The sequence below is a fragment of the Rhizobium favelukesii genome (genome assembly GCF_000577275.2).
GTDB classification, from domain to species: Bacteria; Pseudomonadota; Alphaproteobacteria; order Rhizobiales; family Rhizobiaceae; genus Rhizobium; species Rhizobium favelukesii.
This window is the reverse complement of record NZ_HG916855.1, coordinates 171,044-228,714: the sequence shown is the minus strand read 5'-3', so window position 1 is coordinate 228,714 and position 57,671 is coordinate 171,044. Positions and strand designations below refer to the sequence as shown.

Below are 57,671 nucleotides of genomic sequence, written 5' to 3'. Positions count from 1 at the left end.
ACGACGTCGTCGAGCTGGCGAGCCGCTTTGCCGAGCGCATCCACTTCGCGCACCTGCGAAATGTCAGCAAGGAACCAGATGGCTCCTTCATCGAAGCCGAGCACCTTGGCGGAGACGTCAACATGGTCTCGCTGATTTCGCTCCTGCGCCGAGAAGAACGTCGCCGCGCCGCAGTCGGCAGGACCGACAGCATTATTCCAATGCGTCCCGACCATGGCCACCTCCTGATCGACGATCAGACGAAGACGGTCAATCCAGGCTATTCCTGCATCGGCCGGCTGAAGGGACTGGCGGAGCTCAGAGGCGTGATCGCAGCGGTAGATCAGCTGGATGTTCGAGCAGCATGATGACCACGTCGTGATGTTGACGGTTGGCGCATACCGGTCATCCGGGAATTCACATCACAGCGTCATCCACTCCGGCGCACATCGAGCGCATGGCGCAAAGAGGTCTGCACAATCGATGGCGTGGCCGGCTTGCTGAGGATGTCCAGCGCTCCCTCAACGCGCCCCACGACAGCTTCAGGGTTGCCGGTCATGAAAACCACAGTTACGCCAAATTCCTCGACGAGCCGTTGTCCAATCTCTGGCCCCGTTGCACCATCGGCCAAGTTGACATCCACAAATGCAATGTCAGCCAGCGGCGCCAGCGTCAGCGCCTGCTCCTTGTCGCGGGCGACACCGGCCACGTTCAGCCCCATGTCCTTGATGGTCGATTCAAGGTCAAGGGCAATCAGGAATTCATCCTCAACGATCAAGACGCTTTGACGCGCAACACCGTATGTCGGCCGCTTGGTTTCGACATCGCTGGCCATGAAATGTCCCTTGCTTTACTCATTTTACAACACTGGTGACGCTCAACTGCGTGTTGGTTGGCGCCGGGGTAACGAACGTCAGGACGATATGTTCCGGGTTGGGGCGCAATAACTTGCAGGCAAAATATTGTTAACATTGACAAATCGTTATCAACGCAACCGCAGTGCACGGAACATGCCAGGTTTTTTTCGGGGATATCAACCCTTTGCCTTGAGAACGAGGACAGGTCGGCTGCGAAAGTTGCGCGGAAACACCGACCTCAGGTTTTCGATTTTCGGCAAGTCGTTGATGACGATGTACGGATTTGTCGGATTGAGAGCGAGATAATCCTGATGGTAGCGCTCGGCTGGATAGAAGCCCTCCAGATTGTCGACCTCGGTTACGATCGGGTCCGGAAAGATGGCGGCCCGGCCGAGCTGTGCAATGTAGTTCTCCGCGATCCGACGCTGCTGCGGGCTCGCCACAAACAATGCCGATCGGTACTGTGTGCCGGTATCGGGACCCTGGTGATTTAGCTCTGTCGGATTGTGGGCGACCGAAAAGAAAATCTGCAGAAGCGTTCCGTAGCTGACCTCGGAGGGATCGAAGATCACCTTTACCGACTCGGCGTGACCTGTCGTTCCAGTGCTGACCGTCTGGTAGATCGCCGTATTGCTTGTTCCCCCGGCGTAGCCAGAGACAGCCGATTTCACGCCCTTCACATGCTGGAAGACACCTTGAATGCCCCAGAAGCATCCGCCTGCGAACACCGCGGTTTCGGCGTTTGCCTCGATGGGCTCGTCGATTGCCGGCGGCGGGAGGACAACAGCTCTCTCGGCGGCAAAGACGGGCGATCCCAACAAGGTCACGACAGCCAGAATGAACCGAAAGTCAAACCTTCGGAGAAGAAAAGCGGACATAGCGAAGTCTCCCAATTCCATGACGCAACGATGGTGCATGGCGCTGCGCCAAGCAAATCAAAACCCAGCACCTCACGCCGATGTGAGAGCGCTGCGGCAGCACCTGGCTCATTGCGAAACAGCGCATTTGATCGAGTTGACAACCGGACGTGGAGTGCGGAGAGTGCAGCCGGATCAGCGCCAGCATCTCGGGGGGAACTATGTCTGTACGCGCGTTTTTCGCTATCGTCGCCGTTGCTGTCTCGTCAATCATCGCAAGCCTTCCCGTGGCGGCGGATACGAAGCGCCAGATCCAGACGATCCAGGACGCCGATTATTTCGGCTTCGATCTGCGCACCGAACAGAACGTCACGCTGGATCAGTGCAAAACGTCCTGCATCGGCGACAAATCCTGCAAGGCGTTCACCTACAATCCGAAGGTGAAGTGGTGCTTCCTGAAGTCCGATTTCAAGACGATGAATGCCTTCCCGGGCGCCATTGCCGGCAAGATCGTCGAGACATCCATGCAGCAGGAGCCGGACATCGGCGCAGCCCCTCGCCTCACCTTCCTCTCCGGCGACGTGATCCAGCAGGCGCGCGACGACAAGGCCAATCTTGACGTGGCCGATGATCAGCAGGGCCAGAGCGCTGACAGTCTGATTGCCAATGCCCGCCTCGACCTGACGGCGGGCAATGTCATCGAGGCGATGAAGTCCTTCCGCAGTGCGCTTGCTCTTTCCCGGGAGAATGCGGATCTCTGGCTGGAAACGGCACGTGCCGGGGACAGCTTTGTCAAGACCGACGACAACAATGGCAGCGAGATCTACGGACAGGCTGTTCTTGCCGCTGTGAACGGCTACGAGTTGACCCGGACGACGTCGAGCCGTGCCGAGGCGCTCTCCGTGCTGGCCGCCGCACTCGAAAAGAACACCAATTATCGCGCCGCCCTCAACGCCTACAAGGCAAGCCTGGCGCTCGTGAACGCCAAGGACGTTCAGGCGGCGTTCTTGCAGCTCAAATCGACGCAAGGATTTCGCATTACCGAGCATACCGTCGACGCAGACAGTGCAACTCCGCGCACCTGCGCGACATTTTCGGAGTCCCTGGTCAAAACTGTGGACTATACGCCTTTCGTGACGCTGAACGGTGCCGCCCCCAAGGCACTCGAAACCAAAGACAAGCAGATCTGCGTCGAGGGGCTGACGCATGGCGAAAATTACAAGATCACCTTCCGTACGGGCTTGCCTTCTTCAGTCGATGAAGTCCTGGAGGCTCCGGTCAGCCTCGATGTCTATGTCAAGGATCGCACTGCCAGCGTGCGCTTCACCGGCGACAGCTTCGTGCTGCCGTCGACCGCGCGTCGCGGAATTCCGATCGTTTCGGTCAACATGGCCTCCGCCACTCTCAAGCTCTACCGTATCGGTGATCGTGGCATCGCGCCGCTGTTGACGAGCTCGCAATTCCTGACCCAGCTCGATGGTTACAGCGCACAGCGGATCGAAGACGAAAGCGGTGAACTCGTCTGGCAAGGCTCGATCGATATCGCGAGCGATCTCAACAAGGACGTCGTCACCAGTTTTCCGGTAGATGAGGCACTGCCCGAGCGCAAGCCGGGCGTCTATGTGTTAACGGCAACCGCACCAAACGCCCCGGACCAGGACTGGAATGCGCAGGCGACGCAATGGTTTGTCGTCTCCGATATGGGGGTCACGACCTATGCGGGCACGGATGGTCTCAACGTGTTCACCCGCTCGCTTGCATCGGCAAAACCGATCGCCGGCGTCGAGCTGCAGCTTCTGGCGAAGAACAATGAGGTGCTGGGAACCGCGACGACCGACGAGAAGGGTCGCGCGACCTTTACCGCCGGTCTGATGCGTGCCACGGCAGCACTCACGCCCGCGGTCATCACCGCAAAGCAAGGCACCGCCGACTACGTCTTCCTCGACATGACCCGTGCTGGTTTCGATCTGTCCGATCGCGGCGTAACGGGACGCGCTTCCCCAGGTGCCATCGATGTTTTGACCTGGACCGAGCGCGGCATCTACCGCGCCGGTGAGACGGTGCATGCTGCGGCACTCGCGCGCGATACCGATGGGAAAGCCATCGAGAACCTGCCACTCACCTTCATCTTTCTGCGTCCCGATGGTGTCGAGGACCGCCGGATCGCCAGTCCGACCAGCAATATTGGCGGTTACTCCGTCGACCTGCCTGTTCAGGAAAGCGCCATGCGTGGCACCTGGACGATGAACATTCACACCGATCCGAAGGGCTCACCAATTGCGACGAAGACATTCCTTGTCGATGACTTCGTGCCGGATCGCACCGACATGGAGATCAAGACCGAAGCGAAGGTTATCGGTCCGGACACTCCGGCAACCATCAACATCAGCGGCAAGTATCTGTACGGCGCGCCAGCCGCAGGGCTTTCGCTCGAAGGCGATGTCGTCATCAAGCCGACACGGCAGGCGGACGCATTCCCTGGCTACTTCTTCGGCCTCGCCGATGAGGAAGCCAGTGAAGACACCCGCCAGACCATCGAAGGCCTCCCCGAACTCGATGAGAACGGCGAGGGTATTACGGAGTTGACTGTTGGCGATCTGCCGGCGACGACGCAGTTGCTCAATGCGATGGTCTACATCCGAATGCAGGAAGCAGGCGGTCGCGCGATCGAGCGATCGCTCGCCCTCCCCGTCAAAAACCAAGGCCCGATGATCGGCATCAAGCCGGAATTCTCGGGCGACCTTGGAGAGAATTCGATCGCCAACTTCACCGTCATCGGCGTTGGAGCCGACGGCGAGAAGCAGGCGATGAGCGGCCTGCGCTGGAAGCTCTACAAGCTCAACCGCGACTACCAATGGTATCGCGACGGTACTGCCTGGAAATACGAGCCGATCTTCACAGCGGAGCAGGTTGGCAACGGCAGCGTCAGCGCGGCCGAGGACGGGGCGAAAATTTCCTCGGCGGTCGCTTGGGGGCGCTACCGCCTTGAAGTCGAAAGCACTGAGACCGACGGCCCTGCGTCCAGCGTCGAGTTCGACGCCGGCTGGTTTGTCCAGGCAGCGTCGACGGAGACCCCTGATGGGCTTGAGATCGCCTTGGACAAGGACAGCTACAAGGTCGGCGAAACAGCCAAGCTAAAGGTCTCTTCGCGCTATGCCGGTGAGTTGATGATCGCGGCCGGCACGGAAAACCTCGTTGCCATCCAGAACGCTACGGTTGGTGAAAACGGCGGCGAAGTCGACATCCCGGTTACCGCTGATTGGGGCGCTGGCGCCTATGTGACTGCGACCTTGTTCCGCCCCGGCGATGCACAGGAGAGCCATATGCCAATGCGCGCCATTGGCGTCAAATGGCTGAAGGTCGACCCCGCCGACCGCGCATTGCAGGTCACGATCGACGCGCCGGAAAAGATGCTGCCGCGCGCACCGCTTCCGATTACGCTGGCCGTTGCAGGTGCAGGCGTCAACGAGGATGCTTATGTGACCGTTGCTGCCGTCGATGTCGGCATTCTCAATCTCACCCGATACGAGCCTCCGAACCCCGAAGATTGGTATTTCGGCCAGCGCCAGCTCGGTCTCGAGATCCGTGACCTTTACGGGCGGCTGATTGACGGTTCGCTCGGTGTTACCGGCAAGCTCAAGACAGGCGGTGATGGCGGTAGCGTGGCGCTTGAGGGAAGCCCCCCGACGCAAAAGCTCGTCGCCTTCTTCTCCGGTCCGGTAAAGCTCGATGCCAAGGGCAAGGCAACCGTCAGCTTCGACATCCCACAGTTCAACGGCACAGCCCGCGTGATGGCGGTTGCCTGGTCGAAGGCCGGCGTTGGCCATGGCACGAAGGATATCGTCATCCGCGATCCGGTCGTCGTGACGGCGAGCCTGCCGCGCTTCCTCGCGCCCGGTGATGCGTCCGAGCTTCGCCTCGATATTGCCAACACCGACGCCCCAGCAGGCGATTACAAGCTGACCGTTACCGGCAACGACGCGGTGGGTGTGAACCAGGCTTCGCAGGCCATCCGCCTTGAATCGGGTGCCAAATCGGCCCTGACACTTGCAGTAACGGCAAACCAGCCGGGCGACGGCAGTGTTTCGATCAATCTCTCGGACGCGGCAGGCCTGTCACTGGATCAAACGGTTGACGTGCCTGTCCGACCAGCTGTTTTGCCGATGACCGAACGCCGCGTGCTGGCGCTCAATCCAGGCGCTAAGCTGACAGTCGACGAGGCGCTATTGGCAGACAGTGTGCTGCCGGGTGCCGCCGTCAGCGTCAGCGTCACGCGCTCGGCCGCCTTTGACATTCCGGCCCTGTTGATGTCACTCGATCGCTACCCGTTCGGCTGCGCCGAGCAGACGACGAGCCGTGCCCTGCCGCTCATCTATCTGAGCGAGCTTGCCAGGCAAGCTGGCCTTGATGACGACGCCGATGTGAAGAAACGCGTTCAAGACGCAATCTACCGGGTGCTTTCATACCAGGCCTCGGCCGGAAGCTTCGGCCTTTGGGGACCTGACAGTGGCGATCTCTGGCTTGATTCTTATGTCACCGATTTCCTGACGCGCGCTCGCGAGCAGAAATACGACGTACCGGATCGCGCCTTCGCGCAAGCGCTCGAGAACCTGCAGAACGCCCTGAGCTACGACGTCAATGTCAAGGAGCAGGGCGATCAGATTGCCTATGCGCTTTACGTCCTCGCCCGCAATAAGAAGGCTGCGATCAGCGACCTTCGATATTATGCTGATACGATGATCAACGACTTTCCAACGCCGCTTGCCAAGGCCCATATCGCGGCAGCGTTAGCGCTCTATGGCGATGCAATCCGCTCGAAGAATATCTTCGTCGACGCCTTGCAGATGTCAGAGCAATCGATGGTCACAAGGGTCAATCTTTCGAGGACTGACTACGGCTCGATCCTGCGGGATGGCGCCGCGATCCTTGCCCTTTCAGCCGAAAGCCGTCCTGTCCCGCCGGTGGTTCCGGAACTGGCGAAGGCTGTCGCCAAGGAATGGAACCGCAACAAATATACCAGCACCCAGGAACAGGCATGGATGCTGCTTGCCGCTCGCGCCATTCAGGGCGGCGACGACTCGATCAAGATCGACGTCAACGGCGCGCTGCACAATGGCGCCTATATGGCAAAAATGACTGGAGACGCCTTGACGGGCAATGCGCTTACCCTCACCAACCAGACAAGCGATCCGGTCTCCGCTGTCGTGACGACGGTCGCCGCTCCCGCTGTGCCGCCGCCCGCAGGCGGCGACGGCTTTGCCATCGAGCGTACTTACTACACGATGGATGGCGAGCAGACGAACGTGACCGAGGCAAAGCAGAACGAGCGTTATGTCGTCGTTTTGCACATCACGGAAAGCAACAGCTGGCCGTCGCGCATCGTCGTCACCGATCTGCTGCCGGCCGGCTTCCAGATCGACAATCCAAGCCTTGTAGACAGCGCTCAACTGACGAACTTTGAGTGGATCGGCGAAGTCACGGCCGCCCATACGGAATTCCGCAATGACCGCTTCGTGGCGGCGTTCAACCGCTCGGCGGACGACAACCGTGAAATCAATGTCGCCTATGTCGTGCGCGCCGTCACACCCGGCACTTATGATCATCCGGCCGCCGTCGTTGAGGACATGTATCGGCCACAGCTTTCTGCCCGCACGGCGACCGGCAAGATGGAGGTCACCCCAGCACCGAAATGAGACTGACAAGGAAGCTCGCGATTGGAAGCGTTGCTGGCATCTTCCTTGCCGGCGCTGGGCTGTTCTTGCTCGAGGCTGCCGACCAGGCCTATCCGCCGCCACTCGACAAGGCCTATGCGGTATCTGCGGAAGTGCTCGATGCGGACGGTCAGTTGCTGCGGGCCTTCGCAACACCGGACGGTCTGTGGCGTCTCAAAACCACTGGCACCGATGTCGATCCACAATTCCTCAAGATGCTTGTCGCCTACGAGGATCGGCGGTTTTACACACATGGCGGCATCGATCTGCAAGCGATCGCACGTGCCGCCGTCCAGTTCGTCACCAATGGCCGCATCGTCTCCGGCGCATCGACGCTGTCGATGCAGGTCGCGCGGCTGATTGAACCACGCCAAGGCCGCTCTTTGTCGGCGAAGCTCTTGCAGATGGCACGCGCGATCCAGATCGAACGGCGGCTAACGAAGGATGAGATCCTAAATCTCTATCTGACGCACGCACCCTATGGCGGTAATCTCGAGGGCGCGCGGGCTGCAAGCCTTGCGTATTTCGGCAAAGAGCCGCGGCGGCTGACGGTGGCCGAGGCCGCCCTCCTCGTCGCGCTGCCGCAGCTGCCGGAAAAGCGCCGCCCGGACCGCAATCTTGCGGCCGCGCTGACGGCTCGCAAACGGGTGCTGGAGCGTGTCGGCGTCGCCGAAGCTGTTGGCGAGGGGGAGGCGGCACGCGCTGAAGTCGTACCGGTGCCGGCACGGCGCATGCAGCTCCCGGCGCTCGCCGCCCATGTGGCCGAGGCGGCCCGCCGCAAGGATCCGAAAGCGCTGCAATACGGGACGACGCTGAAGAAGACGGTGCAGACCGGATTGGAAGCCGTTGCCCGCGCCGCCGCATTGAAACTCGGTCCGAAGCTGTCGATCGCCATGGTCATGGCGGATGCGCAGACGGGCGACATCGTCGGCGAGGTCGGTTCTGCCGATTACTTCGATGCCAGCCGCTCTGGCTGGATCGACATGACGCGCGCCAGCCGCTCGCCGGGCTCGACGCTAAAACCGTTCATTTACGGTCTGGCATTCGAGGAAGGTCTCGTCAGCCAGGAGACGATCATCGAGGATCGCCCCGCCGATTTCTTCGGCTACCGCCCACGAAATTTCGACATGAGCTATCAGGGCGATGTCACGGTGCGCGAGGCCCTGCAGTTGTCCCTGAACGTGCCGGCCGTAAAGCTGCTTGATGCCGTCAATCCGGCGAAGCTGCTGATCCGCTTTCGCCGCGCCGAGGTGCGGCCTCTTTTGCCCCCGAACGAAACACCGGGTCTTGCAATCGGTCTCGGTGGCCTCGGCATCACGCTGAAGGATTTGGTGCAGCTCTACACCGCGCTCGCCAATCGTGGCCGGCCTTCGCTCATCGGCGACGGCGTCAACGAGCGGCCGGGCAAGATCGATGGGGAGGGCCTGCTTGACCCGGTGGCCGTCTGGAATGTCGCCGACATCCTCTCCGGCGTCATTCCACCGCCCGGCGCTCCCAAACGAGGGATCGCTTACAAGACCGGTACGAGCTACGGCTACCGCGATGCGTGGTCGGTTGGTTATGATGGACGCTATGTTCTTGGCGTTTGGGTCGGTCGCCCTGACAACGGGGCTGCGCCGGGATTGACAGGGTACGGGACTGCGGCCCCTATCCTCTTTGAGGGTTTTGCAAAGTCGGGGATCGCAACCACGCCCCTTCCCCGCCCGCCATCGGGAGCATTGCGGATCGCACAGGCCGAACTGCCGATCAGTCAACGTCGCTTCGCCATCAACCAAAATGGCCTGTTAACAACATCGAGCCGTGAACCGGCACCGCAGATCGTCTATCCACCTGAGGGCGCGCATGTCGACCTTGGCGCAAGAACTGGCGACCTATCGCCGTTGATGCTGAAGTTGCAAGGCGGACGGGCGCCTTTCCGCTGGCTTGCCAACGGCAAACCATTGCCCGACGTCTCTCGGCGTCGCACCAATCAGTGGATTCCGGATGGTGGCGGTTACTCGAAGCTCACAGTGATTGACGCCATGGGCCGGGCCGCAAGCGTCGGTGTCTTCGTCGAATGATCATCTGAAGGGAAATCGACCAAGGCTGTCTCCAGATGCTTTTTTAGCGTCCAGGAATTTCCTGCCCTCAGCCACAATTGCAATTGGCCCCGGTGGGTTCTCCGATCGAAACCCAAGCCCCCGGAGATGGTTCATCCGCATGCAAGTTAAAGACGCCGATAGGAGGCACGACCAAGTCGAGGTGTTTCCGAGCCGCTCAAAAAACGACCTGGGTTCCATCGATAACGAGTTGATCAGCCATCTGAAATGGTTCGGCCGGAAATTTTCTTCACCTTTAGGGCAGACTAGCTCGAGCGCGGCGGACGGATCCAGTTTGCTGCAAACCCCAGAGCCACGCCGATTGTTGCACCGACAGCTTTCACAGAAGCGTCCTCAAGCCGCGCATGGCGGGTTGGTGAGAAATACTGGAGGAGTTCTATCGCGGCCGCTCCGAGTATGACCAGGATCGCGCAAGCCCAAAAGTGACGGGGATAGGCTACCACGAACAGGAGAGCCATTGCTGTGAAGGCGAGTGCTCGGTCATAGCGCACGGACATGACGTCGTGCGGTCGTATACCGATCGGCGAGACGGTCACGAACAGGATGGCAGCAAGCGACAACCACGCGGCTATCTTCACGAGTCGGTCAAGAACCATTTACGAAGGATAGCCAATCGTCGTGTTTGTATCCAGTCGGTTGTTTGGTTCAGCGATGCACTTCATTGTAGCCGACTGGCCGGCGGTGCCCGATCTGAGACATAGTTAGCGAGCAGCGCATTCATGCGCTCGGCCGCACCGATGACGGAAGGTTGCTCCATATCACCTTCACGCTTCGGACAAACGAAACGAGAATCCGGGTGATTTCCGCCCGGGATATGAGCCGAAAGGAGCGGAGCTATAATGAGCAGGAAGCCCGATCCCGTGCCGCACTTCAGCACGGAAGCCGAAGAGCGGACTTATTGGGAACACCATGACTCTGCCGATCATATCGACTGGAGGAAAGCGGCGAAGGTGCGATTGCCGAACCTGAAACCATCGTCCACCTCGATCTCGTTGCGCCTGCCCAACTCTCTTCTGGAACAGATCAAGGTCGCCGCCGCAAAGCGCGACGTTCCATATCAGTCGCTGATCAAGATCTGGCCTGCCAGAAGATCGATACATCCGGAACGAAGCGATGATCTTGTTGCAAACCGGCGAGTTTTTGCACCAGGGCGTGCGCCCATTCACCTACAAAGGGAAAAGCATGCCGGTCGACCTGCCCGGATACTATCCCGAACACGGTAACAAAGGCCTCCACGTCGGTCAGGAAATGGCAGACGCGCTACAGGCGCTAAGGAGTGAAGTCGCAGAGAAACCTCTCCGACCACGATTTTGAACCGACCACAGAACTAATTTAAAGACCAGGGCGCGATATGGGTTGGTGGAGCTTGAACGCAGAAAGCACAGGCGCATTGTACCCCGCGTGCCCTACGATCTTTCGCGCCTCCTGAGTCGCCGTCACGTGATGCCCTTCGTTATAACCGAAAGGTATCCTCGACAGGCTTGTGAGCAGGCGCCGTGGCCAGGAGAACAAGACCGTGATTTGCTAACAATTCAATGGAGCCGTACCAGGCGCTGGGCGGGTAATTGTTGACCTGAACTGCACGAGTACGGTCCACCCGCCATATTACGGCCCTTGAATATACAACTTTTGAGCGATGAAACCGGCCAATTTGGGAAATAGCAGCTTCGACTTCCCTCGTTCAGAATGACAGGTGTCAAAAAATGGGGATTGCCGATGGCCGAAGAATATCGTCTCCGTATGGAAGGCTCAGGCTGGTCTATCATTGATCAGGCAACGCATGAGCCAGCGCGCCTGGATGGCGTTCCTCTCGCCGCGATGGAAGCTGAGGAAGCGAAGCATCTGTTGGCCATTCTCAGGAGCATCGATCGCGTGCGGACCGCTTCGAGACGATTGGCATCCGCGAACAGGAAGCGCTCCGATACGACGCAAACTGAGGCCAATCGTCAAATCGATGCTAATTTTGAGGCGCTGAGACCATTCAAAGCCTATTGCGCGCGCTGCGGCAGCTGCGCAAGGCCATGCAAGCAAGCAGGGGCTGAAACCGATGAAGCAATTGCCTGAAGCGTCGATGGCGCGTCTGATCGTCTTAGCATTACAGTTGCATTTTAGTTTTGAGGTGAGCTCGTCGAGCGGCCGCCTGATGGGCGCGTCTCCAGCATGACCATGCGATGACGTAGGCGGGGCTTATGCGACGCTGAGCGAGTCTGATGGCGATGCGCCGGACTTCCTGGATAGACCAGCGGATCAAGTCCTGATGGTCGGCATCCGCGGTCTTTTTGGGGGCGTCGCGTCATTGGCGCGGTACCGGATCACCGCCATCATGGCGAAGGCGAGCATGACGAGGGAGACGTGGCGATGCCAGCCATGCCATGACCGGGTTTCGTTGTGATCGAGGCCGAGCTCGTTCTTGGCGGTCTCGAAGCTGTCTTCGATCGCCCAGCGATGACCTTCAACGGAAACGAGCGTCTGGATGTCCGTCCCGGCCAGGCACCATGTGGTGAAGAATGCGAGATCACCGTCGCTGATATTGCGCCGGATCAGGAGGCCACGGGTCCAAAGCCCTGATGTCGTCTCGTTGTATTCGTCGGCATCGAGATCGGCGAGTTCACAGTAGGCCCAGTCATGAAGCCGCGCGCCTTTGGTGCCCTCACCGGCGGAAAGACGCTGCCATGCACTTGAATCGAGATCACGGGCGATCTCCTGCGCTGTGCCGGCGACCGGAGGCTTACCCGACCAGGAGCCGAAATGGTGGTCCGATTTAACCCCAAGAACGTAGCCTTTGCAGGCTCGACGCAGGGTCCCTTCAACGTCCCCGACGCCATAGACCGCATCTGCGGCCACCCATGAAAACGGCACATCGGCTGCCAGCGCACGCCGTATCATCTCGACAGCCAGGCCTGGCTTGGTAGCGAAGGCTGTAGCCTGAGGAACATGAGCTGCTGCCAGCCTTGCCGGATCGCCGGTCCAGCTTTTGGGCAAGTACAGGGCCCGATCGATAAAGGCATGACCGCGAACGGACACATAGGCGGCGAACACACCGATCTGGCAGTTCGTTATCTTGCCAGCCGAACCTGTATATTGACGTGCAACACCGCACGATGTCTTGCCCTGCTTGAGGAAGCCCGTCTCGTCGATGACCAGGACCGCATCATCCGTGGCGAGGTTTTCTACGACATACTCTCGCACGATGTCGCGAAGTGCGTCCGCGTCCCAGCGCCCGCGCCCCAGAATGGCTTGTTGCCGCCACGGGCCGGGATCACCGGCCGCCTCAGCACGCATCCAACCTGTCTTACGCCGCTCGTCACCCAGCAAGCCGTCCAGGAAAAGGTTCGCAGAGGCTGCAACTCGCTCCTGCGTAAACAGTCTGCGCATGCGAGCCTTCACGTCGCGCAACGATGATGCCCAAAGCTCAAGCGTCGTCTCGATTGATGCACCTGTCATCCATGACCTCCGAATCATGGAGACCCATAGATTCAGACCACAGATAGATATGCAACTGTAATGCTAGCAGGTCAAGAGGTCACTGGACTGACGGGAGACATCGCCCCGGCGACCTCCCGAGCATTCTGCCATGGGCACCACAGAGGCATTCTGCGACTTGGCCTGAATGCGTTGGCGATACCTCGTTGGTCCTACGCCGCCGTCCTCCACAAAGTCTCAAATGGCGACTGATATCTCTGACGACACGACCATCGGGCCGGCGAGCTTCTCCTGGGAAGGCACCCAGCCTCCGCCGGTTCCAGCCTCTGTTCGGCTAGGTTTTCATCCATTGGTACGCGTCTCACTTTGGCCGAAAAATTCGAAGACCATGCACGACGATCACAAGGAGATGCGGCGACCCGACCTCCACTGGTCCCTTGCTGATCGGCAAATACCGGCCGGGGCTGCATGCGCCATGCCCCGGCCGGCGCACTTTACCGGCCGGGATGAATGCATCGATTAAGAGATCGAGCATCTTTGGGGAAGCAGTTCATACGTCCAAGTGAGTACGTGCCATCAAAGAGAAGTTGCGACACTATAGGCCATCCTAAATCGAACGGTTGTATCGAACAGGGCCATCAATCATCGTCGGCTTTCTCTTGTTTTGCGTCGTCGGCAATCCACGACTGCATCTTGCACGATGCGATCACCAAGAGGTGAGCATGATCAACAGCGGGGAACCTCAGTGGGAACTCGACGACGAGTTTAAGACGTTGACGATCACGTTTCCGACAGATCCGCCGGTCGCGTTCGTGCTTGACGCAACTTCCGTATCAGATCTTATCGAAGGCGCCGGCCAGATCAGGGCTGAGATGCCGCCGCCTCATGACGAGAATTGGGAGGGTGGGCAGATGGTCGACGCCGTTCTTGATCCACGTTGGTACTCAGAACCCGACGCACTGCTTGGAGAACCCCTTCTTCACATTCGCGATCCTCGCTTTGGGTGGCTGCACTATGCCCTGCCGCGAGAGTCTGCCAGAGCGCTCGGAACCCTCCTTATCCTGCAGGCTGATGACGTGACCGCCGAGGAACGAGGACCCCATCGCAAGAACTGAGCTCCTTCATCGACCGGAAGCTTTTTCCTGACGTGCGAGCAGCAGACCGATGTGCTTTGATACCTGCAAGGTGCGGAATTTGTCGCAATTGGTATTTCAGTATCTGCCAGATGACCGATGCAACCCGCTAAAGGCCTGCCCCGGCAGGCCCTTTGTTTTAGTGCGCCACTCTTAAGCGTCAGGCGACCAAGCTGGCCGCTGCCTCATCACCGTCGTTGCCGCCTGGCGCCCGTTGTGACCCACGGCGCCGTCCCCTCTCCGATTGCCGATTTGCCGAACGTCTTCAAAGGATCTGCCCCTTCATGGCCCACGAGTGCGGCTCACTTCACCTGCCTTCTTGCCTGAAGACGTGCTGTTTCAGCCTCGTCCAAGGATCTCGCGTGACAAGGCGCCGTGGAGATCCTTTCAAGAAAGCAGTCGCAAGCCACGTTGCAAGACTACCCTGGAGCCAACTTGCACTTCCTCGCCTAGGTAAGAATTGCCGAAACGTGCAAGCAAGCCAATGCATTACAGGCCGTCCGGCCGCGCGCGCCCATATCTCGTCTCACGAAACCCGATTCAAACACGCGGTCAGGGAGCTTAGTCTCATCAATTCCGTTCATCCGACACTGCCGACACTGCGCGTTGATTTAATGCCGAACATTTCCGCTTGACCTTCCAGGTGCTGGAAGGTTCATAAGAGGTTCCGCTGCCCTATTAGGCAAAGGAGACTCGGATGGATAGCACGCACGACCACCACAATCACGAAGAACATGGTCATGACCACGGCGCTGACGCTGCCGCCGACGTTGTGCGTGATCCTGTCTGCGGAATGACGGTCGATCCCAAGGCCGGCAAGCCTTCGCTTCAATATGGCGGGCATGTCTATCATTTCTGCTCCGATGGCTGCCGGCGAAAGTTCGAAGCTGCGCCGCAGGACTATCTGACGGCGACGGATCCGGTCTGCGGCATGACCGTCGATCGCGCGACTGCCAAGCACTTCCACAAGCACGAAGGCGAAAAATTCTACTTCTGCTCGGCCGGCTGCAAGACGAAGTTCGAGGCCGATCCCGCCGCCTATCGCGACGGAGATAGACCTGCCCCAGAGCCGATGCCGAAAGGGACCCTTTATACCTGCCCGATGCATCCCGAGGTCATCAGCGATCATCCGGGCGACTGCCCGAAATGCGGCATGGCGCTGGAACCGATGGGCATTCCACCGGCAGATGCAGGTCCGAATCCGGAACTGGTGGATTTCACCCGCCGGCTCTGGGTCAGCGCTGCACTCTCGATCCCGCTGCTTGCACTCAGTATGGGCCCGATGATCGGTCTGCCGCTGCGTGACTGGATTGGCGAACCGCAAGCCACGTGGATCGAGCTGCTCCTCGCCACACCGGTCGTCCTTTGGGCCGCCCTGCCTTTCTTCCGCCGCGCCTTTGCCTCCCTTGTCAACCGCAGCCCGAACATGTGGACGCTGATTGGACTGGGTGTTGGCACGGCGTATCTTTACAGCGTCGTCGCGGCGATGGCGCCCGGCCTATTCCCGCATACCTTCCGCGGCCATGGTGATGCCGTTCCTGTGTATTTCGAAGCGGCGGCCGTCATTGTCGCTCTCGTGTTCGTCGGCCAGGTTCTGGAACTGAAGGCAAGAGAAAGAACCGGTTCGGCCATACGCGCATTGCTTGACCTTGCACCGAAGACCGCACGGCGCGTCAATGCAGACGGCTCGGAGACCGATGTCGCCATCGATGAGATACGGGTCGGCGAGAGTGTGCGGGTTCGTCCGGGCGAGCGCATCCCGATTGACGGTTCCGTCAGCGAAGGGCAATCGACTGTCGACGAGTCCATGATAACAGGCGAACCGATTCCGGTCGAAAAGCGGACGGGCGACGCGGTCACTGGCGGCACGATCAACAAGAACGGAACGCTGGTCATGATCGCCGAGAAGGTCGGTGCCGACACGACGCTGTCGCGCATCGTCGACTTGGTCGCAAGAGCGCAGCGTTCGCGCGCCCCCATCCAGGGTGCCGTCGACCGCGTTTCGGCAATATTCGTTCCCGCTGTCATTGCTGCTGCTGTCATGGCCTTCGTCGTCTGGAGCTTTGTCGGACCAGAGCCCCGCATGGCGCATGCGTTGCTTGCCGCCGTTGCCGTACTCATTATCGCATGCCCTTGCGCACTCGGCCTGGCGACACCAATGTCGATCATGATCGCGACCGGCCGCGGCGCTCATGAAGGCGTTCTGATCAAGGATGCGGAAGCGCTTGAACGCTTCGCACGCGTCGACACGCTGATCGTCGACAAGACGGGTACCCTGACTGAAGGAAAGCCCAGACTGACAGATGTTGTTCCCCTTGGCGGCATCAGCGACACTCGCCTGCTAAAGCTGACCGCGAGCCTTGAGCGCGCATCCGAGCATCCGCTCGCCGAGGCAATCGTATCCGGCGCGCAGGAACGCGGCATCGATCCGAGCGATGCCAGCGACTTCGAAGCGAGAACCGGCAAAGGCGTCCTGGGCAAGGCCGATGGGACACCTGTCGCGCTCGGCAACGCCGCAATGATGGATGATCTCGGTATCGACGTCACCCCCCTTGCCGAACAGGTTCGCTCGCTGCGTGATGACGGCAAGACGGTCATGTTCGTGGTCGTCGATGGCCGTCTCGCCGGTTTCGTGGCCGTTGCCGATCAGATCAAGCAGACCACGGCAGCTGCCATCAAGGCGCTGCACGACAACGGGCTGACGATCATCATGGCCACGGGCGACAATGAACGCACCGCGCGCGCCGTGGCAAAGAGCCTCGGCATCGACGAGGTACGCGCCGACATTCTGCCAGAAGGCAAGAAGGCCTTGGTCGATGAGCTGCGTGCCAAGGGTGCGGTCGTCGCCATGGCCGGCGATGGCGTCAACGACGCGCCCGCGCTCGCCGCAGCCGATGTGGGTATCGCAATGGGCACGGGCGCTGATGTTGCCATGGAAAGTGCCGGTCTGACGCTGGTGAAAGGTGATCTGAATGGGATCGTTCGCGCGAGGCGGCTGGCGATGGCCACGATGCTCAATATCCGACAGAACCTCACCTTCGCTTTCGGCTATAACGCGCTTGGCGTGCCGCTGGCGGCGGGTGTGCTCTATCCTGTGTTCGGATTGCTTCTGTCGCCGATGATCGCTGCCGCCGCCATGAGCCTGTCGTCCGTCTCGGTCATCGCCAATGCGCTGCGACTGCGGTTCGTCAAGCTACAGGAGATCGCATGAATATCGGGCAAGCCTCGCAACGCTCCGGATTGGCGCCGAAGACGATCCGCTACTATGAGGATATCGGCTTGATCCGCCCCGAGAGGAGTGGAAATGGTTATCGCGACTATGCCGAAACCGATGTCCACAAACTGCGCTTTCTGCAGAGATCGCGCGGCCTCGGCTTTTCCGTCGAGGAATGTCGCCAGCTGCTGGCCCTCTACGAAGACAAGAGCCGGGCGAGTGCGGATGTCAAGGAACTGACGCAGGCGAAGTTGAGCGAAATCGATCGCAAGATCCAGGAACTCACCGGACTGCGTCGCACGTTGGAGCATCTGATCCACGCATGCCACGGCAACGACAGACCCGATTGTCCGATCCTTGTGGAGCTGTCGGACGGTCGACCTGAATAAGCCTGCGCATCGTTCCACGCGGTTTTGCGCCCGGCATCGTCCCGATGTCAGGCCGTCGCTTTCCCATCGATGACCAAACGCTCATTCGAATTTTTGTCGACGATGGAATAACTCTTCGCTCAAATCCGTATACTCAATCATGGAACGCAAAGAACGCCCATTCGACGTCATAAGCCAGCTGGCAGCGCTTCGGCGCTATGCACGCTCGCTCGTGCGCAATTCGGATGATGCGGAAGATCTCGTTCATGACGCCCTGCTGCGGGCCTACGAGAAGAAGCAGAGCTTCCGCCGCGGTGGCAACCTGCGCACCTGGCTGCTTTCGATCCTGCACAATGCTCACATCGATCGCGTCCGCCAGGATCGATCCTTGGCGCGCCGACACGAGGAAGCCGCCGTCGAGACGGAGCAGTCGCTGCAGGCCGCCCAGGAGCATGCCGTACGTCTCCAACAGGTACGAGACGCGTTCTTCCATCTTCCGGAGGAGCAGCGCGAGGCACTGCATCTGGTTGCGATCGAGGATCTTTCCTACCAGGAAGCGGCAACGGCCCTCGGCATTCCGATGGGCACCTTGATGTCGCGCATTTCGCGCGCCCGCGCGCAGCTTCGCGAATTCGAGGAGAAGGCGCCGCGCGCATCGGGTTTGAGATTAATCGGAGGCAACGGCAATGAAGGCAATTGATCCTATCATCGACGCTGATCTCGATGCTTATGTCGACGGCGAACTCGACGTGGCGCGTCGCATTCAGGTCGAGTCCTTCCTGTCAGAGAACCCCGCGATTGCCGCGAAGGTCATGGCTGATCTCAGCATGAGGGGCGAATTGCGTCTCGCGCTCGCCGGCGAAAGCGCGTTCGGCCGTCCCGATACGCGCGATGCGGCGCGACGTTTGGAACGCGGCCTCGCCTATGGCCGCATCCTTCATTCGGTGCAGCGCATCGCAGCCGTCGGCGTTCTTGTTGCTGCAGGCTGGGTCGCCCATACCTCCTTCGGCGCATTTACGGCGACTGAAGTTGCCGCCTCTGTGCCTGCCCCGGCCTATGTCGAGGATGCGGTGCGCGCCTATCATACGGCGCTGCTGCGCCAGTCCGTGCCATCTCAATCCGTCGCAATCTACAAGGCGGAGGATATTCGCGCAGCGACTGCGATCGTCATGCCGCAACTGCCGGAAGACTGGAAGATCGCCGATGTGCAGATATTCCCGTCCGAGTTCGGCCCGAGCGTCGAAATGGCGATCAAGACGTCGCAAGACAAACAGATTTCGCTCTTTGCCGTGCGACCGGGCGCATTCGCCGTGCGGTCCGTAAACCATGTCGCGCTCGACAAGGCAGAAGCGGCCTACTGGCAGATTGGCGATGTGGCCTATGCGCTCGTCGCTGGCGATCGCGAGATAAACCTGGATGCGGCAGCCGATCGGCTCGCCCGCACGCTTTATTAGTCCAACCGAGGAGATCAGTATGAACCCGACCAATCCGCGTTTTGGCTACGGCTCGGCCGCAGGCTCGCAAGCGCTGTTCGACGAGGGGCTGCGCCAGCATATGCTGCGCGTCTATAACTACATGGGCGTCGGCCTCGTTATCACGGGCATCGTCGCCTTTGTCGTCGGCAGCACGCCAGCACTCTATGTGCCGATCTTCCAGTCCCCGCTCAAGTGGGTGGTGATGCTTGCGCCGCTCGCCTTCGTCTTCTTCTTCTCGTTCAAGATCCAGACGATGTCGGCTAGTACGGCACAGATGACCTTCTGGGCCTTCTGCGCGGTCATGGGCCTGTCGCTTGCATCCGTCTTTCTTGTCTTTACGGGCACGAGCATCGCACGCACCTTCTTCATCGCAGCGACCATGTTTGGTACCACCAGCCTTTACGGCTATGTGACGAAGAAGGATCTCTCCCGCTTCGGCTCGTTCCTGATGATGGGTCTGATCGGTGTCATCATCGCGAGCATCGTCAACATCTTCCTTGGCTCCAGTGCGCTGCAGTTCGCCATCTCGGTCATCGGCATCCTCGTCTTTGTCGGTTTGACGGCCTACGACACGCAGAACATCAAGGAGCAGTATGCCGAGAACTACGATCAGGAATCGAACCAGAAGCTTGCTGTCTTCGGCGCGCTGTCGCTCTACCTGAACTTCGTCAACATCTTCCAGCTTCTGCTCAATTTCACAGGTGAGCGAGAGTAAGGATCAGCGCTTCTGGGGGCAATGGAAGCGCTAGAGCGCCCGGTCCGCACTCTGTGACAGGATGCGCGGATCGGGTGTTCACCGAGAAAAAGCGGCCAGGTCTCCACGCCCGGCCGCTTTCTTTTTAGTCTCGGATCAGATTATGCCCCAGGCGCGATAGCGCCCTCGTCCGGTGATTTCACGGATGCCAATGTCGTTCAGCAGATTGAGCGCGCCGCGACTGGTCACCTGCAACTCGCGCGCCACCATTGCCGACGAGACCATCGGCCGCGACAGGACGAAGTCCGCAAGCCGCGGCAGGCTGCTGTTTGATCGGCGATCCCTGAAGCGGATTTCCATTTGCGTGCGCGCCAGCGAAAGACGGTCCATTTCCTTGAGTCCTACGGCAGCGCTTTCTGCCATGCCCTCTAGAAAAGCCTGCAATCGCGTCAGCCGGTCGCGCGCACGTCGCCGCTCATGGCGTATCGTCTTGAGGCCGGCATAGAAGGCAAAAAGATGGGACGTGACCTTGCCGCGTGCGCGCAAATAGCTGGCGACCAGAAGGCCTCCAAGCCAATGCTGCCGACGAAGTGGCTCGATCCTCTCCCAGGCATCAAATATCAGAGCTGCGCCGAGCGTCGCTGGCAATGCGTCGGCGATGGCGATCGTCTTGCGCCATGCCCCGAGGCGCGCAACCTCGTCCCATTCCTCGTCATCGAACAGGCCGAGGGGATCGTCGCTGCGCTTCTCGCGCGTGCGCTCGGGCGTGTCGTGTGGCTCGGACCTGCCGAGATGGCCATGGCTATCCAACAAACGCTGCGACCTTTCCAGGATCGCATCGATCGCGGCCAGTTCAGCGGAGAGAAGACCATCCACCTCGCCTTCTGCATCCTCGTCGACCAAAGGCTTTGTGCTCTTGATTTCGAGGGGCCCCTCCCCTTCCATGCCGCCGGCCAGAACCGACAATCCTGCGGGGCTCAGCGCCCAGTCGGGTGCGGCAGTCCAGATGCGCCTTCGCATTCGCAAAATGGAATGGGCGATCGTCAGCTCGTGGCTTGGCGTGCGTGTATCCATGCGGGCATCGTGCAAGACGAGGTCTTCGACGTGAACCAGTTCACCGGCGACCCACAAGGCACCGATAGCGTCAAAGAAATGTCGGCGTTCGGCAAAGCCTTCCGCGACCGTGACGCGTGTCGTCCTTTCGTCCAGCCTCGCCAACCCATCCTCGGCCTGGACGATCGTCGGCAACAGGCTGACCAGCAATGGACTGTCGATCTCATAGCGCATTGTTAGCTATCTTAATTTTTCCGCAACGGAATCCAAATCACGCTTAACTTCCGTCATGTATGGCATCGATCGTCGGCGCACTCAAATCGCCGCACGGTGAATATCGACTGGGAGCGAGCCGGTTTTCGAGGCAGACTGAGCGCACGCCGGCCGCGACGCTACTTTCCAGCCTTGAATGCCTCATAGAGTTCATCGAGGTGGCGCGCGACGTAGCCGCCAAAATCCGCCGCATCGCCTGTCTTTAGCGCGATGGTAAAGGAATCGCCCGCGCTGCGGATGCGACCCTTGATCTTGCCGTCCCGCTTCGGCAACCATTCATACTCCGTGGCCTCCTGTCTCTCCGGCTTCTTTGCCAGTTCGGCGACAACGAGGTCGAAGCGACGATCGCTCGCTTGAGCGGCAAAGTCCTCCGAGCCAAGCAGCCCCCGCAACCTCGATGTCGTTGCGCTGGTCCAACCTTGCGCAAGCGCGATCCATTTGCGACGTCCCGCGGCCGGCGCGGCACCGATCGTCAGGATGGCCTCCATTGGAATGCTCTTGGCAACCGAGATCAGTTTTGACAATTCCGTCTTGTCGGTCGAAAGGGCCTTCATGATAACAGGCCGCTCGAAACCCTTGCTCTCGAGATTGAAGGCAAAGACGGCTCGTTCAATATAGGAGAGGTTACGTCTCGCGGAATTCTCGATACCTTGCGCGATGACGACATCGACATCATCCAGTGTCCGGATGATCGCCTGCACCTTGCGCCCGAGCAGTCGCAGCGCCTGGAGCCGCCGATGTCCGTAAACCACCTGGTAACGCGTATCGTGCTGCGGATGCCGTCGAACGAGAATAGGCACTTCCTGTCCATCTTCCTCGATCGACCGTACCAGTTCGTCCGCGACATCCTGGGGAAGTTCCGCCAGCCGATCTCTGACGAAGGACATGTCGATGAGTTCTGGATCGAGTTCAACGACGCGCTCGCCAGATAGCAGCGCCTCCTGCATCGCCCTGCTTTCTTCCTCCATGCGCCCAAGCGTCAGCGCCATCGAACGGACCGGGCCGGCCGGGCCGCGCATCGGCGTTTCATCCTCCGAGTTGGCCGCGGCCAACTCCTGCGCAGTATCGTCGAACAGTCCCTTCAGTCGATCCCGTCTGCTCATGTCCGGCCCCATGCTTTGTGAATTCCCGCCAACACCTCACCATTCGCAGCGTTGACCGACTCCAACGCGCGGTCATAGGTCGAACGCCGGACCTGACCTCGCTCGATCTCGTAGAGCGACTGCTTCGTCAGCCCGGCATCGGCGATCGCCGTGGACTTCAGGATGGTCGCCGTCAGCACATCGTCGCTGAAAAGGTTGCGCAGCAACGCCACGATCTGCGACTGCGGCGCATCGAACGGCTCGTGGCGCGTGACCACATATTTGATGAAGTCATGTTGCAGGTCGCCACCGGCCTTGCACACGACGGACAGCAGATCCGAGGTCATCAACAAAAACTGCGACATCGACGCAACGTCGACCATCTGCGGGTGGATGGTGATCAGAAGCGACGTTGCCGCGCACACGGCGCCGAGCGTCAGATAACCCAGCTGCGGCGGGCAATCGATGACGACGACATCGTAGTTGGCCTCGACCTCTGAAATGGCAACACCGACACGCCGAAAGAACACCTCCCCGGTCCGTTGGCGATCCCCGAGCGCGCGCGGCGTCTCGTGCTCGAACTCCATCAGCTCAAGATTTCCTGGCACGAGGTCAAGTCCCTCGAAATAGGTCTTGCGTACGACGTCCTTGAGCGAACGACGGCTCGCATCATAGCGGATCGCGCCGTAGAGCGTATCACCGTCAGCCAGATCGAACTCCGGTTGGACCCCGAGCATGGACGACAGCGATGCCTGCGGATCGAGATCGATTGCCAGCACGCGGTAGCCGTTCAGCGCCAGGTACTGGGCGAGGTAAAGGGTCGTGGTGGTCTTTGCCGAGCCGCCCTTGAAATTCGTCACCGCCACCGTCTGCAGCTTTTCGCCCGGCCGACGCCACGGAAGATAGGAGAGCGCATCCTTCGGCTTGATCCGCGCCATATGGTGGCGCAGCTCGTTAATCTGGGCGAGCGTATAGGACCGTCGGCCGTTGACGGAGACGTCTGGCTGCGGCCCCTTACCGTCGAGCGACAGCTGGCGCAGGTAGCCGTCGGACACACCGATCATTTGCGCCGCTTCGCCGGACGTAAACGTCCGCAGCGTCTTCTGGGACAACGGCGGAAAGAGCTTTTCACGAAGAAGCTTCAGCTGACGCGAAAGTTGGTTGGCGTGCCGCTCGATGCGGACATCCGTCGTCGATACGCTAATGTTGTCCAAAACACTCGATCCCTATCAATGCGCTTTTCTGTCAACATCGCGCTAAAAAGCGTATCGAGAATGCCATGATTCGCGAATCGCGACAAGAATGGCCATGGCTGGCAGGCACTCGCAAAGTTGGCCGCGGCCAACTGCGCCTTACCCTCTTGCGGCGACGGCTTGGTTGCGCCACAAACGAGCCGAACTGAAAAAGGTAAGACGGCGTGCCTCATATCCACATCATCGGCATTGGAACAGGAAACCCCGAGCACGTCACCATTCAGGCGATCAACGCCATGAATGCCTCCGACGCCATCTTCATCCCGACCAAAGGCCCGGAAAAAGACGGTTTGGCTGCTGTTCGCCGCGAGATCTGCAGCCGCTACGTCACCAACAGCAAGACTGAGATCATCGAATTTTCCGTACCAAAGCGAGCCACAGCCGACCGGACCTATCTCGAAAGTGTGGATGCGTGGCATGCCGCCATTGCCGAGACCTATGTCAGGCTCATCGAAGGCCTGCCAGAGGCCGGTACGGGTGCCTTCCTGATCTGGGGCGACCCCAGCCTCTACGACAGCACAATCCGCATTCTGGAACGCGCCCGTGTAGCCAGCAGTTTCGGCTTCGCATTCAGCGTCATTCCCGGCATTACGAGTGTACAAGCCCTTGCTGCAAGCCATCGCATCCCGATCAACCTTGTCGGAAAGCCGCTCGAACTCACCACGGGTCGGCGTCTCGTCGAAAAAGGCAATCGGGCTGAAAGCACGGTCGTCATGCTCGATGGCGAGCTCGCCTTTTCGAAAATCGATGACCCCGACGCGGAGATCTTCTGGGGTGCCTATCTTGGCACGCCCGACGAGATCACGCGCGCCGGACGACTGGCTGACGTTGCCGACGAGATCGTCAGAGTACGGGCTGAAGCGCGTGCGCGCCACGGCTGGATCATGGACATCTATCTGCTCCGCAAAGGGCACGATTTCGATGATCTTTGACGAAGATCATGGTTTTGCGCGGATTGTCCCAATCATATAAGGACATGAGCGAAGGAACTGGCGACAATGGCACCTGGCGAACAGACGGCGCGCGATAGCCGGGAGGAGGTCCCCTCGCCCCGGATGCGTCGTGGCGCCTGTCCGACGCTGCTGGAGCCGATGCAAACGGGCGACGGTCTGTTGGCGCGGCTGCGGCCGGCCGGCGGCATTCTTTCGATCCAGCAATTCATCCAGTTGGCCGAGGCAGCGCACAGGCACGGTAACGGGATACTCGAGATCACAGCGCGCGGCAGCCTGCAAATTCGCGGCCTTGGACCACAGACCGTCCAACCGCTCGCAGCCGATCTCGACGCCGCCGGAATCTCGGTTCCCGCCGGTCCCGTGATTGAACTCTCACCGTTGCATGGCATCGCGCCTGACGAGATCGGGAACCCCGCCGAGATTGAAGCACTGCTGCGCGACAAACTCGCCGCGGAGCTCCTTTCCCCCATGCTGGCGCCGAAACTCTCAATTCTGATCGATGGTGGGAGCAACTGTGGGCTTGCTGCCGTTGCTGGTGACATTCGTGTTACCGCCGTATCCGCCGGTGTCTGGCAAGTCGCCATCAACGGCGACGGACGAACCGCACTGCCATTGCTGATAGGAAGCGCCGATCAGGCTGTTCGAGCAGTTGGAGATCTGCTTCGCCTGCTCATTTCGCTTGGCCGGCACAAACGATGCCGCGATGTCGAAGGCGCGCGCCTCCTGTCGGCCTTCCCCGCGATGGAGCTGATGAAGCGCGCAAGAGCCCCCGCATTCCAAGATCCCTTGGTCGGCACCTTTACCCTTGCGGATGGCGCCGCAGTTCTCGGACTGAGGCCTCGCTTCGGGCAAGTACGCGCCAGCGATCTCGTCGCGTTCCTCGGCTCAGCCAAAGCTTTCGGCGCAACGCAAGTCCGGCCGAGCCCTGGACACATTTTCTTACTGGCTGAGCTCACATGTCGATCCGCGATGCTCATTGCGCAGATGGCGTCGAGGTATGGCCTGTCTACCGACCGTCACGATCCGTCGGCGCACATCGCCACGTGTGCAGGCGCCGGCGCCTGCGCCTCAGGCCATTATCACACCAAGGCCCATGCAGAGAGATTGGTGTCCATCGCTCCCGAATTGCTGGACGGCTCCATGGTTGTTCATCTCTCCGGCTGCGCCAAGGGGTGTGCCCATCCGCAGCCGACCCTTTCCATTGTCGGCGCGCAGGACGGCTACCATCTCATCCTCAACGGGAAGGCTTCGGATGCTCCCGATGCACAGATTGCTAGCGGCGACATCGATTCCGCTATAGAGGAACTCGCTCGCCTCATCAAAAACGAGAGACACGCTGGCGAATCGGCTGCTGCCTGCCTTAGACGGGTCGGCAAAGGCGACGTCACAAGGGCGCTGCGACAGGGATAGGAATGCCGGACTACGATTACATTCACAGCGGCGATGCGATCTATGAGCGATCTTTTGCGATCATTCGCAGCGAAGCTGACCTTTCACGGTTTTCTGCGGAGGAAGCCGATATTGCCGTGCGCATGATCCATGCATGCGGTCTCGTTGAAGCGGCAGAGCATTTCGTGTTCGCGCCCGGCTTCGTCAGTGCCGCACGCGCAGCCTTGCATGATGGGGCACCGATCTTTTGCGACGCAGAAATGGTGGCGCACGGCGTCACCCGTAGGCGCCTGCCAGCACACAACGAGGTGCTTTGCACGCTGCATGATCCGCGCACGGCGGAACTGGCAAAGCAAGCCGGCAATACCCGCTCGGCTGCCGCGCTTCAGCTTTGGCTGGAGCGGCTTGGCGGCAGCGTCGTTGCCATCGGCAATGCCCCGACGGCCCTCTTCCATCTTCTTGAATTGTTGCGCGACGGCGCACCGAAACCGGCAGCAATCATCGGGATGCCGGTCGGTTTTGTTGGCGCAGCTGAATCCAAGGATGCACTTGCCGAAAATTCCTATGGCGTACCATTTGCAATCGTGCGTGGCCGCCTCGGTGGTAGCGCGATGACAGCAGCCGCCGTAAACGCTCTGGCGAGGCCCGGCCTATGAGGAACCTTGGCCGCCTTATCGGCGTCGGCACCGGCCCCGGCGATCCGGAACTCCTGACCCTCAAAGCCGTCAAGGCGATCGAAGCAGCACATGTCGTCGCCTATTTTGCCAAGCAGGGCAGGGGCGGCAACGGCAAGGCGATCGTCGAGCCTCTCTTGAGCGCAGAAAAGACGTTGTTGCCGCTCTACTATCCGGTGACGACCGAGATCGAGAAGAGCGAGGAGGCTTACCGCAACCAGATTACCACCTTCTACGATCAATCGGCAGACGCCGTCGCTGTCCATCTGGAGAAGGGCCGCACCGTTGCCGTGTTGAGCGAAGGGGATCCCTTGTTCTACGGTTCCTATATGCATCTGCATATACGGTTGGCGAACCGCTATCCAACCGAGGTCATTCCCGGCATCAGCGCCATGTCCGGATGCTGGTCGCTTGCCGGTATTCCGATTGTCCAGGGAGACGACGTCCTTTCCGTACTACCCGGTACGATGGCTGAAGCCGAGTTGCAGCGGAGGCTGTCGGATACGCAGGCCGCCGTTATCATGAAGGTTGGACGCAACCTTCCCAAGATTCGCCGCGCGCTGGAAGCGTCGGGCCGCCTTGCCGAAGCCGTTTATGTGGAGCGCGGTACGATGGCCAATGCGGCAATGACAAAGCTTGTCGACCGCCTTGATGGCGACGCCCCTTACTTTTCCCTGGTACTCGTGCCCGGCTGGGAGGCCAGCCGGTGACCGGGACGCTCTTCGTGATCGGAACGGGCCCGGGCAATCCGCACCAGATGACGCCGGAAGCTTTAGCCGCCGTGTCCCAGTCAACCGAATTCTACGGATACGGACCCTATCTCGACCGGTTAAACCTGCGATCCGATCAGCGGCGACAGGCATCCGATAACCGGGAGGAGCTCGATCGGGCATCGGCAGCTCTGCGCGCGGCGGCGGCCGGCGCGAGCGTCTGCGTCGTTTCCGGGGGAGATCCAGGAGTCTTCGCGATGGCGGCGGCCGTCTGCGAGGCCATTGACAACGGTCCGCAAGAATGGCGCGCGGTTGATCTGATCGTGCTACCGGGAATTACCGCCATGCTTGCGGTCGCCGCCCGCGTCGGCGCGCCGCTTGGCCATGATTTTTGCGCCATATCGCTGTCGGACAATCTAAAGCCGTGGAATATCATAGAAAATCGCCTGTTGATGGTGGCCAGAGCAGGCTTTGTCATCGCCCTTTACAACCCGATCAGCAAGGCACGACCCTGGCAATTGGGTAGAGCGTTCGACTTGCTGCGCGCCGAGCTTCCCGCGGCGACGCCGGTGATTTTCGGCAGGGCGGCAGGACGTGCCGACGAATGTATCACCGTCCAGCGCCTTGCCGACGCCGACGCAGCAACCGCGGACATGGCAACCTGTGTCATCATTGGCTCGCCTGAAACGAAGGTGATCTCCCGAGACGGCAAGCCTGATCTCGTCTACACTCCGCGCTCCATTGCTGAGGGGAAGAGGTGATCGATCGCTGCCAGCATTGCTTCGATCGTTGCGACCGTCTGCATGGCGGCAGCAGGCGCGCGTGCGATCATAATCACCTCGATGCCGAGTTGGCGTGCTGCCTCGATCTTTGCATAGGTCGCCGAGCCACCACTGTTCTTGGTCACCAAGGCGTCGATTCGATGGGCGCGAAACAGCGAGGTTTCACGTTCGACATCATAGGGGCCTCGATCGAGCACGAGGCAGACGTTAGGAAGGATAAGCGGCGGCGCAACTGGATCGACGCTTCTCACGAGGTAGAAGTGCTGGGGAGCCGCTTCGGCGCGATGCGCTTCCTGGCGACCGATCGCCAGGAAGACCCTGCGGGGGGAGGAGCCAAGCGAGCCGATTGCTTCGGCAACAGTCGCGACATGTGTCCACCGGTCTTTCGGTTCAGCTCTCCATTCGGGTCGGCGCAGCGCCAATGCGGGAATGCCGCTTGCCGCCGACGCCGCGCCGGCGTTCCGCGAAATGCGAGCTGCGAAGGGATGAGTTGCGTCAATTATGAGGTCGAACCGCCCTTCCTGCAGGAACGCCGCAAGCCCTTCAGCTCCGCCAAAGCCGCCGATGCGAACCGGAGCCGGCTGATGGGACGGTTTCTCAGTCCTGCCCGCAAGGCAAAGCAGAACGTCATACCGGCCTGTATCAGTGAGCGATTGGGCCAGCGCACGCGCTTCGCCAGTCCCCCCAAGCATCAGGATGCGGATTTTGCCCATGTGTGATATGCCTTCTGCTTCCAGCCGACGCTGGCTGACTATTATCGGCATCGGAGAAGACGGTCCAGCCGGTCTGGGCGATGAGGCAAAACAGCTGATCGCGGCCGCACCTGTCGTCTTCGGCGGCAGGCGGCATCATGAGTTGGTGGCCGCGCTCGTCACCGGCGAGAGGCTCTGTTGGGAAAGTCCGTTCGATCGGTCCGTCGAGGCAGTCGCCGCGCGCCGCGGTTTGCCGGTCGTCGTCCTCGGCTCGGGCGATCCATTTCTTTATGGAATCGGGGCTACTTTATCCCGACGTATCAGCGCCGAGGAAATGCGGGTCATTCCAGCCCCATCCTCGTTCAGCCTGGCCGCCTCGCGTCTGGGCTGGCCGCTGCAAGAGGTGGCGACGATTTCTCTGCACGGCCGTCCACTCGAACTGATCCGACCGCACCTGCATCACGGCCGGCGGATTGCCGCACTGACCTCAGACGCCGAGACGCCGAGCCAGCTTGCAGAACTTCTGCGCGTCTCCGGTTTCGGCCAGTCCCAATTGCACGTCCTTGAGGCGCTTGGCGGGCAGCGCGAGCGGCGACGCCAGGCACGCGCCGATAGCTTCGATCTCGGTCAGATCGATCCACTAAACGTCTGTGCCATTGAGGTCGTGGCAGGGGAGGGGGCGCGGGTGATAGCGTTTACGCCGGGGCTCGATGATACGCTCTTTGAGCACGACGGCCAGTTAACCAAACAGGACGTCCGTGCGATCACGCTCTCAGCGCTTGCTCCCCGCCACGGCGAACTGCTCTGGGATATTGGAGCTGGCTCCGGTTCGATCGGCATCGAATGGATGCTCGCCGATCCGTCGCTGCGGGCAGTTGCAATCGAGCAATCAAGCGAGCGAGCGGCACGAATTGCGCGCAACACGCTTGCCCTCGGTGTCCCCGGGCTTGCCATCGTCGAAGGCAAGGCGCCCGAGGCGCTTGCGAACCTACCTGAACCTGATGCGATCTTCGTCGGCGGTGGCGGCAGCGGGGCAGGCGTGCTCGACGTGGCGCTTCAGGTGCTAAAGGGGGGAGGGCGCCTCGTAGCCAACGCCGTCACGCTCGAGATGGAGGCGCTACTGCTGTCAATGCATGAAGAGCGCGGCGGCACGCTGACGCGCATTGAAGTATCGCGCTCTGCACCCATCGGCGGCATGAACGGTTGGCGGCCAGCCATGCCAGTGACGCAATGGCGCTATATAAAGAAGTGAGAAAAAAAACATGACGACTGTGCATTTCATCGGCGCGGGACCGGGTGCGGCGGATCTGATCACGGTGCGCGGCCGCGACCTCATCGCCCAGTGCCCTGTCTGTCTTCATGCTGGATCGATTGTGTCGCCGGAATTATTGCATTACTGCCCGCCTGGGGCGCGTATCATTGATACCGCGCCGATGTCGCTCGACGAGATCGAGTCCGAGTACCTGCGCGCGGCGGCCGCCGGCGAGGATGTGGCGCGACTGCATTCGGGCGACCTTTCGGTTTGGAGTGCAGTCGCCGAGCAAATCCGCCGGCTCGAAAAGCATGGCATCGACTACACGATGACACCTGGCGTGCCTGCTTTTGCGGCCGCTGCCGCCACCCTTGGTCGCGAGCTGACCATCCCGGCAGTAGCGCAAAGTCTGGTGCTGACGCGCGTTTCGGGGCGTGCATCGCCCATGCCGAACGACGAAACGCTGGCGAAATTCGGCGCAACGGGGTCAACTTTGGCCATCCACCTTGCCATTCATGCGCTGGGGCAGGTTGTTGCAGAACTAACGCCGCTCTACGGCGCCGATTGCCCGGTTGCGATCGTCGCCAAGGCATCCTGGCCAGATGAACGGGTCGTGCGCGGAACGCTTGGCAACATCGAGACAAAGCTGACCGCCGCTCCCATCGAGCGCACGGCGATCATCTTTATCGGCCCATCGCTGATGGCCACCGACTTTCGCGAAAGCTCGCTTTATGACGCCACCTACCAGCGACGCTTTCGCGGTCGCGAGTAGGGGGAAGGGCTCACTCGGCTCAGACCTGCGTCGAGAGGTAATCCATGCTCGCCCGCAGCGCCTTTTCCGGATCCTTCAGATCGTGTACTTCGGCTGCGAAGGGCTCGAACGAGAACAGTCCCGCATAACCCGCTTCCATCAGCGCCCTGATCTGTCCGGTGTTGTCCAGACGATCATTTGCCGCCACCAGGACGCGGTGCGGATCGCGCATATCGGCGACAGAAACGGTGGGATCGTCGACGCCCGAGATATGGACCAGCCCGGTCAGCTCGGGAAACAGTTGTTCCTCGCCGGCAAGGTGATGATGGAACGTGTCATGAACGAGCTTGAAGGTCGATCGGGCCGCCAGGGCATCAATTGCTGCGGCGGCCTCCACCTTGGAACGAAGGGAGCAAATGTCAAAGCCCAGTGGCTCCACAAGCCCGACGATCCCGGCAGCATCAAGCATGGGCTTCAGTGCAACCAGCGACTGGCGCAGATTCTCCTGACGCTCGCCATCGGCTCGACCGGTGCCATCGTTTTTCGGGACAAGAACGAGCGCCTGTGCGCCGCATGCCTTCGCATATTCGATCAGTTCCCGTGCTTCATCGGCACGCGTGGCATTCCACTCGTTGAAGCGCTGCAGCGCATTGATCGAAACAATCGTCGTCGCATGGCGCTTCGCCGCCGCGGCGACGGTCTCCGGCGAGGTTCCATCGATGATCGCGTTGCCTGTGAGATCGTTGCGAATCTCGACGGCATCGATGCCAAGCGCGGTGGCCATGCCGAAGAAGTCTTCAATCGGCAGCGACGGCGCCGCCATATGGTTGAGGGCGAAACGAGGTGTTGGCATTTCAGGTCTTCTCCTATGCCTTGGTATTCGGGCAAGCCTATGGGCCAAGCAACTCTGTATCCCAACCGGAAGCGTGAGCGCATCTCCTTCGAGCGCCGTCAATCTCTCATTCATGACAGAAAATGGAACGATCTTGAGAGGGCCCTCACAAGGAGGCTCCGCCAAGCGCATCGTAATAATATTTATCGGGCGCCAGCAGAAAATGCCAAATACAAATCACAAGCTCGCGTTGTATATCTGGCTCCTGTCAGGAAACTGAATAGTTACTACAGTTGCAATCCACAGAATTAACCATGCACAAATGCGATCTTTAAGCGTATTTCTGCCGAAAATACGCTGATGCCGTAACATTATTCAGGATTTTTATTCCAACAAATATCAGCGCGAGCGAGGTCATCATGTCACTTTTACCGTGCACTGAAACTACATTTCACGATTCGCCAACGAGTGGTACATTTTTGTATATTTAGATTTCTCCGGTTAACTTTTGGAAATATTTTTGTATTGCTTATTAGCAAGCATGTATGTAGTTTCTTAATAAAGTAGAAATCCATCATTCAACAAAATTGTGGTTGGGCAAAGGTTGGGGATCTACTTTACTTGCATACTAAAGGGGATCATCACTGCGCTCAGGGGACCTTCGCAAAGTATTGCGTATACTTCGTGCGAACCATCCCCAGCACTATAGGGTATGAGGCTAGTATGAATTACGTACCTTCAGAGTTTGAAAGTGCAAGAATACCATTGAGCAGGCTCCGGCCTGTAACGACACCATCCAAGGCAACCATAGATTTCGAGCATTCTGACGAGACACACGGCGATGATCAGTGCCTGCTGATCGTCGACGCCAGAACACTCGAACGCGAATGCCTTGCGACGACATTAAGGGCGAATGGCCTTGGCATGAGTGCTGTTGCCGTTGGCTCGATCGCAGAATGGCGGAAAAAGAAGGATACCTGCCAACCGGTTGGCGCGGTTCTCCTCAATATCGCTGGCGGCAAGGCAAATGACGCAGCGCTGTGTGAAGAGATCGCGAATATCACCTCGGAACTTGCACCGGCTCCAGTGATTATTCTGGCCGATGGTGATGACCTTAGTCAAACGTTGAGAGTACTCGAATACGGCGCGCGCGGCTTCATTCCGACCTCCGTCGGAATCGAGGTTTGCGTCGAGGCAATCGCCCTGGCGGTTGCAGGCGGCACCTTTATTGTCGCGGGCAACAGCTTTTCTGCGGCGGCAGCAGCAACAGTGAAGGCGAGCCAGCAACAACAGCGGCCGAACGAGCTCGCGCGCATCTTCACGTTAAGGCAAGCCGAGGTCGTGCAGGCGCTTCGCAAGGGAAAGGCGAACAAGATCATCGCCTATGAACTCAATCTACGCGAAAGCACGGTCAAGGTTCACATCCGCAATATCATGAAGAAGCTGAAGGCAACGAACCGGACGGAAGTTGCTTACAAGCTCAATGATATTTTCCAAAGCGATGCAAGGTGGGCGACACCTGCCGAGTAAGTTTTTCCCGGCTCGCGTTTCCGTACATCGATATATCTCCACAGACGGCGCGCAGCAAATGGCTGAGCGCCATCTGCGGTTAGGCGTCCCACCCTCTTTCACCGCCGCTTGAACCGGCTGTGCCGGCCGATATCACTCTGTGCGACCTGCTCCTCTTGAGACAAGGGGCGCATTTGCGGCTCGCGGCGACGTCCTAGGATCTGCTTGAACCCTTTGGCCGAAAACGGTTGGACAAGCTGGGCGATGAAGCCCTCGGCAATCCGTCCACTGATGCCGATCTCGGCAGGCGGCCTGCGCGCCGGATTGAAATAGGTGCCAAATAGCTGATCCCACAGCACAAGATTCTCGCCATAGTTCGTATTTCCTTCGGCAAGCACCTTGGAATGATGCCAACGATGCAAGCGAGGTGTGCTAAAAACCAGGTCGAGCGGGCCTGTGCGAACATCCATGTTGCAGTGAGTGAGAAGGCCGATGAAGGCTGTGACGGCGCTGATCCAGAGAAAGACGGGCAGGGGCGCTCCCAGGAGGTAGAGGGGAACCTGACTGAGCGCGATCTTGAAGAGCGAATCGACCACGTGAAAACGACCGGTGTTGACGACCCACAGGCGCTCCACGCTGTGATGCAGGGCATGAAATCGCCACAACGACAGGATCTCGTGGGCGGCGCGGTGTGCGACGTAAAGACCGAATTCGGCAATGATCAAACCCAGCACGACTTGGAAGACGAGGGGCCATTGGTCCGGCCATATCGCCGTCGGCGACGTAAGCGCCGGCTGCACGACCGTCGCGAGCGCCATTGGGGCAGATGCTCCGATGGCCGCTGCAATCTGCACGCCACCCTTGGTCAGGAGCGTATGGGCGATGTCGTTGAAGGTTTCGCCATCATGCTTCAGCCAGTCTTGCTCATAGGGCATCAACCGCTCGAAGCTTGCGATTGCAGCCACGAGCGTCAGATAAACCAGATTGAACCACAACAGGGGTACCTTTGTGTGGAAGGCAAAGCCCGCCCCGATCAAACCCGCCGCGAAGAGCGCTGGCCACAGCGCCCACGACGTCGCCATGTAAAGCGCCGACTTGCCGTCATTCATTCCACGCACCCTCTGCTTGCCCTAAGACTGCTCATGATACACCGCAGTTGCGTCCGCGAGGCAAGGCCCGAAGCGAGGATCTGCCATAAGGTCGCACAGATGAAGCAACGGGTAGGGGTACCAATCAAAACCGGGCCGAGAATTCCCTGGCCGTCCGACGGCACTCTGCGATTGATTTCTGGCGATTGTCACGAGGCGAGCTTCTTGATAGGCGTCATCCACAAGATGTAACCCGCCGCAGGCCAATGCTCTCACCATCCCATGACCACGCCCCGAGCCCGCTCGTCGGAATTGCGCTTGCTTGTTCCGGCTATTCGCTGTTTGCCATCCAGGACGCGGTGGTGAAGTGGCTCGTGGCCGATTACGCGGTCCCGCAGATCCTCTTCATGCGCAGCATCATGATCGTTATCGTCGCCGGCATCATGGTCCGGCGGCTGCGGCATCCTTCCATACTGAAAAGCCCCCACCGGAAGTCTCTGCTCGTGCGTGCCGGACTCATGCTTGCTGCATGGATGGCCTATTACTCGGCTGCACGCGATCTCGGCCTTGCCGAGATTACCACGATGTATTTCTCAGCACCCATCATGGTCGTGATGCTATCGATCCTCGTCCTCAAGGAAAGTGTCGGGCCGATGCGCTGGTTGGCGTGCATCGGCGGGTTCGCAGGCGTGGTGCTGGCAGCCAATCCAGCAGAAGCACCAAGCCTTGTACCGGCCGGAATGGTCATCTTCGCCGGTTTCTGCTGGGCGTGGAGCACGGTGCTTGTTCGCCTTGTCAGCCGCACTGAAAGCACGCTGAACCAGATGATGGCAACAAGCTTTCTGTTCGTTGTCGCTTGCGGCGTCATGCTGCCATGGCTGTGGAAGACGCCGGATCTTTTCGGCTGGATCCTTATGATCGGCCTCGGCTTCGTGGCTGCAGCCGGCCAGTATCTGCTTTACGAGGGCTTCCGCTACGCACCCGCCTCAACACTCGCGCCGATGGAATATAGCGGCCTCGTCTGGGCGTTTCTCTACGGCTATCTTATCTGGTCGGACGTCCCGACACCGCATGTGGTGGCCGGTGCTGCGCTGATCGTTGCCTCCAGCCTCACACTTGTCTGGTGGGAGCGTCGACAGATGCTTTTGACCCGCCGCCTGACGGCATAGTGTTGGTCACGCAGTGGCTCGTGGGCCGCCCGTGCGCGCCGGCTTCGTGCGCCATGCTCAGCTTTTAAGAAGCCAGAACGATTTCGAGCTGGTTTCGAGCAGCAAGTGTCCGCATCAGAACTGTCATACGGCACTGATGCCGAGCAGCCCGCACATGGCCCGATCCGGAGTGGTGCCATCGGGTCGCTCGTCAGCAATTGCATGAACAGTATAATACCAGTATAGCTCCAGATAACGATTTCCATAAATCTTTTGGCAATCGGTCCATCGCGAGGGGAGCCATGCCAAGTACCAGCTTGATCGAACGCGTCAGCAAGGAGTTCAGCCTGACGGCGCCCGATGTGCCCCTTTACAAACGGCTCAGGTCGGCCATTGAAGCTGCCATTCGTTCAAACGTCGTGAAAGCCGGCGCTGTTTTGCCGGGCGAGCGGGTTCTTGCCGAGAGCCTGTCGCTGTCGCGTGTGACGGTGCGCAAGGCGCTGGCATTGCTTGAGGAAGAGGGGCTCCTCAATCGCCGCCATGGTTTCAAGACGGAGGTCGGATCGCGTGTCGAGAAGTCGCTGTCGACGTTGACGAGTTTCTCGGAGGATATCCGCGCCCGTGGCATGGTGGCCGGATGCATATGGATTTCCAAGCAGATAAGCCGCCCATCGCCAGCGGAGATGATGGCGCTCGGCGTGTCCGCGAACGCAAATGTCATCCGCATGAAGCGGGTTCGCACCGCGGACGGCGCACCAATCGCGGTCGAAACGTCCACCGTTCCGACCCGCTTTCTTCCAACGCCTGATCTGATTGGAGATTCGCTCTACGAGGCCCTTGAGGCGCGTGGCTTCATGCCCCAGCGGGCAATCCAGCGCATGCGTTCGAGAGCGGCATCCAGCGACGATGCGCAGCATCTGCACTGCGAGGTTGGCGCTCCCCTCTTGATGACTGAAAGACGCTGCTTCCTGCCTGACGAACAGATCGTGGAATACTGTGAGACACGCTACAAAGGCGACGTCTACGATTTCGTTTTCGAGTTGCAGCGATAAGACCAGTTACAAACTGGTTGTAATCTGGTATTTTCTATCTATCGTGATGCCGAAATGGAGTGTCACGAGTGCGACGCGACGACATCAAGAAGAGTCTTATCGTATCGTGCCAGCCGGTTCCCGGCGGGCCGATGGATCATGCGGATTTCGTCGCGGGCTTTGCAAAGGCCGCCCTTAAGGCTGGCGCCAAGGCGTTGAGGATCGAGTCGGTCGACTATGTCAAAGCCGTACGCCCCGTCGTTGCCGCTCCGATTGTCGGCATCGTCAAGCGAGATCTTCCCGACAGTCCGGTTCGCATCACACCTTTCGTTGCCGACGCCGAAGCGCTGGCCGATGCCGGTGCCGATATCATCGCCTTCGATGCGACCGACCGCCGCCGCCCGGCTTCGGTGGAGGAGCTTGTCGGCACTGCCAAGGCAAGGGGCAAGCTGACGATGGCAGACTGCTCCTCCATCGCCGATGCGCAGCGAGCCCTTGCCGCCGGCGTCGATTTCGTCGGCACCACACTGTCCGGCTACGTCAACGGGCCGGAACCGGTCGACCCTGATATCGAACTCATCGTGGCGATGCGAAAACTGACACCCTATGTCATCGCCGAGGGTCGCATCCGTTCGCCTGAGCAAGCTTTCGCGGCAGCGCAAGCCGGGGCGTTTGCCGTTGTCGTCGGCTCTGCCATAACCCGCACCGAGCACGTGACCTCATGGTTCAATGAGGCGATCGGCAAGGCATATCAGCGCCCGCACGACACGAAGCGGGAAACCGTTCTTTCCATCGACATCGGCGGCACCAAGACGATGGCGGCGCTCATCAGCGGCGCTGCTGTTCTGGAAGAGATCGTCGTTCCCACCGAACGCGACGCCGGGCCGGATGCCTGGCTCTCGACGGTGTGCAAGAGCACGGCAAGCTGGCGGAACCGATACACACGGATCGGCATTGCGGTGACCGGCTTTATCCAAGGTGGGAACTGGTCGGCGCTCAATCCGGCGACCCTACCCATTCCCGATCTCTATCCTCTTCAAGACCGGGTCACAGCTTTGCTTGGCAGGCCGGCTTATGCCGTCAACGACGCGCAGGCTGCGGCGTGGGGGGAATACAAGTTCGGGGCAGGGGTAGGTTGCGACCTTGTGTTTCTGACGATCTCGACCGGCATTGGAGGCGGGATCGTCATCAATGGGAAGCCGCTTTCAGGGCTTGCCGGCCACTTTGGCCTGATCCGGTCGCCATCGCAGGGGCAGGTTCCATTTGAAGATCAGACGTCAGGCAGATGGATTGCCCGCGAGGCGTTGGCGGCGGGCCATCCGATCGATGCGGTCGACGTTTTCGACCGCGCGCGCAACGGCGAAAGCTGGGCCGCCGATATCGTGTCGCATTCGGCCCATCGCGTTGCGATGCTCTGCCGGGATATCCAGTTGATGCTCGATCCGGACGCGATCGTCATCGGCGGCGGCATCGGTCTGGCGCAGGGGTATCTCGATCTCATGCGCAGCCACCTGTCGGGTCTGTCGCCCAGTCTTACGCCGCGTCTCGTGGCGGCAAAGCTCGGCCGCCGCGCAGGCATCATTGGCGCCGCGGACCTTGCTGGAGACGAAAAGTAGCGGCGAGCGAATGGCATGAAACCCAACAAAAGAAAGGGAACGACGATGAAATTCAACACTGGGTCTCTTCCGGCACTGGCTCTGCTTCTTGCGAGCGTTACGCTGCCGGGCATGGCAAACGCGGCTGTAACTGTGCTCGGCTGGCCGGGTGGCTCGGAGGAAACCGCGCTCAGAGCCACGGTCGAAGCCTACAATGCGCAAGCCGGCATCAGCGACGCCGACAAGGTGCAATTGCTGTTCTTCAACCGCGATGGCTTCTTCGACAAGCTGCAGGCCGACATGGCCGCCGGCTCCGACGCTTTCGATGTCAATCTGGTCGCCACCTACTCGATCGGCCGTTACGCGCCATACATGGAAGCGGTTGAACTGGGTCCTGAGGCCGCCAAGGTGTTTGGTGAAGCCGTGCTCAAGACGATGCAGTTCGATGGCAAGCAATATGGCGTGCCCACGGATCTGTCGCTGCACTTCATGTACTACCGAAAGGATCTGGTTGACGCCTTGATGAAGGATGAGGCGGCAAAGAAGACCTACGGAGAAATTGCCAAAAAATACCTCGGCAAGGAGCTGCAGCCGAAGGATCCCGACAGTTGGACCTGGGACGATTGGGCAGCAACCTCGCTCTATTTCAGCAAGCAGGTGAATTCGGCGAGCCCGGTGCGCTACGGCACTGTTCTTCAGATGAAGAACCTGCTTTTCAACATGATGGTCTTTCAATCCCTGCCGCGGTCCTATGGTGGCGATTGGATGGACAAGGACGGCAAGATTACGGTTGATTCCGATGCGTACAAGACCGGCCTCGAGCTCTACAAGAAGCTCTATGATGCAGGCGCGTCGCCGAAGGATTCGCTCAGCTACGAGTACGCTGAGACCAACGCGGCATATGGCTCGGGCCAGGCTGCAACCGCGCTGCAATGGAATGCCGCTGCGGCCGATCTGACCAACGCCGAAAAGTCGCCGGCCGTGGCCGCGGTGACCGGTATCGTCGCGCCGCCCGCCGGCCCTAACGGGCGCGCCGATCACATTCATGGTCTCGGTCTTGGCCTCAACAAGAATGCCAAGAACAAGGAAGGAGCGACCAAGTTCCTGAAATGGCTGGCCACGGAAGATGCAGCACTTCTCTACGCCAGGAGCGGTGGCTCTCCGGCCCTTTCGCCCGATGTCGTCGCCAAGGTTTCCAGCGACCGTCCCGACCTCGTCAAACTCGGTGAATTCGCCAGCAAATACGGCTACGTGATGAACGGCGCCACCGCCGCAAGCGCCCTGTCGGTTTACGAGCTTCAGGCCAAGGAATTCACGGGTTTCTGGTCCGGCCAGCAAGGCCTCGACGAGGCGCTTGCCCATGTCAAGACGGGCATGCAGGATCTGTTGAAGAAGTAAGACGAACCCGGCGTCAGGTTTCGCCTGGCGCCGGCCCATCGGGCGGACCATAATGGCTATTGTAAACCGTGCCGAAGGCAGAGCCTACCTGACGCCGCTTGTGGCGTTCCTGCTTCTCTTCCTGGGCTTTCCTTCCCTCGTCAACCTCATCTATTCCGTCTCGACCGTCAGCTTTGAGAGCCTGCGCAGTCCAAGCCTCAGCGGGCTCGGCAACTATGCTGCGGTGCTTGCCGACCGGGAATTCTGGCAGGCCGTATCGTTCTCGATGCGCTTTGGTGTCGTGACCGCACTTGCCGAATGCCTGATCGGCCTGTTCCTCGCGGTCTTTCTTGCGCCACTCATTGCAAGACGATCGTTTCTGATGGCGCCATTGATGCTACCCTTGATGGTCGCCCCTGCAATGATCGGCCTGATGTACCGGCTCGTCCTGCACGAGTTCGCCGGGCCGGTTCCCTACTATCTCTTCTCTTGGTTCGGTGACAGCCCAGCCTTCCTCGACATCAACAATGCCTTTCGCACGCTTGTCGTTGTCGAGACGCTGCAGTGGACGCCGTTCGCCTTCCTGCTGTTTTACATGGCCTACGTTGCGATACCGCTGGATGTGCGCGAGGCGGCCTCGCTCGACGGCGCACCATGGTACAAGGTCCTGTGGTGGATCGAGCTTCCGCTGATGCTGCCCACGCTCGTCATTGCCTTGTTCATCCGCTTCATCGACGGCTTTCGCGTGTTCGACAACGTCTATGCGCTGACCGGCAGTGGTGCCGGCGGATCGACAACATCGCTTTCGATCTACATCTACCAGGCCTTTTTCAAGGAAGGCGCGATCGGCAAAGCCGTTGCCGCCTCCGTCGTGCTGTTCGTAGCATCGCTTGCCGTCCTCTATGGCCTCAACTGGCTCGCCGGACGCAGGAGGACATAGCGATGCTGAACGCTGCTCGTTGGATCGTTTTTACGGCTGCCGCCCTGGCGATGAACTTTCCGGTCATCGTCACATTCGTCACCTCGCTGAAGAGTGCGAGAGAACTATCGGTCAACGCCGGCCTCTGGGTCAGCCAGCCGACGCTGGAGAATTACCTTCGCGTTCTGACGCAGACGGACCGGTTCAACATCTACTCCTACCTTTTCAACAGCACGATCGCTTCGCTCATCGGCACGAGCCTAGCGATCATTCTCACCTTCCCGGCCGCCTATGTCATCGCCCGAAGCGAGGCAGGCAAGCGTACCGTGTTGCCGATCATCATCAACCTGCGGGCAGTGCCGCTGATCATCTTCGCAATCCCGCTCTACATGATGTATCAATGGCTTGGTCTGTTGGATACGCAGCTCGGGCTGGGGCTTATCCTGACGATCGTCAATACACCACTTGCGCTTGTCATCATGGTCAACGCCATTTCCGATGTGCCTCTGGAACTCGACGAGGCCGCGAAAGTCGATGGCGCCAGTACGTGGCAGGTGATGGTGATGATCATCAGGCCCGTCGTTCGGCCAGCATTGGTGACAACCTTCATCTTCGGCTTTATCACTGCCTGGAACGAGTTCCTGTTTGGCCTCATGCTGACGACCAGCCAGGCAGTCCCGATGACCGTCGGCGCTTCCTTCTTCTTTGCCGCCAGCGGAGGCGGGGTGCAGTGGGGAACCGCATCGGCCGTCATGATGCTCGGCGCGCTGCCACCCGCCGTGCTCGGTCTCGTCATGTATCGACAGATTTCCGGCTCGCTGACCGCAGGCGCTGTGAAGGGGTGACCACCTGGCAGCCCTGAAGCTTTGTAAATCCCACGGGCGCGGCACGGTGAAGCACGGTTCACAGAAACATTACGGCCAAATAGCAATAAATACTTCTCATGAAAGTATTGGCGGCAGCGTGCGCAATCTTGCGAAGTCCCAGAATGAAATACACTCATCTGCGCTGATTTGAACGCAAAACAGCTGGTGGTTAACCGTGAAAAGCAAGAGCCTTTGGCTCGGACATTGCGCTGCGCACCTTCCAACGTCACCCATAATCGTTTGATTTATTTTACTTATTTAAACCTCAAGAAACGCAGCCGAAATCTATATTATGTTTCTCTAATTTTTATCTATTGCATACATCGTTATTTGCGCTTAGCATAATTGTCACCGCGACAACAAAGACGGTTAATAAACTACGTCTCGTGGGGGTTTCCTTAGACTGTAAGCAGGTGTTTCCGCGAAGAAATTCTCCGGAGAGTTTAACTGTGCGCAGACGAGGTTAAACATGGAACTTGAGCTGAATTCGGTCCGCCTTGCCTCCAAACAAAAAGTCGCCGTTCTAGACAATTACTATCCAAGCGCCGAGGCCCGTCCCTATCGCGTGAGTGTCTTTGGCGCTGGTTATGTTGGTTGCGTTTTCTCCGCATGCCTCAGCAAGGACGGATTCGCCGTCGTGGCGGTCGATCCTGACCGGTTTAAGGTCGAGCGTCTTGCCGGAGGTCTGGCTCCGATCGTCGAGCCCGGCCTGGACGAGCTTTTGCAACACGCGCACGCAAACGACCTTTTGAGCGCAACCCACTGCGCAGTCGACGCCATCAACGATACCGATATCTCGTTTTGCTGTGTCGGAACACCGAGCCAGTCGGATGGCACCTTGAACACCGATCACGTTCGTCAGGTTTGCGAAGACATCGGCAATGCGCTGCGGCACAAGGGCGACTTTCATATCATTGTCATGCGTTCGACGATCCTGCCCGGCACGATGGAAGACCTCGTCATTCCAACGCTGGAGAAGGCTTCAGGGAAGATCGCCGGACGTGATTTCGGCGTCGCCTACTACCCCGAATTCCTTCGCGAGAGCACGGCAATCGCCGACTACTACAAGCCCGGTGCGATCGTGTTCGGGCAGTATGCGGATGATACGCGCTCCATTGATGCGCTGAAGACGCTCGTCGGCCACATTGGCGTCACACCGCATGTCATTCCGATGGGCTGCGCGGAGATCGTCAAATATGCCAGCAACTGCTGGCATGCCGTCAAGATCAGCTTCTCGAACGAGATCGGCAACATCTGCAAGGCCAAGAACATCGACAGCCACGTCGTCATGGATGTGCTGTGCTCCGATACGCGCCTTAATATATCCCGGGCCTATATGAAGCCGGGCTTCGCCTATGGCGGTTCCTGCCTTCCGAAGGATCTGCGGGCGTTGACGGCACTCGGGCGCGCCATGAACGTGCCGACGCCGGTCCTGGACGCCGCGCGGCTTGCCAATGCTGTTCAGATCGATCATGCCCGTTCGCTGGTCGACGCAGCCTCACATGAGACAATCGGCTTCATCGGCGTGACCTTCAAGGCCGATACAGACGACCTCAGGGAAAGCCCATTACTTGAACTCGTCGAGGGTTTTCTTGGCAAGGGCAAGGATGTGTTGATCTACGATCCCCATGTTGCCAGGGATGCGAGCCAGGGCCGCAATTTTCTCAAGCATATAGCGCCGCTCCTCCACGACAGCATCAAGGACGTTATCGCTGCATCCGAAGTCATTGTCGTCGGCAACACGTACCCCGGTCTGAAGGATGCGATCGAAACCGCCGGCAAGCCGGTAACCGTCATCGATCTGGCGCGCATCGAAAGACCGGAAAACAGAAACGTCATCTATCACGGCCTGTGCTGGTGACATGCACGTCGCCGGCCGCCCGACAGGGCCGGCGCATCTGGTCAGGTATACACGGGAGGAGGCCCGCGCTTCTCGAGAAGCAGCACGGCATGATCACCGAGGCATGGAGTAATGGCAAAAACGCAGTATGCCGATGGCTATGGAGCAGTTGCCGCGCCGGTAGATCGTCTACTGGCAAAGGTGCCCGACGGTCGTGACCCCAGATCCGCTTCACGGCTCGTCGCCTGGAGCGAAACGCTGGAAGCCCATCTCGTCTATATCGCTTTGATCCTTTGCATCGCCTCCGCAACACCCCTCGATAGTCTTGCAAGTGCCCATTCCGGTGCGCTTTTCGGCCTCGGTTTCCTCGCGGTCTGGCGATATGGCTGGGGCCTCGCGCATTTTGTGCGATCCAACATCTACCGCTCGATCGTCTTTCCAAAAATGCGCGCCGAGGCCGACGATGCGATGCGTGAATGCGCTGACATCGAGGGCAGCCAACATGTTTTCCTACTCGTCACCAGTTTCCGCATCGACGGCGATACGACTTCAGCCGTCTACCGCGCCGCGTTTGAAGCCGCAAAGCAGGCACCAGGTGGCGCGACCGTGGTCGCCTCCATCGTCGAGATGGGAGACCAGCGTCTGATCAAACTGCTTTACCGCCTGATCTGCGGTGAAGACACCAATGTTCGCCTTGTCATCACACGCATCGCCGGGACCGGCAAGCGCGATGCGCTGGCTTATGCCTTCCGTGCGATTTGTCGGCAGGAGCCCAAGGCGGACGATGTGGTGGCCCTAATCGACGGCGACTCGATCGTACCTTTTGATTTCGTCAGCAAATGTATCGGCTTTTTCCGGGCCGATCGCAGCGTTGGCGCGCTGACGACCGACGAGGTCTCACATGTGCATGGCAAGGCAAAGTTCCATATCTGGTACAGCTTGCGGTTTGCCCAGCGCCATATCCTCATGTCGTCGAACGGATTGTCACGCAAGGTGCTGACGCTGACGGGTCGGATGTCGATGTTCAGGGCGTCGATTGTCTGCGATCCCGATTTCGTGAGGCAGGTCGAATCTGACTACGTCGATCACTGGCGGCTCGGCCGGCTGACGTTCCTGACCGGAGACGACAAGTCGAGCTGGTTCTGGCTCCTGCGCAACGGTTACAAGATGCTCTACATTCCAGACGTTGTCGTCGCGACCGTCGAGGAGCCACCGTCCAAACACTTCCTGCCAGCAGCGACACAGTTGATGGTGCGCTGGTTCGGCAACATGCTGCGCACGAATTCACGGGCGCTGGCACTCGGACCATCGAAAATCGGCTTCTTCACCTGGTGGACGATCTTCGATCAACGCGTCTCGATGTGGACCTCGCTCGCTGGACTGGCAATGGTTCTCCTCGTGGGATTGTTCGAGGCACCGTTCGCCTTCCTCATCTACCTTCTGTGGGTGCTCGCAACGCGCTATTTGCTGACGCTGATGCTGTTTAACTCGCGCCGCCGCGTTTCGGCCTTCTACCCCTTCTTCATCTATTTCAATCAGATCTACGGATCGGTCGTCAAAACCTACATCTTCTTCCACCTGAACAAGCAAAAGTGGACGCGTCAGAAGACGACGCTTTTAGACAACCGGACACGCTTCGAAAGCCGCGTTCGCGACGCCTCGTCAACACTTGTTCATGTCATCGCGCTCACCGTTTTCGTGACGATCGTCGCCGTTGTCCTCGGACAACTGGCAATTCCGGAAGCACCCATATTTGCAATGGCCTACGGGCTGGACCCGGTAAATTGAGGGAGTGGATATGAACGTCGTAAAGTTCGAAGCGGATGTACAACGCCAGCATGCGCGCTACAAACTTCCCTTAAAATGCGTGATCGACGGATACCGCTACACCTGTCTCGACTGGTCGGTTGGTGGTGTGGGGGTGGCGACCGGCAAGACCGTGCTGCCCGAATTCAAGACATTTCCAGTTGACCTTGAATTCCCCTTCGACGGCTTTGTCTTCACGCTAAGGGTGGATGCACAGGTTCGCTACTGCGACCCGACGAAGGGACGCACAGGCTTTCAGTACATGTCGCTGACGGAGGAAAAGCTCCGCTTTCTGCGCTACGTGCGTGATGCTCATCTGAGTGGCGAGGTCGTCACACTCAACGACGTCCTGGATCTGTCGAGCCGATCCATCGATCCGCGTGGTCGGAAGAAGGATGGCAGCTCCGAGGAACACGCCGCTGGCGGGTGGTACGAGGCGGTGGCCAGGCGGTGGCTGCGAATTGTCGTAACGTCGATCCTCGGCATCGGGGTGCTGCTTTTCTTATGGGGTGCGCTTTATCAGCGGCTCTGGACGTTCCGCGCCGACCAGTCCCTTGTGACGATCGATTCGGCTACCGTGATCGCGCCGTCAGACGGTGTCGTCACCAACATCGTGACGCAAGGCGCGGTGAAGGCCGGCGATCCCGTGGCGACGATCCTGCCCACGGCCAACAACCGCAGTGTCACCGTGCTGGCGCGCTGTGACTGCATCATTCAGGACGTTCAGGTCGGACTGGACAGCCAGGTCCGAGCCGGACAACGGCTTCTTTCACTGAGCATGCAGAATGCCAAACCGCACGTCGTGGCGATGGTGGACTATTCCCAAGCCCTGCGTCTCTATAAGGGCGCGCGTGTTCTTGTCGAGCTTCCCGATGGGAAGAGCATTTCGAATGCTGCCATCCGCGATCTGCCGAAGCTGACAAGCACCGATCTTGCCTCTGGCAACAAGATCCCGATCAACATTGACGTCGGCGACGCAGATCTCGCCTCGATCGTCGGAACGCCGGTGACGGTGCGGTTCGTGCATTCGCCGTGGACGACCAGGACCCCGCCGCAAATACTGAAGAGCTTCGTCGACACGACCGGGACCGAGAGCCGACCAGCGGCGGAAACCAAGGGATAAGAGGAGCGCTCCAGCCAACCAGGTGAGTGAGAGCAAATCGTATCGGACGAGTTCGATAGCAAGGAATGACGAGGGAGTTAATGCGTATGACGTGCACAAAACGAGACCTCGCGAAATTGACCGCCTCAGCTCTGACTGCCGGAGCTCTGCTTTGGGCAAGCGGGATTTCTCCGGCATTTGCTCAGACATCGGACAGTGTTCAACAGATCGTCGAGAAAATCCGGCAATCCGTTCTTGACGTAGATAAATCAAGGACGCCCGCTGAGCGGATCAAGGCCTATGACCGCGCCCGCGACCAGTTGGCCACGCTCGCGGCAGCCGCGGAAGGTGGTGATGGTTCTGCCAGAACTAGCATTGCCAATTTCGAGGCGGACGGCATTACGCCCGACGTCGTCACAACGGGTACCCTGAGCGCCACCTTCGCAAGCCTGACCGACAAGGGGGCCGACCCGGACGCGCGCGTCGCGACAAGACTGAGGATCGACGATCTTATCGACGCCCTGTCGGCGCCGGAACTCAAAGTATCGGCTCTGGCCGACTATGCGCGACAGATCGCGAGCGACCACGATGCCGCCTTGACCCTCTTGGAAAGGGCAATCGATGTCAGCGCACAGCTTGCCTCGGCGGATGAGAAGAATGCCGCGCTCAACAACATCGCCCAGGTCGGAGCCTATGTCGAACCGAAGCTGACCTCCAACATCATCAATAGGGCCGTCGGTGGGATGTGGCCGGCTCGCATGCGTGGATTTGCCCGCTACGATATCGCCCTGCGCCTGCTCGGCGATAAGAAACTCGGCAAGAAGGACATCAAAGACGCCAAATTCGAGGACATCTCGGCAACAGTGAAAACCGAACTAAAGGCCGGGCGGATAGATGAGGCCCTGCTGTTGGCGCTCGCCGTCGATCCGGAATCGTCCGAACATCGCGCCGACATCGTCAACGAGGTCCTGAGCGCAGCGCTCAAAGCAAATGCAGTGAACCTTTTCCCGGTTTTCGCCACGAGCCTCGCCGATCGGAGTGATCAGGAAGACCTGATCGTCCGCATCGTCAAGAACCGCGTCGATGCCGACCGTCTGATCGACGCGACGGCAATGACCGGGGCGATGGAACGTGGCCCGGGGCTCGCAGAGATCGACTTCACGCTTGCCTCCGAACTCAGCGATCGCGGGCTGGCGAAGATGGCAACACAGCAGTACGATCGGGGCACGGAGATCGTCAAAGTGTTGAGCGGCGATGCCAAGGAAGCCGCCCTGATTGCAGCCATAGGTGGGGCAACCGACCTCAAGCGCTTTGATGACGCCCAGGCGTTCGCAGATCAGTTGACTGACATGCAAGGTGCATCCAATGCCCTGGGCAATCTTGCCAAGGCGTTTGCAGACAGCGACGATTTGAAGAAGGCCGAAGCGCTTCTCCCGAAAATCACCACACTCAAGGACCGGGAGCAGGCGCTTTCAGGCATCGGTCGCGCCCAGGCGAGAGAGGGAGACCTCGATGCCGCAACGAAGATCGCTGACGAGATCGCAAACGACGAAGACAAGGGCCGCGTGCAATCGGAAATTGTCCGGGTCTTGGCGCGCAACGGCAAAATCGACGACGCAATGGGCCTTGCAACGTCCATCAGGGAACCGGAATACCGCGTCGAAGCGCTCCTGCGGCTTGCCAAGGAAATATCGGCAACGGATGGGGCCGAAAAGGCGGAACATGTCGTCAGCCAGGCGATCGCGTATGCAGGCGGGGTGGACGAGGCAGACAAGCGCGACGACCTGTTCTTCGACATTATCGACTATTTGTCGAAGTCCAACCAGATCGAGCTTGCAAAAAAGCTCGTCAGCAAGATTTCCGACGAGAAGCTGAAGGCGAAAGCAGCAGGACGCATTGCAAGCCGGGCTGCATTGTCTGGCGACACCAAGAACGCCATCGCCTATTTCGAAAGCCAGCCCGCCGCCCGCGATGAGATGCTCAAAGCCGAGGTGATGATCGCGGCCGCCAACGATCCGGCCTACGTCGAGACGGCCGTTCTTGCCACCAGGGAATTCCACGATCCGATGCTTCGGGTGCGCACCTTTCGCGCCATTGCGCAAGCGCAGTTGCGTCACCTCGACCGGCTCGGTTGGGGAATCGGCAAGGGCGACCCCTCAGAGTATAAGGACTGGCTGAAGAAGGTGGCATTGGCGGCTATGGACGAAGACCCGGCCCACCTTTCGACGCCTGTCTTCAGCGATGGCCGAATGTCTCTGCGCACGACATCCGTCATAAGCGCCCCGCTTGCCAAATACGGATACCCCGACATAAGCAAGACAGCCGCGACGACGCGCTCGATGGTACCGCTGCCGACGCCGGGACGGATCTCGATAACGCTCGGAAACCTCAGTCCCTATGAAAGCAAATTCATGGAGGATCTCGCAGGCGGATTTACCGGTCTGTCCCACGCTGCGCGCGCACAAGGGCTTCTTTATCCGCGGATCATCGTCATTCAAAGCGGCGTCTACACGCTCGGCAGTCTGGCAATGCAGCTCGATAGCATGGCCGGCGAGCCGCTGGTCGAGCGGGACGGCGACATCGTGACGCTTCGCGCGCCGTTGCTCGTCGGCGAGAAGGCAGGCTTGATCTTGTCCGGTCAGGAGGCGTCTACCTATCGCTTGTCGGCCACTGCCGGTGCCTTTCTGGCGGTCGGCGGCAGGCTCTACATTCAGGACACGACCGTAACCTCATGGGACGAAGCGCTGTTGAAGCCGCGCAGTTCCAGCAAGGACACGCGCGGTATATTCCGGCCCTTCATCGTCGGCTGGAGCAATTCCGAAATGTATATTGGCGGATCGGTCTTGGATTCGCTGGGGTACGCAGCCTCGAAGTCTTTCGGCCTGACGTTTTCGGCCGGACCGAAGACCATTGCCAAGGCTCGCGAGCAGTTGCGAAATCCGACAGGCATCGTCGTCGAGAATTATTTTCACAACTTCGAGTACGGCTTCTATTCCTATGAGGCCGATGACATCTCGCTTATCGGAAACGAGTACGCAAACAACGTCCTTTATGGCGTTGATCCCCACGACCGCTCGCAGCGGCTGCTGATTGCGCTCAACACCGCGCACGACACGATGGTCAAGCATGGGATCATCATCTCCCGCGGTGTCGATGCCAGTTGGCAAATCGGCAACATGGTGTTCCACAACAAGGGCTCCGGCCTGATGCTCGACCGCGACAGCGTCGACAATCTCGTTTACGGCAACCTTTCCTTTAGGAACGACCAGGATGGCCTGACATTCTTCGAGAGCAGTTGCAATCTCGCGGTCGCCAACGCGTTCGTCGACAATGGCCGCTCCGGCGTGCGCATGCGCAACAGCTGGGACATCGGTGTCCATGACAACGCCATCGTTCGCAACAAGCTCGAGGCGATCAGCGGCTACATCAGCGACCTGTCGCTCGCACAGGATGAGCACAAGCGCGATCTGGTGATGGATCCTTATGTGCCACTGACGACCTTTACCGCCTCCGGCAACCTGATCTCTGCAAATGGCAAGGGGATAAAGGCCGCCGGCGTCTCGGGACTCACATTGGCAAAGAACGAATTCCGCAATCAGGAAGGTCGTCTCCTCGACGGCGACACACGCCCGTTCGAGGGCCACGTGCTGCGCTTCAACGGGCATCAGGACGTGGCGATCGCATCCACATGCCGTCCGCAGCGGCCGGAAAATTACGAATGCGCCTTCAGGGAGGCGGGGTTCTTGGGGGAGAACGATGCACTTTTCTTTGACAGCAAAACTTCCGGCAATTGCACCGACGCTCGCGGCTCCGTGCAGTTTGAAAGTTTCCATGGAAAAGGAGACAGCAGTTGAAAAATGCGGCTCACTCTTTTCTCGCGGCACGCAGCGGGATCGCCCTGCTAGCGGCCGTCCTCAGTGCGGTTGCGGTGCCGGGCGCGACACAGGCATCCGTGGCGCAGGCAGCAAACGGCGGCTATCAGGGCCTCTTTGACGTGAAGGCACGCAAGGATTTTCTCGCGCAGAACCCATCATCTGATGCTCGCAAGGCGTGCCTTGCGGTCGACGCCGACGCCAAATGGCTGAACATCGAGGTTATCAAGGGTCTGACGACCACACAGGGATACGGCACGGACCGGTCCGGCAATCAGTACGCCTGGGCGGTCATGGTCCTGTCCGGCCGCGCGCTTGCCGGTGACAAACGGGCCGAGGAGATGCTCACGGCCTTTCTGCTGAAATGGGCTGACGCCGGCGCATTCTCTGAAACCGAAAAGATTCACGACGCCTACTACGCTCTGAAACGTCTGATGCTGCCGACTGTCGTGGCCTATTCGATCATCCGCGACGGGCTCGGTGATCAAGAAAAGCAGAGGCTGATCGCCTGGATCGATCCGCTGGTGCGACGAACCGATCAGATCTTCGAGGGAAGCGTCGACTACAACAACCACCGCTATCTGGCCGACAGCGTGCTGATGGCCTGGGGCAGCCTGACGGGCGACCAGGAGCTTTATCAAAAGGGGCTCGACCGCTTTGGTATCATCCTGAACGACGCCCGTGCCGACGGCAGCCTTCCTCTCGAAACCCGCCGCGGTGCGCGCGCACTCTGGTATATGCGCCAGTCGCTGACAAGCATGACCGTCATGGCCGAAATTGCTGCCGGCGGGCAGGACGCCCTGTTCGAGGCCACGGCTGCCGTCGATGGAAGGAAGAAATCCATGTGGACGGTCCTGTCCTACTGGATGAATGGCATGACCAACCCGATCCTGGTCAAAGCCTACTCCGCCGAGAACTACATTCCCGGACCGGAACAGGACTTCATGAAGCCGGATTTCGGCTTCCTCGAAAACAGGGGCAACGGACGCCACTACCTGGCGTTCCTCGAGGCTGTGGCCGCTCATGAACCACCGAACTTCATTCAACGGCGTGCAGGCGCCCTCCTCGAACGAGAAGGAGCAAACGAACGTCCTCTCATCGACGAATTCGCCGGCGGCAACGCCACCTGCTTCTGGAGGCAAGGATGAGACCGCGCCAGAGGCACTTCTCCATCTTGCTTGCAGCCGGCTATCTCGCCGTCTCAGCGCCGATCATGGTAGCCGCAGAGCCAACGGCAACCCCAGCCGAGCAGGTCGATCTACTGATCCAGCAGACGGATGGTGAGGCGCTTTTGAGGGTTGCCAAGCAGTTGCGGGGCGGACTGGCAGTCTCGGCCGACAATCCGTTGAGGGTGCCAAACTTCCCGAAAGCACGCCAAGCTCTTGAGACAGCCGTAACATTGCCCGGCGCCAGACAGGCGGAAGCAAAACTGCTGCTCGCCAAGATGATGCTGGCAGGCGAGGGGGGACCGGTTGACGTCGACCGTGCGCTGGCACTCCTCGACGCCGTCATCAAGACGGGCAATGCCGAGGCGGCCTATATCCGCGGGCAGAAGCTCGCATCTCTTCCAAGCCGCGATCAGGACGCGCGCGACAACCTCAATCTTGCCCTTCGCCTCGGCGACGGCGCTGCGGCATTCGAGCTTGCAAAGCTTTCCGGCGCAACACCGGCACAGGCCGCTGCGATGACGAGCTTCGGGCTTGACCTTTTGCGTCAGCGCGTGGCGCGAGGGGATGCAGGCGCGGCCTTCGATCTCGGCGGATACTATCGAAAGCTGTCGGACAAAGCCGAGGATCAGAAGGAGGCCTTGGCTTGGTATCGAAAGGCGGCACAATTGGGCCAATCGGCAGCCGTCGTGTGGGTGGCACGTCTGCTCGGCAATCCCGACACGCCGCTCTTCGATCCCACAGCCGCAGTCGAACAATACCAAACAGCCGCACGCGACGGATCGATCGAAGCCGCGCAGGAATTGGTGCGGGACTTTGCTGATGCCGGTCCGCTGAAAGTTCCACCGGACGTATACGACGTTTGGATTGCCAAACTGATCGACGCCAAGGACGCGACGGCGGTCCTTTATTATTCCCAGGCATTGCAGGAAACGGCCGAGCAGCGCAGGCAGTCGTCGGACCAGCTCTATGAGGCTACAATGGCCGGCGACGTGGCTAACGTCGACGATCTGATCCGGATCGGCGAGAGCTTTCGCGACGGAGCAGGTGTCGTCATCGACCAGACGCGCGCCGCAAGCATTTTCCGGCTTGGCGTGAGGAATGGCTCCAACGCCGCCCTCACGCGATTTGCGCATCTGGTTATCGATGCCCCGTCTCTGAGAAGCCAAGAAAACGTCGCCCTTGCACTTGAAAAGCTGAGCGGGCTGGCGGCGAAGGGAAGCGTCACTGGACAGCTGCTGCTCGGCGACATGTACGCCAAAGGCGTCATGGGACAGGTGGACGAGACGAAAGCTATCGACCTTTATCGCAGAGCGCTTGCAGCAGCCGAATCGGTCGAGGTGCTCAATCGCCTGGCCGAGGTCTACCTCTCATCCGCCGATGTGAACAAGCGCAGGAAAGCCTTCCCCTATATCGAGCGCGCCTCTCGAGCCGGCAGCGAGAGCGCCATGCTGAAGGAGGCCGAGGCCTATGCCGATGGCGAAATCGTCGGCCAGGATTTCGATAGGGCAGTCGCGCTCTACAAGAAGGCAATTTCGCTTGGCGCCACCGATGCCTTGGTCAGTTTGGCGAACCTTTATCTTTCGCGTGGCGGGGAGACCGCATTTCACGATGCACATAAGGCCTTCTCCGATGCGATCGCGGCAGGGAACCGGGAAGCGCCGGTCGAAATGGCGCGATTCCTCAAAGCAAACGGCAAGCTGGACGAGGCGATCGATCGGCTGACCGCTGCCGCTCGAAAGAACAACAGCTCGGCTGCTGTAGAGCTCTACGAATATGCGTCAGAACGGGCGCAGGATCCGAATGTCGGGGCGCAATGGCTGCGACTGGCCCTGAAGACGATGAGCGATGTTCCGCGTGAGAAAGTGCATCTGGCAAGCGTCATGCTGATGCCGTCGGATATACGCCTCAATCTCCAGGGAGCCGCGATGCTGCGCGAGCTTTCCGGCGCAAAAATTCCCGGTGCTGCCGTCGCCCTGTCGAGCGTCTATATCGAGGGGAAAGGAGATGTCAAAGATGTCCCCGCCGGCCTGGAACTATTGGAGCAGGCGTCCCAGAAAGGCGATGTCGATGCCATCTTGAAACTTGGCGACCTCTACATGGACGGCAAGTTTGTCGAAGGCAATGGCCAGAAGGCCGTCAACTATTACCGCGCGGTGATCACACTCCATCCGGACGATCCGGTCGCCAACTTGCGCATGGCGCGCGCCTATCGGGAAGGGCGAGGCGTTGAACGCAATCTGGCTGTTGCGGCGACCTACCTGAAGATTTCCTCTGATGCGGGAAGCCGGATGGCGACGCGGGATCTTGGCCTCGCCTACATCTGGGGCAGCGGCGTCGAAAGGCAGGAAGACAAGGCCGTTCAGCTGCTGCGCTCTGCGGCCGAGCACGGCTTTGCCTTTGCCTGGCACGATCTTGCGGAGACATATGGCTCTGCCATCGGTCCCGAGGTCGACGCGTCCCAGAACTTCAGACTGAACATGCGCGGCGCCAGGGAAGGTCACGTATCGGCGATGATCGGAGCGGGCGTCGCACTTCTATCCGGCTTCGGCACCCAGCGCGATCCAGAGGCTGGCATCCTGTGGCTGGAACGGGCGTCGGCCAGCAGCGGCTGGGATGCTCCCGATGCGATGCACAGACTGGCCGAGGTCTACAAATTCGGCGTCGGCGTTGGCAAGGATCCGAAGAAGGCGCGCGAATGGGAGCTGCGAGCGGCAAATGCGGGCAGCGCCGCTGCAATGTTCCATCTGGCCCTGGATCTTGAAGCCGCCAATACGGACGCAAGCAAGGCCGAAGCAATCAAGTGGCTGCAGAGAGCGCGCGCCCTCCAGCATGTTCAAGCCGCAAAGAAACTCAAAAGAATGGGTGCGGAAGACATGTCTTCCGTATCGCTGCAGGGGGTCGAGGACAATGATGTGGAAGAGTGAGCGCCAACGCAGCGTCACATTTCGCAAGCGAATACCGCGCCCATCGCTCGCAGATTTGAACCTGGAGGGAAACCGAGGGCGCAATTCCCGTGTCCTTGCCTGTACAGCGCTCATCGTGCCGGCCCGGAGCGATTGTGGAGTTTGGCCGACCCACAACTGGGTCGTCCTGGTGAGGAACGAGATTATCGCGCGGGCAAGCCAGCGCATGCTCGAAAAAATGAGATCGGCAAAGCACGAGAGTGATGACGGTCGCAAACAATGAGGTAGCGTTTAAATGTCGCACGGAAACGAGATTTGGGGTGCGGCCGCCGGCCGCCGGCTTGGGCGTTTCCGAAAGACCGCGCTCGCAGCGACGCTTGCCTTCTGCGCGCCGGGTCTTGCAACGAACGTCGTTGCCGCCACCGCCACTCAGACATTGATTCCACTGAGCCCGGATTTCGACTACTCGCACATCTGTGTCGCGCCGCCTGCGGTACCTGCGCCACGCAACTGGAGCCGCTTTGACGGCAAGAGCCAAAGCACGATCTCGCCCGACGACATGCTGCAGGACGCGCAAACGCTCTTCAACCCCTACAGTCAATATCAGAGAAGCCCGGCGACCGCTGAACGCATGGCCCTTTACCTCAGCCAGGTGCCTTTTGCCGGAAGAGGTCGGGCACTCCATCTCTACGGTCGCATTCTGGCCGATGACGACGATGCCTCTCTGCGCGCCGATGACATCGTCAGGGCCGAGGCCGAGGCAATCAAACGCGGGACGATCGAGGCGGGAACCTTTCTCGGCCGACTCTATCGCGAAGGGGAGGTCGTGCCGGCCGACCTCAAGACGTCACAAGCATACCTTACAGCGGCAGCAAATGCCGGCGATCCGAACGCCGAGCTTGAGCTTGCGCGCCTCTACTACCGCAATCCTCAACTGGCAGAGACCGCGCACACCAGCCGGGTTTATCTGGATCGCGCGATCTCGAAGATGTCGGAAAGGCTGGGCACCGGCGATTGTAGCGTCCTGACCGGTTTTGCCGACATCCTGATCGATCCCGATTTGGGGCTCGATGACAAACAGACCTCGGCAGAATGGCTGCAAGCTGCCGTAAAGCTCGGTGATGTCAGGGCAATGTCAACACTGGCGCGCCGCTACCTTGAGGACAATGGCGTTGTCGCCAATCAGCAGCTGGCAATCGGGCTTTTGAGGCAAGCATCAGCGCTTGGACATTCAGCAAGCCGGCTGACCCTTGCTGATCTCCTGCTTTCAACCTCACAACAAGGTAGCGGCAAGGACGAAGCATTCAAACTGCTGGCTCAGGAAGCAGAGCGCAACAACCCGCGCGCCTATGAAATGAAGGCCGCCTACTATCGTGGTGCCTACGGGGCCGGAACAGATCCCGGTCTCGAGCTGCAAAGCCTGCAGAAGGCGGCTGTGCTGCCGGACGCCAGCCTGCGCACACTGGAGCAACTCGGCATCATCTATGCGCGCGGCAGCGCTGGCGCACCGAATTTCGAGCTCGCCAAGCAAACGCTGACGAAGGCGGCCGATCTTGGCTCGTCGCGTTCCGCATTCGAACTCTACAACCTTGCCTCCGGTGAAAAGCCATCGATAAGGCTGGACAAGGATCCACTGGAGTATTTGAAAGCCGCCGCCGACCACGGCCTCGGGGTTGCAATGAGCGAGCTGTCATCTCTCTATTCCTGTGGAACGGGTGTCGAGAAGGACCGTGCCAAGGCACGCGTCTGGCTTGAAAAGGCGGCGGCCGCAGGCAACGCGGCAAGCCTCTTGAGGCTTGCAGACGAGGCTTTTGCCAACCGCACAGCTGATGGCGATGCCGCAGCGGTCGACTATCTCGTGCAAGCGGCTAAGCAAGGCGATGTCGAAGCCATGATGCGTGTCAGCCAATCTTATCGCAACGGCCGCGGAACACCGAAGGATGCGGCCGCGGCCAAGACCTGGCACCAGCGGGCCATGACAGCCGATCCTGGCGTTGCGACGTTGACCGAGGCGCGAGCGCTTCTGTCGCCGGATGCCTTAGAGGAGCGCGACGCTATCAAGGCAAGAGCGATGCTGGAGGCGTCGGCTCCGACCGGAAATCCGGACGTGCTCTTCGAGCTGGCGAGGCTCTACATCGATCCCGATCCAACACTCGAGCCAGATCCCAAGAGGGCCACATCCGTCTTCGTCGAGGCGGCGTCCAGGGGCAGTATCCCGGCCATGTTGCGGCTGGTGGACATGAAGGTGGCGGCCGCCGACGGCGGTGGAGCGGATTGGCAGCAATGGCTTTCTCGCGCCAACGCGTCTGGCGATTTGCGCGCGCTCCTCAAGCGAGCCGAACTTGAAGGCGACACCGAGCGCCAGGCAACCGTTTTGAAGGCCGCCCTCAGCCGGCCGCTTTGCCTGGAGAAGGAAAAGATACAGGTTGCCTTGGCGATACGAACCATGCCGCAATTCAGGCAGGACTATCTCGGTCTCTTCGATCAAGTGATGGCCGAGCCCACGAAGGATCCAAGCACGCAATACCAGGTTGCCCGTTTTCTGCTGAACGAACGGCCGGCCGAAAAGGCAAGGGCAATCGAGCTCATGAAGGACGCTGCCGAGGGTGGAAAGCGCGAGGCCATGCGCGAGATCGGCCGGATGTATGGCACCGGCGAGGGTTTGCCGATGGATGACAAGACCAGCTACATGTGGCTGGTGAAAAGCGCGAGGCTTGGCGACGAGGGGGCCCTGGAAAGCCTGGTGACAGAGATCCTGTCGCAGCAGACCACGCTCGACGATGCCACACGCGGTGACGAGAAGGTGGAAGCGCTGCTGCGCGATCTCGCGGCGCAGAATTCACAGCAGGTCGCAACCCTCTTGTCCAGGCTTTATCTGCGGCTCTGCGAAGGCAGCCCCGCGTTCACGCAAGCAGCCAAAACTTGGACCCTGAAGGCAGCAGCGCTCGGGAATGGAGCCGCCATGCTCAACGTTTCCGATTTCTACGCGGCTGGCACCCACGGGTTCGAGCACTCCGATGCCAAGAGCACTGAATGGCTCTCGAAGGCGGCGCATGCGGGCTACCGCGGCGCTTTTGAGAAATATGCAATCGCGCTGCAGATCGGCTTCGGCACAAAAGCTGATACCGAAGAAGCGCAGCGCTGGCTCACCAAGTCGGTCGACCTGGCAAACTGAAACGTCAATGCAGGAGTAGGCGTCATGAAGAGCATCCTACGCATATTGCTGACCGCTCTGATGGCAACATCAACACTCGCGACCGCTGAAGCGGCGAAGATCGTGAAGCCGACGCCAAGGCCCGTTGTCGAGACATACGCGAATTGGGAGGAGCTGCGGATCGCGAAGGGCTGGCCCGAAGTCAATGCGGCGGTCAAGCTTCCCTTGCCCAAGCGTCTGTTGATCGCCACAGCGGCACTGACCACACCCGAGCGAAAGGTGCGCAATCCCAATTATGGCTTCGCCCTTCTGCTCGCAGGTCCAACGTCGCGGGACGCCACACGGCTTCTCGCCAAGGGCGTCTTGATGAACGAGTATGCCTTTGGGGACAGAACCCCGGCCGTCCTGCGCTCGCTTGCGGCGGAGGCCATGCGTGGGTGCAAGAGCTGCGTGGCGGCCTACGGATTGATTCAATACGCCGGGTTGGATGTCCCGCAAAATGACGTGGTGGCCTATAAGTGGTATCGATGGGCAGCTGTTGTCGGGAATGCCAAGGGCATCGAGGCGACAGCGCTCGCTCTTGCCGAAGGCCGCGGCACCCCCAAGAACATCCCTGAGGCGAAGAAATGGGCGGTTCGACTTGAACCGGCACGCCGAGCAAAGCTCTACACCGAGATTGCCAAGCGCATCGTGCTCAGCAAGACGCCGGACGATGTCGCGGTGAGCTCAGACTTGCTCCTGCAATCGATAGCGCTCAATCCGCTCGACGCCGGCAGGCCCGCGAAG

At 59.8% G+C, this 57,671-nt stretch carries 40 protein-coding genes and 3 pseudogenes (2 of these 43 running past the window's edge); 33 read left to right on the top strand and 10 right to left on the bottom strand.

Features of this window, described 5'->3' with window-relative positions; genetic code table 11:
- Window positions 1-347, top strand: a pseudogene (uxuA, locus tag LPU83_RS64640) (mannonate dehydratase) (it extends 840 nt beyond the left edge of the window).
- A 62-nt stretch (window positions 348-409) separates the two neighbouring features.
- Here the strand turns inward: uxuA and LPU83_RS64635 are convergent.
- Window positions 410-814 (bottom strand): response regulator, encoded by a 405-nt coding sequence (locus LPU83_RS64635; RefSeq protein ID WP_024316891.1) that lies wholly within the window; start codon window positions 812-814, stop codon window positions 410-412.
- 198 nt (window positions 815-1,012) lie between these two features.
- Window positions 1,013-1,714, bottom strand: a complete 702-nt coding sequence (gene msrA, locus LPU83_RS64630) for a peptide-methionine (S)-S-oxide reductase MsrA (RefSeq protein WP_024316892.1) — start codon at window positions 1,712-1,714, stop codon at window positions 1,013-1,015.
- 200 nt (window positions 1,715-1,914) lie between these two features.
- Here msrA and LPU83_RS64625 point away from each other — a divergent pair, with 200 nt between their 5' ends.
- Window positions 1,915-7,386 (top strand): alpha-2-macroglobulin family protein, encoded by a 5,472-nt coding sequence (locus LPU83_RS64625; RefSeq protein ID WP_024316893.1) that lies wholly within the window; start codon window positions 1,915-1,917, stop codon window positions 7,384-7,386.
- The gene (gene pbpC, locus LPU83_RS64620) at window positions 7,383-9,464 is read left to right on the top strand and encodes a penicillin-binding protein 1C (RefSeq protein WP_024316894.1); all 2,082 of its coding nucleotides are present in this window, start codon (window positions 7,383-7,385) and stop codon (window positions 9,462-9,464) included. The genes LPU83_RS64625 and pbpC overlap by 4 nt, the downstream gene beginning before the upstream one ends.
- Window positions 9,465-9,748: 284 nt before the next feature.
- Here the strand turns inward: pbpC and LPU83_RS64615 are convergent, their stop codons facing one another.
- The gene (locus LPU83_RS64615; protein ID WP_024316895.1) at window positions 9,749-10,099 is read right to left on the bottom strand and encodes a VanZ family protein; all 351 of its coding nucleotides are present in this window, start codon (window positions 10,097-10,099) and stop codon (window positions 9,749-9,751) included.
- Between the two features lie 107 nt (window positions 10,100-10,206).
- On the opposite strand from LPU83_RS64615, the pseudogene LPU83_RS64610 reads away from it, so the two are divergent.
- Window positions 10,207-10,416 (top strand): annotated as a pseudogene (locus LPU83_RS64610) (BrnT family toxin); the annotation flags it as partial.
- Window positions 10,343-10,582: pseudogene (locus LPU83_RS64605) on the top strand (BrnA antitoxin family protein); the annotation flags it as partial. The pseudogenes LPU83_RS64610 and LPU83_RS64605, both read left to right, overlap by 74 nt.
- A gap of 1,168 nt (window positions 10,583-11,750) precedes the next feature.
- Here LPU83_RS64605 and LPU83_RS64600 read toward each other — a convergent pair.
- Complete coding sequence (locus tag LPU83_RS64600; protein WP_082321312.1) at window positions 11,751-12,965, bottom strand: IS701 family transposase; 1,215 nt, start codon at window positions 12,963-12,965, stop codon at window positions 11,751-11,753.
- A gap of 683 nt (window positions 12,966-13,648) precedes the next feature.
- Between LPU83_RS64600 and LPU83_RS64595 the strand changes: the two genes are divergently transcribed.
- From LPU83_RS64595 to LPU83_RS64570, 6 genes are all read left to right on the top strand, one after another.
- Window positions 13,649-14,041, top strand: coding sequence for a hypothetical protein (locus LPU83_RS64595; protein WP_024314450.1), 393 nt, complete (start codon window positions 13,649-13,651; stop codon window positions 14,039-14,041).
- Between the two features lie 715 nt (window positions 14,042-14,756).
- Window positions 14,757-17,270, top strand: coding sequence for a heavy metal translocating P-type ATPase (locus tag LPU83_RS64590; RefSeq protein ID WP_024314449.1), 2,514 nt, complete (start codon window positions 14,757-14,759; stop codon window positions 17,268-17,270).
- Entirely contained in the window at window positions 17,267-17,662 is a 396-nt protein-coding gene (gene cueR / locus LPU83_RS64585) for a Cu(I)-responsive transcriptional regulator (RefSeq protein ID WP_024314448.1), read from the top strand. The genes LPU83_RS64590 and cueR overlap by 4 nt, the downstream gene beginning before the upstream one ends.
- Window positions 17,663-17,801: 139 nt before the next feature.
- Window positions 17,802-18,341, top strand: coding sequence for a sigma-70 family RNA polymerase sigma factor (locus LPU83_RS64580; RefSeq protein WP_024314447.1), 540 nt, complete (start codon window positions 17,802-17,804; stop codon window positions 18,339-18,341).
- The gene (locus LPU83_RS64575; protein ID WP_024314446.1) at window positions 18,328-19,095 is read left to right on the top strand and encodes an anti-sigma factor family protein; all 768 of its coding nucleotides are present in this window, start codon (window positions 18,328-18,330) and stop codon (window positions 19,093-19,095) included. The genes LPU83_RS64580 and LPU83_RS64575 overlap by 14 nt, the downstream gene beginning before the upstream one ends.
- A 19-nt stretch (window positions 19,096-19,114) precedes the next feature.
- Entirely contained in the window at window positions 19,115-19,831 is a 717-nt protein-coding gene (locus tag LPU83_RS64570; protein ID WP_024314445.1) for a Bax inhibitor-1/YccA family protein, read from the top strand.
- A gap of 135 nt (window positions 19,832-19,966) precedes the next feature.
- Here LPU83_RS64570 and LPU83_RS64565 read toward each other — a convergent pair whose 3' ends face one another.
- The 3 genes from LPU83_RS64565 to repA all read right to left on the bottom strand — a co-directional run bounded on the left by LPU83_RS64565 (window position 19,967) and on the right by repA (window position 23,432).
- Complete coding sequence (locus tag LPU83_RS64565) at window positions 19,967-21,097, bottom strand: RHE_PE00001 family protein (protein WP_024314444.1); 1,131 nt, start codon at window positions 21,095-21,097, stop codon at window positions 19,967-19,969.
- A 158-nt stretch (window positions 21,098-21,255) separates the two neighbouring features.
- Window positions 21,256-22,239 (bottom strand): plasmid partitioning protein RepB, encoded by a 984-nt coding sequence (gene repB / locus LPU83_RS64560; protein ID WP_024314443.1) that lies wholly within the window; start codon window positions 22,237-22,239, stop codon window positions 21,256-21,258.
- Window positions 22,236-23,432, bottom strand: a complete 1,197-nt coding sequence (gene repA, locus LPU83_RS64555; RefSeq protein WP_024314442.1) for a plasmid partitioning protein RepA — start codon at window positions 23,430-23,432, stop codon at window positions 22,236-22,238. Before repA ends, repB begins: the two co-directional genes overlap by 4 nt.
- Before the next feature lie 203 nt (window positions 23,433-23,635).
- Here repA and cobF point away from each other — a divergent pair, with 203 nt between their 5' ends.
- The 5 genes from cobF (at window position 23,636) to LPU83_RS64530 (ending at window position 27,958) form a co-directional block, all read left to right on the top strand.
- Window positions 23,636-24,403 (top strand): precorrin-6A synthase (deacetylating), encoded by a 768-nt coding sequence (gene cobF / locus LPU83_RS64550; RefSeq protein ID WP_024314441.1) that lies wholly within the window; start codon window positions 23,636-23,638, stop codon window positions 24,401-24,403.
- A gap of 66 nt (window positions 24,404-24,469) precedes the next feature.
- Complete coding sequence (cobG, locus tag LPU83_RS64545) at window positions 24,470-25,834, top strand: precorrin-3B synthase (protein WP_024314440.1); 1,365 nt, start codon at window positions 24,470-24,472, stop codon at window positions 25,832-25,834.
- A gap of 2 nt (window positions 25,835-25,836) precedes the next feature.
- Window positions 25,837-26,469, top strand: a complete 633-nt coding sequence (locus LPU83_RS64540; protein ID WP_024314439.1) for a precorrin-8X methylmutase — start codon at window positions 25,837-25,839, stop codon at window positions 26,467-26,469.
- Window positions 26,466-27,197: a precorrin-2 C(20)-methyltransferase gene (locus tag LPU83_RS64535; RefSeq protein WP_024314438.1), complete on the top strand. Its 732-nt coding sequence runs from the start codon at window positions 26,466-26,468 to the stop codon at window positions 27,195-27,197. Before LPU83_RS64540 ends, LPU83_RS64535 begins: the two co-directional genes overlap by 4 nt.
- A complete protein-coding gene (locus LPU83_RS64530) occupies window positions 27,194-27,958 on the top strand; it encodes a precorrin-3B C(17)-methyltransferase (RefSeq protein WP_024314437.1) in 765 nt (254 codons plus the stop codon). Before LPU83_RS64535 ends, LPU83_RS64530 begins: the two co-directional genes overlap by 4 nt.
- Here LPU83_RS64530 and LPU83_RS64525 read toward each other — a convergent pair.
- Window positions 27,922-28,692, bottom strand: a complete 771-nt coding sequence (locus LPU83_RS64525) for a cobalt-precorrin-6A reductase (RefSeq protein ID WP_024314436.1) — start codon at window positions 28,690-28,692, stop codon at window positions 27,922-27,924. The two genes, LPU83_RS64530 and LPU83_RS64525, sit on opposite strands and share 37 nt — an antisense overlap.
- Between LPU83_RS64525 and LPU83_RS64520 the strand changes: the two genes are divergently transcribed.
- The gene (locus LPU83_RS64520) at window positions 28,691-29,923 is read left to right on the top strand and encodes a bifunctional cobalt-precorrin-7 (C(5))-methyltransferase/cobalt-precorrin-6B (C(15))-methyltransferase (protein WP_024314435.1); all 1,233 of its coding nucleotides are present in this window, start codon (window positions 28,691-28,693) and stop codon (window positions 29,921-29,923) included. The two genes, LPU83_RS64525 and LPU83_RS64520, sit on opposite strands and share 2 nt — an antisense overlap.
- Before the next feature lie 10 nt (window positions 29,924-29,933).
- Entirely contained in the window at window positions 29,934-30,695 is a 762-nt protein-coding gene (gene cobM / locus LPU83_RS64515) for a precorrin-4 C(11)-methyltransferase (RefSeq protein ID WP_024314434.1), read from the top strand.
- Window positions 30,696-30,714: 19 nt separating this feature from the next.
- On the opposite strand, the gene LPU83_RS64510 is transcribed toward cobM, so the two are convergent.
- Window positions 30,715-31,527 (bottom strand): TIM barrel protein, encoded by an 813-nt coding sequence (locus LPU83_RS64510; protein ID WP_024314433.1) that lies wholly within the window; start codon window positions 31,525-31,527, stop codon window positions 30,715-30,717.
- A 702-nt stretch (window positions 31,528-32,229) separates the two neighbouring features.
- Here LPU83_RS64510 and LPU83_RS64505 point away from each other — a divergent pair.
- Window positions 32,230-33,036: a response regulator transcription factor gene (locus LPU83_RS64505; RefSeq protein WP_024314432.1), complete on the top strand. Its 807-nt coding sequence runs from the start codon at window positions 32,230-32,232 to the stop codon at window positions 33,034-33,036.
- Between the two features lie 98 nt (window positions 33,037-33,134).
- Here the strand turns inward: LPU83_RS64505 and olsE are convergent, their stop codons facing one another.
- Window positions 33,135-34,124 (bottom strand): ornithine lipid hydroxylase OlsE, encoded by a 990-nt coding sequence (olsE, locus tag LPU83_RS64500; protein WP_024314431.1) that lies wholly within the window; start codon window positions 34,122-34,124, stop codon window positions 33,135-33,137.
- A 245-nt stretch (window positions 34,125-34,369) separates the two neighbouring features.
- On the opposite strand from olsE, the gene LPU83_RS64495 reads away from it, so the two are divergent.
- The 14 genes from LPU83_RS64495 to LPU83_RS64430 form a co-directional block, all read left to right on the top strand.
- Entirely contained in the window at window positions 34,370-35,272 is a 903-nt protein-coding gene (locus LPU83_RS64495; protein WP_024314430.1) for a DMT family transporter, read from the top strand.
- 281 nt (window positions 35,273-35,553) lie between these two features.
- A complete protein-coding gene (locus tag LPU83_RS64490; protein ID WP_024314429.1) occupies window positions 35,554-36,303 on the top strand; it encodes a GntR family transcriptional regulator in 750 nt (249 codons plus the stop codon).
- Window positions 36,304-36,434: 131 nt separating this feature from the next.
- Window positions 36,435-37,898, top strand: coding sequence for a putative N-acetylmannosamine-6-phosphate 2-epimerase (locus LPU83_RS64485; protein WP_231052151.1), 1,464 nt, complete (start codon window positions 36,435-36,437; stop codon window positions 37,896-37,898).
- Between the two features lie 45 nt (window positions 37,899-37,943).
- Window positions 37,944-39,275, top strand: coding sequence for an extracellular solute-binding protein (locus LPU83_RS64480; protein ID WP_024314427.1), 1,332 nt, complete (start codon window positions 37,944-37,946; stop codon window positions 39,273-39,275).
- 52 nt (window positions 39,276-39,327) lie between these two features.
- Entirely contained in the window at window positions 39,328-40,194 is an 867-nt protein-coding gene (locus LPU83_RS64475) for a carbohydrate ABC transporter permease (protein WP_024314426.1), read from the top strand.
- A gap of 2 nt (window positions 40,195-40,196) precedes the next feature.
- Window positions 40,197-41,018, top strand: coding sequence for a carbohydrate ABC transporter permease (locus LPU83_RS64470; protein WP_024314425.1), 822 nt, complete (start codon window positions 40,197-40,199; stop codon window positions 41,016-41,018).
- 490 nt (window positions 41,019-41,508) lie between these two features.
- Window positions 41,509-42,900, top strand: coding sequence for a nucleotide sugar dehydrogenase (locus LPU83_RS64465; RefSeq protein WP_024314424.1), 1,392 nt, complete (start codon window positions 41,509-41,511; stop codon window positions 42,898-42,900).
- 111 nt (window positions 42,901-43,011) lie between these two features.
- Window positions 43,012-44,667 carry a glycosyltransferase gene (locus LPU83_RS64460; RefSeq protein WP_024314423.1) on the top strand — a complete coding sequence of 552 codons (1,656 nt, stop codon included), beginning with the start codon at window positions 43,012-43,014 and terminating at the stop codon, window positions 44,665-44,667.
- A 10-nt stretch (window positions 44,668-44,677) separates the two neighbouring features.
- A complete protein-coding gene (locus LPU83_RS64455; RefSeq protein ID WP_024314422.1) occupies window positions 44,678-45,808 on the top strand; it encodes a PilZ domain-containing protein in 1,131 nt (376 codons plus the stop codon).
- Between the two features lie 116 nt (window positions 45,809-45,924).
- Complete coding sequence (locus LPU83_RS64450; RefSeq protein ID WP_231052115.1) at window positions 45,925-49,641, top strand: NosD domain-containing protein; 3,717 nt, start codon at window positions 45,925-45,927, stop codon at window positions 49,639-49,641.
- Entirely contained in the window at window positions 49,638-50,807 is a 1,170-nt protein-coding gene (locus LPU83_RS64445) for an alginate lyase family protein (RefSeq protein WP_024314420.1), read from the top strand. Before LPU83_RS64450 ends, LPU83_RS64445 begins: the two co-directional genes overlap by 4 nt.
- Entirely contained in the window at window positions 50,804-53,752 is a 2,949-nt protein-coding gene (locus tag LPU83_RS64440) for an SEL1-like repeat protein (RefSeq protein WP_024314419.1), read from the top strand. Before LPU83_RS64445 ends, LPU83_RS64440 begins: the two co-directional genes overlap by 4 nt.
- Before the next feature lie 274 nt (window positions 53,753-54,026).
- Window positions 54,027-56,906, top strand: coding sequence for a tetratricopeptide repeat protein (locus LPU83_RS64435; RefSeq protein WP_024314418.1), 2,880 nt, complete (start codon window positions 54,027-54,029; stop codon window positions 56,904-56,906).
- Window positions 56,907-56,930: 24 nt separating this feature from the next.
- Window positions 56,931-57,671, top strand: the 5' portion of a protein-coding gene (locus tag LPU83_RS64430) for a tetratricopeptide repeat protein (protein WP_024314417.1). Its footprint extends 552 nt past the window's final position; 741 of the gene's 1,293 nt are visible here — the first part of the coding sequence; it begins with the start codon at window positions 56,931-56,933; the stop codon falls past the right edge of the window.

What these genes read in the sequence shown, in the direction of transcription:
- LPU83_RS64495 (WP_024314430.1), top strand. Translation starts at nt 34,370, where the DNA reads ATGCTCTCACCATCCCATGACCACGCCCCGAGCCCGCTCGTCGGAATT.
- LPU83_RS64525 (WP_024314436.1), bottom strand. Translation starts at nt 28,692, where the DNA reads ATGGGCAAAATCCGCATCCTGATGCTTGGGGGGACTGGCGAAGCGCGT.
- LPU83_RS64615 (WP_024316895.1), bottom strand. Translation starts at nt 10,099, where the DNA reads ATGGTTCTTGACCGACTCGTGAAGATAGCCGCGTGGTTGTCGCTTGCT.
- LPU83_RS64635 (WP_024316891.1), bottom strand. Translation starts at nt 814, where the DNA reads ATGGCCAGCGATGTCGAAACCAAGCGGCCGACATACGGTGTTGCGCGT.
- LPU83_RS64485 (WP_231052151.1), top strand. Translation starts at nt 36,435, where the DNA reads ATGGATCATGCGGATTTCGTCGCGGGCTTTGCAAAGGCCGCCCTTAAG.
- LPU83_RS64565 (WP_024314444.1), bottom strand. Translation starts at nt 21,097, where the DNA reads ATGCGCTATGAGATCGACAGTCCATTGCTGGTCAGCCTGTTGCCGACG.
- LPU83_RS64440 (WP_024314419.1), top strand. Translation starts at nt 50,804, where the DNA reads ATGAGACCGCGCCAGAGGCACTTCTCCATCTTGCTTGCAGCCGGCTAT.
- LPU83_RS64575 (WP_024314446.1), top strand. Translation starts at nt 18,328, where the DNA reads ATGAAGGCAATTGATCCTATCATCGACGCTGATCTCGATGCTTATGTC.
- cueR (WP_024314448.1), top strand. Translation starts at nt 17,267, where the DNA reads ATGAATATCGGGCAAGCCTCGCAACGCTCCGGATTGGCGCCGAAGACG.
- LPU83_RS64590 (WP_024314449.1), top strand. Translation starts at nt 14,757, where the DNA reads ATGGATAGCACGCACGACCACCACAATCACGAAGAACATGGTCATGAC.
- LPU83_RS64600 (WP_082321312.1), bottom strand. Translation starts at nt 12,965, where the DNA reads ATGATTCGGAGGTCATGGATGACAGGTGCATCAATCGAGACGACGCTT.
- LPU83_RS64505 (WP_024314432.1), top strand. Translation starts at nt 32,230, where the DNA reads ATGAATTACGTACCTTCAGAGTTTGAAAGTGCAAGAATACCATTGAGC.
- LPU83_RS64580 (WP_024314447.1), top strand. Translation starts at nt 17,802, where the DNA reads ATGGAACGCAAAGAACGCCCATTCGACGTCATAAGCCAGCTGGCAGCG.
- LPU83_RS64475 (WP_024314426.1), top strand. Translation starts at nt 39,328, where the DNA reads ATGGCTATTGTAAACCGTGCCGAAGGCAGAGCCTACCTGACGCCGCTT.
- LPU83_RS64480 (WP_024314427.1), top strand. Translation starts at nt 37,944, where the DNA reads ATGAAATTCAACACTGGGTCTCTTCCGGCACTGGCTCTGCTTCTTGCG.
- LPU83_RS64570 (WP_024314445.1), top strand. Translation starts at nt 19,115, where the DNA reads ATGAACCCGACCAATCCGCGTTTTGGCTACGGCTCGGCCGCAGGCTCG.
- LPU83_RS64625 (WP_024316893.1), top strand. Translation starts at nt 1,915, where the DNA reads ATGTCTGTACGCGCGTTTTTCGCTATCGTCGCCGTTGCTGTCTCGTCA.
- msrA (WP_024316892.1), bottom strand. Translation starts at nt 1,714, where the DNA reads ATGTCCGCTTTTCTTCTCCGAAGGTTTGACTTTCGGTTCATTCTGGCT.
- LPU83_RS64535 (WP_024314438.1), top strand. Translation starts at nt 26,466, where the DNA reads ATGAGGAACCTTGGCCGCCTTATCGGCGTCGGCACCGGCCCCGGCGAT.
- LPU83_RS64470 (WP_024314425.1), top strand. Translation starts at nt 40,197, where the DNA reads ATGCTGAACGCTGCTCGTTGGATCGTTTTTACGGCTGCCGCCCTGGCG.
- olsE (WP_024314431.1), bottom strand. Translation starts at nt 34,124, where the DNA reads ATGAATGACGGCAAGTCGGCGCTTTACATGGCGACGTCGTGGGCGCTG.
- LPU83_RS64490 (WP_024314429.1), top strand. Translation starts at nt 35,554, where the DNA reads ATGCCAAGTACCAGCTTGATCGAACGCGTCAGCAAGGAGTTCAGCCTG.
- LPU83_RS64460 (WP_024314423.1), top strand. Translation starts at nt 43,012, where the DNA reads ATGGCAAAAACGCAGTATGCCGATGGCTATGGAGCAGTTGCCGCGCCG.
- pbpC (WP_024316894.1), top strand. Translation starts at nt 7,383, where the DNA reads ATGAGACTGACAAGGAAGCTCGCGATTGGAAGCGTTGCTGGCATCTTC.
- LPU83_RS64540 (WP_024314439.1), top strand. Translation starts at nt 25,837, where the DNA reads ATGCCGGACTACGATTACATTCACAGCGGCGATGCGATCTATGAGCGA.
- LPU83_RS64465 (WP_024314424.1), top strand. Translation starts at nt 41,509, where the DNA reads ATGGAACTTGAGCTGAATTCGGTCCGCCTTGCCTCCAAACAAAAAGTC.
- cobG (WP_024314440.1), top strand. Translation starts at nt 24,470, where the DNA reads ATGGCACCTGGCGAACAGACGGCGCGCGATAGCCGGGAGGAGGTCCCC.
- cobM (WP_024314434.1), top strand. Translation starts at nt 29,934, where the DNA reads ATGACGACTGTGCATTTCATCGGCGCGGGACCGGGTGCGGCGGATCTG.
- repB (WP_024314443.1), bottom strand. Translation starts at nt 22,239, where the DNA reads ATGAGCAGACGGGATCGACTGAAGGGACTGTTCGACGATACTGCGCAG.
- LPU83_RS64520 (WP_024314435.1), top strand. Translation starts at nt 28,691, where the DNA reads ATGTGTGATATGCCTTCTGCTTCCAGCCGACGCTGGCTGACTATTATC.
- LPU83_RS64510 (WP_024314433.1), bottom strand. Translation starts at nt 31,527, where the DNA reads ATGCCAACACCTCGTTTCGCCCTCAACCATATGGCGGCGCCGTCGCTG.
- LPU83_RS64435 (WP_024314418.1), top strand. Translation starts at nt 54,027, where the DNA reads ATGTCGCACGGAAACGAGATTTGGGGTGCGGCCGCCGGCCGCCGGCTT.
- LPU83_RS64595 (WP_024314450.1), top strand. Translation starts at nt 13,649, where the DNA reads ATGATCAACAGCGGGGAACCTCAGTGGGAACTCGACGACGAGTTTAAG.
- LPU83_RS64455 (WP_024314422.1), top strand. Translation starts at nt 44,678, where the DNA reads ATGAACGTCGTAAAGTTCGAAGCGGATGTACAACGCCAGCATGCGCGC.